This is a genomic window from Pseudonocardia sp. TMWB2A (assembly GCF_017312135.1).
Map to the genome: position 1 here is coordinate 4,615,358 of NZ_QKQY01000002.1, position 56,864 is coordinate 4,672,221.

Below are 56,864 nucleotides of genomic sequence, written 5' to 3' on the forward strand. Positions count from 1 at the left end.
GCCGGACGCGTTCGCCGCCGAGTTCCCGCCCGAGACCCTCGAGGTGTTCGACGCCGTGTGGCAGCTGGACCATCCGCGGGTCGGCGAGGTGCTGGCCGCGCTCGGCGAGCACCATCCGGACGCCGCGGTGGCCAAGGCGGCACGCCGGGCCAGGGAACGCTGGCGCAGCAGGACCGGGGGCGCCTGAGCCGCCGGGCGCAGCAGCTCGCCGCGGGCCCCGCCGCATGCGAACATGTGTTCGTGCGCGGCCTGGCCACCATCCTGCATGCCGACCTGGACTCGTTCTACGCGTCGGTCGAGCAGCGCGACGACCCGCGCCTGCGGGGGCGGCCGGTGGTCGTGGGCGGCGGTGTCGTGCTGGCCGCGAGCTACGAGGCGAAGGCGCACGGCGTGCGGACCGCCATGAACGGCCGCCAGGCGCGGGCGCTGTGCCCGCAGGCGATCGTCGTCCCGCCGCGGATGGCGGCCTACTCCGAGGCGAGCCGCCGGGTGTTCGCGCTGTTCCGCGACACGACCCCGGAGGTCGAGGGGCTGTCGATCGACGAGGCGTTCCTGGAGGTCGGCGGCCTGGCGAGGATCGCGGGCACGCCCCGCGAGATCGCCGCGCGGCTGCGCGAGCGGGTGGCCCGGGAGGCGGGGCTGCCGATCAGCGTCGGCGTGGCCCGCACGAAGTTCCTCGCCAAGGTGGCCAGTGGGGCCTCGAAGCCGGACGGGCTGCTCGTCGTCGACCCGGCGCGGGAGCGGGAGTTCCTGCACCCGCTGCCGGTGCGCAGCCTGTGGGGCGTCGGGGCGGTGACGGCGGGGCGGCTGCACGAGGTGGGCGTGCGGACCGTCGCCGACGTCGCCGCGCTCGGTGAGGCCGCGCTCGTGTCCTACCTGGGGCCGGCCGCGGGGCGGCACCTGCACGCGCTCGCGCACCTGCGGGACCCCCGCCCGGTGGACACGCATCGGACCCGCCGCTCGATCGGGTCGCAGCGGGCGCTGGGCCGCCGCCCGCGCACCGACGCCGAGCTCGACGGCATCCTGGCCTCGACCGTCGACCGGCTGGCCCGGCGCCTGCGTGCCCCGCGCGGGTCCGACCGTGACGAGCCGGACGAGACCCTCGACCCTCTCGGCGCCGCGGGGGGCGGGCGGGTCTGCCGCACCGTCGTGCTGCGGGTGCGGTTCGGCGACTACGCCCGGATCACGCGCTCGCACACGCTGCCGGTCGCGACCGCGCACACGCCGACGATCCTCTCGGCCGCCCGCCGGCTGCTGCACGACGCCCTGCCCGACATCCACGCCCGCGGCATCACCCTGCTCGGCCTGTCGCTGACCAACCTGGACCGCGACGACGCCCTGCAGCTGGAGCTCCCCCTCGACGCCCACGCCGGCCCGGCCCTGGACACCGCGCTCGACGCCGTCCGCAGCCGGTTCGGCTCGGCCTCGGTCGGCCGCGCCAGCCGCCTCGGCCACGACGAGGGGCTGCAGGTGCCCCTGCTCCCCGAACACGAGTGATCGTCAACCCGAGGTTGACGAAAGACGGTCGTCAACTTACGGTTGACGCATGACGCCACCGACGCCCCTGGGCGGCACCGTCCGCCTCGACGACCTCATCCACGCCATCACCTCGGTCCACCAGGACCCGCTGGAGCAGCTCTCCGACGCCGTGCTCGCCGGGGACCACCTCGGCGAGGTCGCCGACCACCTGATCGGCCACTTCGTGGACCGGGCCCGCCGGGCCGGGGCGTCGTGGACCGACATCGGCCGCAGCATGGGCGTCACCAAGCAGGCCGCGCAGAAGCGGTTCGTCCCCCGTCCGGACGCCCCGGAGAACATGGCCCAGGGCTTCGAGCGGTTCACCCCGCGGGCCCGCAACGTCGTGGTCTCCGCGCAGAACGAGGCCCGCACGGCCGAGAACGACCGGATCACCCCGGCGCACCTGGTCCTCGGCCTGCTCGCCGAGCCGCAGGGGCTGGCCGTCGCGCTGCTGACCGGGCTGGGCACCGACACCACGGCGCTGCGCGAGGCCGCCGTCGCCGCGCTCCCGGAACGCGCGACGACGGTGCCCGCCCTGATCCCGTTCGACCCGGCCGCGAAGAAGGCCCTGGAGCTGACCTTCCGGCACGCGCTGCGGATGGGGCACAACTACGTCGGGACCGAGCACGTCCTGCTGGCCCTGCTGGAGCAGGAGGACGGCGACGGTGTCCTGACCCGGTCGGGCGTCGACGATGAGCGGGTGGAGCAGGCCGTCACCGAGGCGATCGCCGCGATGACCGGGGGCGGGGCCGGGGAGAGCTGACGGCGGGGTGGAGACGCCGTGGCCGGGGCGGGACCCCGGGCGGGCTCAGGTCGCGAGCTCGATGCTCCCCCGCACCGACTCCGGTGCCCCGTCGGACCCGGCCGCGACGTCGATGCGGTCCCCGTCCGGGGTCCCGCCGACCCAGACGTCGGCGCCGGCGAAGGCGGGAGCGGTGAGGCGGTACTCGAAGCCGCGCACGAACGCCGTCGGGCGGTGGCGGCGCGCGATCTCCAGGCCGAGCAGGGCGAACAGCGGGCCGTGCACGACCAGACCGGGGTAGCCCTCGACGCCGGTGACGTAGGGCAGGTCGTAGTGGATGCGGTGGGTGTTGTAGGTCAGCGCCGACATCCGGAACAGCAGCTCCGGGCCGGTCGGCACGGTGAAGGCCCACTCGTGCTCCGGGCGTGGTGCCGGGTCCGGCGCGACCGTGCCCCGGACCGTGCCGGCCGGCTGCGAGCGGTAGACGATGTCCTGCTCCTCGACGCAGAGCAGCGTGTCGCCGCGGCGGAACTCCGCCCGCGTCGTCACGAACGCCATCTCGCCGCTGCGGCCCTGCTTGACCCGGACCGGGCCGAGCTCCTGGCGGCGGGTCACCGGTTCGCCGACCCGCCACGGGGCGTGCCAGGTCAGGCGTCCGCCGGCGAACATGCGTCGCCGGTCCGGGACCGGCGGCAGGAAGTGGCCCTCGCGGGGGTGGCCGTCGTCGCCGAGCGCGGACATCGGCGGGGTGTCGAGGAAGGCGAGCCAGTGCCACAGCGGCGGGAGCGGGTCCCCGTCGGCGGCGACCGGGTCGAGGTCGATCAGCCCGGAGAACGCGGCGACCGACCACGGGGTGACGGTGTCGGTGCCGACGAGCGGACCGGGGGCCCAGCCGTCGAGGGCGGCGGCCAGGTCCGCGGGGGCGTCGCCGGGACCGGTCACGACGCGACCTGGTAGCGGGTGTGCTGCAGGATCGTCCAGGCCACCAACGCCGGGTTGTCCACCATCGGCACGTGCCCGACGCCGGGGAGCACCACCAGCTCGGCGCCGGGGACGGCGTCCATCATCGGGCGGCCGTAGCGGCCGTAGGGGATGGTGCGGTCGGAGCCCGACCAGGCGATCCGCACCGGGCAGGGCAGCTGCTCGAACGGGGCGATCGCGGTGTCCATCCGGGCCGCGGACAGCAGCGGCTCCAGGATGGTGCAGCCGGCGAGGTCGTCGAACAGCTCCGCGACCTCCTCGGGGGTGTAGCGGTCGGTGTGCTCGGCCAGGGTGAGCAGCAGCAGCCTGCGGATCACCCCGCACGAGGCCAGCGCACGCACCGGCGCCCAGCCGGCGAGCAGCGCCCCGATCCGGAACGTCGCGAGCAGCCGGTACAGGTCCGCGGGCACCGACCAGGCCCCGGCCGGGGACAGCGCGACGACCGACCGGGCCCGGCCGCGACGGGCCAGCTCCAGCGCGGCCCAGCCGCCGAGGGAGTTGCCGACCACGTGCGGCCGCTCGGGCACACCGATCGCGTCGAGCTGCTCGGTCAGGCCGTCGACCAGCAGGTCGACGCTGAACTCGCCCTCGGGCATCGGCGGGCCGTCGAGGTGGCCGGGCATGGTCACCGCCCAGACCTCGTGGTGCTCCTCCAACATGGGCAGCAACGGCTTCCAGGCCCGCCACGACGAGGTCATCCCGTGGAGCAGCAGCAGCGGCTCCCCCGAGCCGCCGACGTGGTACGCGCTCATCCGACGATCATGGGCTCCGCGGCCCCGGGCTGCAGCGCGAGGACCTCCGCGAAACCGCCGGCCAGGCAGCGGGCGAACTCCTCGCGGTCGGTGATGGCGGCCGCGTCGATGTTGGCGCCGACGCAGCACTGGTCCCCGTGGGTGACCACGGAGATCATCGCGGCGCAGCCGGGCAGCGGCGCGAACGGGTAGACGCGGTCGATCCGGGCGCCGCAGAGGAACGCCTCGGAGCGCAGCCCCGGCACGTTCGACGCCTGGAGGTCGTTGCCCTGCGTCGACCCGCCCGCGACCAGGGTCAGCAGCGGGCCGGGCAGCCGGGCCAGCAGCGGCGCGACGACGTCGGGGCTCTCCAGTGCGGGCTCCTCGCGGGCCGCACGCATCTGCTCCCCCACCTCCCGGATCCTCCGGGCCGGGTCGGCGATGCCCATCGGCGCGGCGAGCCGGGCCGGCGCCCAGCGGTTGCCGCCCGCGGCGTCGCCCTCGCGGCGCACCGACACCGGCACCGAGGTGCGCAGCGTCGCGTCGCCGGTGACCGGGTGCCCCATCGCCTCGTGGTAGAGCCGGAACCCGCCGAGCAGCGAGGCGACGAAGGCGTCGTTGAACGAGCCGCCCACCGACTTGCCCGCCGCGCGCAGGTCGGCGAAGTCGACGTCGAGCGCCACGAACCGCCAGGACATGCCACGCGGGCGCAGCAGCTCCGAACCGCCGCCCGGCGGCGGGGACAGCACCCGCAGCGCCGAGTCGAGGTAGCGGGCGGTGTCGCGGGCCGCCGAGAGCGGGTGGGTGAGCGCGCCGACGACGTCGCGGGCGGCACGGGCGGCCGCCGGGACGATCCCGGCCTCGCGGCGGACGAGCCGGTCGACCTCGGCGAGCGGGTCGGGCGAGGTCGGCTCGGGCGCGGCGGGCTGCGGCTTGGTGTCGTCGTGCTCGCGCTTGCGGCTGTGCAGCTGCGACAGGAGCTGGACCACGCCCATGCCGTCGGTGAGCACGTGGTGCAGCTTCAGCAGGAACGCCGCGCGCCCGCCGGGCAGCCCCTCGACGAGCATGGCCTCCCACGGCGGCCGCTCCCGGTCGAACGGGGTCATCATGAACTGCTCGGCGATCGGGGACAGCTCCGCCCAGAAGCCCGGTCCGGCGCCGGGGATCCGCACCCGGCGCAGGTGGTAGTGCAGGTCGAACTCGACGTCGTGGATCCAGTACGGCGTGCCGAGCCCGCCCAGCGGCTCCCGGATGCGCTCGCGGAAGCGCGGGACCATCCGCGTCGCCCAGTCCACGGCGGCGACGAGCCGGTCCCAGTCGGGCTTGGCGTCGAGCAGCTCGACCGCCAGGACCGGGGACCGGAAACGGGGGTCGTCGCCCTCGGCCCGCCACATCATGACCTCGAACGGCGACATCTCGCGGGCCGAGCCCCAGCCCGCCGGGGAGTCGCTCATGCCGGGTCCTCCTGGCTGTCGTCGCTGCGGTCGTACTGCTGGGCGATGCGGCGCTCCGGCCACGCGGCGAGCGTGTCGAGGAACCGGCCGCGGACCTCCTCGGCGTACTTCCCGGCGTCCTCGGGGACCCAGGACGAGGTGTCCACCGGGGGCAGGACGGCGACCTGCACGGTGCCGCCGCGCAGGGTCTGGGCGCCCCGCCACATGATCTCCCCCGCGTTGCGGATGACCACGGGCACGATCGGCACTCCGGCCTGCATCGCGATGTGGAACGCGCCCTTCTTGAACGGGCCGAGCCGGGGCGTCGGCGAGCGCGTGCCCTCCGGCGCGATCGCGAGCGAGATCCCCTCGTCGCGCAGCTTGTCGACGGCCGGCTGCAGCGCCGCCCGGGCGGCGCGGGAGTTGGAGCGGTCAATGAACGCGACGTCGGCGGCCCAGAACAGCTGTCCCCACACGGGGATCTGCGCGGCCTCCTTCTTCGCGACGCCGGTGAAGTTCTCGCGCAGCAGCTTCATCAGCACCGGCACGTCGAACTTCGACTGGTGGTTGAACACGAACACGCACGGCCGGGCGGAGTGGAGGTACTCCGCGCCGGTCACCTCGACGTCGATGCCGGCCAGCCCGAAGCCGACGTCGGCGCCGACCGAGCCCGCCATGTCGACGAAGCGGCGCCGCGAGCCGTGCAGCAGGCCCGCCCCGGCCGCGGCGGCCAGCCCGGCGGCCATGCCGCCGTAGAAGACCGCGGTGCGGGCGACGTCGGTGACGCTGGGGAACAGCCCGCCGCGCGGCGCGCAGTCCAGGACCGGCCAGCCCCTCTCGCCGGCGAGCGCGCGCAGCGAGTCGGTCGGTGAGACCGCGACCGCGTGGCCGACCGCGGACAGGAACTCCGCGTCCTCGGTGCCGTTGGCGTAGCCGAAGCAGTCCGCCAGGTCGACGCCGTGCGCGGCGGCGTCGGCGCGGACCGCCTCGGCCTTGCCCGCGCCCCACAGCGAGGTGCCCGCGACGCGGCCGGTGAGCACGCCGTCGCGCACCTCCAGCTCGGTGCACAGCACCCGGTCCGCGCCGAGCTCGTCGGCCATCGGCTGCACCTGGAACCGGGTGGCCGAGGACGCCATGACGACCTGGTGGCCCTGCTCCTGGTGGGCGGCGACCAGCTCCCACACCTCCGGGTGCAGCGAGCCCGCGATCTCGTCGCGGAACAGCGTCCGCCCGAGGGCGTGGAGCTCGTCCTCGCTGCGGCCCTTCCAGGTCGCGAGCGTGATGGACAGGAACTCCTTGAAGTCGTCGTCGGTGCGGATCCCGCGCATGCCCGACAGCACGGTGCGCACCATCTCGACCGGCCCGACGTCGAACTCGCGCAGCCGTCTGCGGTAAAAGGCGCCCGCGGAGTAGCCGTCGATGACGGTGCCGTCGTAGTCGAAGTACGCGACCGTCCCCGGTCCCGGCTCCGCCTCCCGGATGGCCCGGAGCCGGTCCCGGGTGTCCCCGGCCGGCGTCCCGTCAGCTGGCGACACCCGTATCCCCTTCCACACGCTGCTCCGTCCCGGACGGCGGGACCACCGGTGACACCGGGACGGCCCCGGGCACCGCCGTCCCGCCGGAGCCGAGGACCACCTCGAGGCGGGCGCGCTGCAGCTCGCCCAGCCGTCCCAGATCGTGGATCACCGCGGTGACCTCCGCCAGCCAGGCCGCGCGCCGCTCGCCCAGGGGCGCTCCGGCCGCGCCGGACTCCGGTTCGCCGAGCAGGTCGCGGTTGTCGGCCTGGCGCACTGCGGTGGCGTACAGCTCACGCGACACCGAGTCGGCGCGGTCGACCCGCTGCTGCAGCAGCATCTGCCGCCCGACGCCGAGGCAGTCCTCCAGGAACTCCTTCTCGTCGGTCATCGGCTCCTCGCCCAGGGCGGCGAGCCGGTCCGCGACGACGAGCTGGGCGTCGAGGAACGACCGCAGCACGCCCGGTGCGACCAGCAGCGGCGCCTGGCGCAGCGCGCCGCGCACGTCGGACGGGTTCGCCGCGCGGGTCCGCCACTCCGGGTCGACCAGGTCCAGCTCGGCGATGATCTCGGCCCGGAACTCGCGGCGGGTGGAGAAGAAGAACTCGAACTTGAGCAGGTCACGCAGCCGGGCCAGCTCGCGCCACGCGACCTCGACGATGTCCTCGTCGGGGTCGGCGTCGCCGACGCGCAGCAGTGCGACCTCGAGCATGGCGCGGTTGAGCAGGTGGTGCAGGGCGCCGTTGCGGTAGAACGCCGCGACGTGGTGGCGGTCGGTGCTGACGGCGAACACCGGCTCGGTGCCGGCGTCGTAGACGGTGACGACACCGGCCTCGGCGAGCCGGTCCAGCGTCATCCGCAGGCCGTGCCGGGTCCGCAGTTCGGCGATCGGCACCGGGATCCCGCGCGCTTCCAGGTAGTCCGCCAGCGGCGCGACGACCTCCCGGACCTGCTGCAGGGTCAGCGCCCGGTCCTGCGCCCAGAGCAGCGCGAACGTCACGAGCGAGGTCGCCGTCGCCGGGGTGACGCGGTTGATGCCCGCGCACACCCGGAACGCGACCTTCTCCAGCTGCGCGCGGCCGGGGCCGGCGTCCTCCAGGGCGCGGCGCAGCGCGAACGGCTCGGCGAAGCGCACCCGGGCGGTGCCGATGTGGCGGCGCTGGTCGCGGAAGTAGCCGAACAGCCAGCCCAGGCCCTCGGCCTTCTTCTGCCCGCCGCGCTGCTCGGCGGCCATCGCGCCGACCTCGTGCAGCTGGTCGTAGACGATGGACACCGGGACCAGCACGGCGTCGAGCTCCGGGCGCTCCTCCAGCGCGGAGACCAGGTAGCGCAGCAGCCCGATGCGGGGCTTGCGCAGCTTCCCGGTGCGACTGCGGCCGCCCTCGAGGTACCACTCCAGGTTGAAGCGCTTGGACAGCAGGTGGCCGAGGTACTCGGTCATCGCCGCCTTGTAGACGGTGTCGCCGCCGAAGCTGCGGCGGATGAACACGATCCCGGCCCGGCGGCCCAGCGACCCCAGCGGCCAGAACGACAGGTTGTTGCCGCCGAGCACGTGGTTGCGCGGGAAGTTGCGGTCGTGCAGGACCTCGGCGAACAGCAGCGGGTCGGCGTAGGAGCGGTGGCTGGGCAGGAACACCAGCGCGTGCTCCTTGTTGAGCTCCCGCAGCCGCTCCAGGCCCGACTCGTCGACCTGGACGTCCCAGGCCTTCGCGTGCATCGGGCTCATCACGGCCCGGAAGGCGTCGATCGCCGGCGGGCTCTGCACGGCCGCCATCTCGTGCAGGCAGGACTCCAGGTCCCGCTCAATCTCGGCGGCGGGCTTCCCGGTCCGCGCGGCCAGCCCGTCGACGAGCGTCGGGAAGCGGGCCGAGGAGGTGATCTGCTCGACCATCCGGCGCGGCACCTTGTACCGGTCACCGAGGACGCGGCGCTCGGCGCGGTCGCAGGCCAGGATCGCCTGCCGGGCGACGAACCGGGTGAACCCGTCCGAGCCGGGCCTGCCGTTCTCCTGGGCGACGAACCGGGACACCAGGTCGGCGACGGTCGCGGGCTCCCCCGTCACGACCCGGGCCGCGTCCGGGCGGTGCTTCACCATCGACGGGTGCAGCGGCGACCAGGCCATCCGCATGACCGCGGACGTCGCCAGGCCGGTGAGCTTGCGGACCGGGCCGCTGTCCTCCGGCTCGGGGGTCAGCCACGCGACCCGGGCCGGGACGATCACCGTGCCGTCGCCGTGCAGGGCCTCCCCCAGCGCGGACGGCACCTCGCCGTTCGCGCCGAGCGCGACCACGGCGGCGGCCGGGTGCTCCTGTTCGGCCCAGCGGCGCAGGATGCCGCGTTCGGTGTGCGACCGGGCCTGGGTGACGACGACCTCTCGTCCGCCGGTGAGGTCGTTGTTCGTCATGGAGGCCCCCTGTCGGCACGCCCCGCCGCGGTGCGGCGCCTGGGGGGTCAACCTAGTTACCCGCCGGTTGGGCAACAACCCGACGCGGCGGGTCCCGGCGAACTCACACGATCTTGTACGCCTCGGTGAGCACGTGCCGCAGGATCTGCTCCATCTCGTCGAACTCGGCCCGGCCGGCGATCAGCGGCGGCGCCAGCTGGATCACGACGTCGCCGCGGTCGTCGGGGCGGCAGTACAGGCCCGCCTCGAACAGCGCCCCGGGCAGGAACCCGCGCACGAGCTTCTCCCGCTCCTGCGGGCCGAAGGTCTCCCGGGTGTCCCGGTCGCGCACGAGCTCGATCGCCCAGAAGTAGCCGTCGCCGCGGACGTCGCCGACGATCGGAAGGTCACGGAGCCGGTCGAGGGTCGCGCCGAACTCGTCGGCGTGGGACAGGACGTTGCCGTAGAGGTCCTCGCGCTCCATGAGGTCGAGGTTCGCGAGCGCGACGGCGGCCGAGACCGGGTGCCCGCCCCAGGTGTAGCCGTGCGGGAACGTGACGCCGGGGGCGAGGAACGGCTCGATCACCTTCTCCGAGGCGATCATCGCGCCCATCGGCCCGTAGCCCGAGGTCATGCCCTTCGCGCAGGTGATGATGTCCGGGGTGAACCCGAACTTCGCGCTGGCGAACGGGACGCCGTGGCGGCCGAAGCCGGTGATCACCTCGTCGGCGACGAGCAGCACGTCGTGCCGGTCGCAGATCTCGCGGACCCGGGCGAAGTACGACGGCGGCGCGGTCAGGCAGCCGCCGGAGTTCTGCACCGGCTCCAGCACGACCGCGGCGACGGTGTCCGCGCCCTCGAACGCGATGGCCTCCTCGATCCGGTCGGCGGCCCAGCGGCCCAGAGCCTCGGCGTCGCCGTCGAACTCGGGGTGGCGGTAGAGGTTGGTGTTGGGCACGCGGAACCCGCCGGGCGCCAGCGGCTCGAAGTCCTTCTTCATCGCAGGCAGCCCGGTCACGGCCATCGCCCCGTGCGTGGTGCCGTGGTACGCCGTCGCCCGGGAGATCACCTTGTGCTTGAGCGGGCGGCCGCGGAGCTTGAAGTACTGCTTGGCCACCTTCCAGGCGCTCTCGACGGCCTCGCCGCCGCCGGAGGTGAAGAAGACCCGGTTCAGGTCGCCGGGGGCGAGGTGGGCCAGCCGCTCGGCGAGCTCGGCCGCGGGCGGGGTCGTGTAGCCCCAGACCGGGAAGAACGCCAGCTCCGACGCCTGCTTCGCGGCGACCTCGGCCAGCTCACGCCGCCCGTGCCCGGCCTGCACGACGAACAGGCCGGCGAGGCCGTCGAGGATGCGGCGGCCGCGGTCGTCCCACAGGTGCACGCCCTCGCCGCGGGTGATGACGGGGATCGGGTTCGCGCCGTCGCGGCCGTGCATCCGGGCGAAGTGCATCCAGAGGTGTCGGCCGGCGGCGTCGGCGTGCGGCGAGAGGGCGGGCGCGTCCGGGGTGGCTCCGGCCTCGGTCCGGGTCGTGTTCTCGACGGCGGTCACGTGGGGCTCCCTCGGTAGCGGCGCGGTACGCCTCCGATCGTCGGCGCCGCGGCGGCCCCGGTCAGGGATACGATCCGTATCGTCCTGGGCCTCCTGGCGGACGGAGTGGATCCCGGTGCACCCGACCATCGCCGACGTGCTGGCCCGTCCGGAGGTCCGGGCCGGGGCACCCGCCGTACGGGCCGGGCGGGCGGCGCTGGGCACCCCGGTGCGCTGGGTGCACGTCAGCGAGGTCGCCGACCCGGCCGGGACGCTGCCGCCGGGGGTGCTGGTGCTCTCGGTCGGGGTGCCGGTGGCCGACCCCACCACCGTCCCGGCCCGCTACGTCGACGCGCTGCGGGCCGCCGGGGCGGTCGGGCTGGTCGTGGAGATCGGGCAGCAGCTGCCGTCGCTGCCCGCGGGGCTGGTGCAGGCCGCCCGCGCGGCCGGGTTCCCGCTGGTGGAGCTGCGGCGCACGGTGCGCTTCGCCGAGATCGTCGCGGGCGTGCTGGGGCAGGTCGTCGCCCGCCGCGACGACGACCCGGGGCCGCCGGGCGCCGAGGCCGCGTTCCGGTCGCTCGCCCTGCACCGGGTGCCGCCGGGCCGGGTGGTCGGGGAGCTGGCCCGCCGGATCGACGCGCCCGTGGTGTGCGAGGACCTCGCGCACCGGGTGCTGCTCACCGCGGGCGGTCCGGACCTGCGGGACTGGGCGGCGCGCTCGCGGCTGGCCGGGCCCGCCGGGCCGGAGGGCTGGGCGACCGCGCCGGTCGGGCGGCCCGAGGCGCGGTGGGGGCGGCTGACGGTGCCGTCGCGGCCGACGCCGGGCACCGCCGACCGGGTCCGCGCACTGCTCGACGCCGCCGCGGACGCGGTGTCGCTGCTCGACCCGTCGCCCGAGGGCCTGCTGCGGTCCGCCCGCGACGCGCTGGTGGCCGACCTGGCCGCGGCGGTGCCGTCCGACGCCGGACGGCTGGCGGTGCGGGCCCGCGCCGCCGGGCTGGACACCGCGGGTCCGCTGTCGGTGGTGGCGCTGCGCCCGGCCGGAGACGACCCCGAGCAGGCCGTCGACGCGGCGCTCGCCGTCGTCGCACCGGGGGCGACGGTGGTCTCCCCCGCGCCCGGGGAGCTCGTCGTGCTCGTGCCCGGCGACGGCGGCCCGCTGCTCGCCGCGCTGCCCGCCACGGTGGCCGCGGCGACGGCCGGGCCCGGCCCGTTCGCCGCCGTGGCGGACCTGCTGCGCCGGGCCCGCGACGACGCGGCCGCGCACGCCGCGACCGGCGGCCGCGGCCCCGTCCGGGTGCCCGCGCTGCGCGGGCTGGTGCACCGCCTCGGCGACGACCCGGCCCTGCTCGGCTTCGCCGCGGACGTCCTCGGCCCGGTGACGGCGCTGCCCGCCGCCGCGCGCGCCGACGCCCGGGACACGCTGCGGGCCCTGGTCGAGGCGGGCGGGGTCGTCGCCGACGTCGCCCGCAGGCTCGGGGTGGGCCGCCCCGCCGCCTACGCCCGGCTGCGCCGCCTGTCCGGCCTGCTGGGCCTCGACCTCACCGACCCCGAGGTGCGGACCGCGCTGCACCTGGCCCTGTTGGTCGACGCCCGTGCCGCCCGCTGAGCCCGCCGTTCAGGGGCGGTCGGCCCACAGCAGCGTCGCCGAGCCGAGGGTGTCGGTGACCGTGTCGTGCAGCGGCCGCCCGTAGCCCGCGGCGACCTCGCGGACCGGGCGGGCGGTGACCGTCCAGCCGTGGCGGCGCAGCCAGTCGTCGCAGGACTCGGTCCGGGGCTCGGCGAAGAACAGCTCGCGGACGTCGGTGGTGTGCAGCATCTCCCGGGCCGCCGCGCGGAACGACGGCTCGTCCGCGATCCGCTCCACCTGGTCGCCGAAGTGCTCGACGGCGATCCGGCTGCCCGGCACCGACAGCGCGTGCACCCGCTCGAACAGGAGCTGCTCGGCGTCGGCGGGCAGGTAGGGCAGCAGCCCCTCGGCCAGCCAGGCGGTCGGCCGGTCCGGGTCGAAGCCGGCCGCGGCGAGCGCGGCGGGCCAGTCGTGGCGCAGGTCGACCGGCACGGTGACCCGGCGCGCGGTGGGCGCGATGCCCGCCCCGGCGACGACCTCGTCCTTGAAGTCCAGCACCTTCGGCTGGTCGACCTCGAACACCGTGGTCCCGGCGGGCCACGGCAGGCGCAGGGCCCGCGCGTCGAGGCCCGCGGCGAGCAGCACGACCTGGGTCGTCCCGGCGCCGGTCAGGGCCTCGTCGAAGAACCGGGAGCGCACGCCCTGGTAGCCGGCCTGCACGACCCACGGGTCGGCGGCGTCGTCCGGGTCCTCCGGCACGGCCGACAGCGTCCCGGCCGCGTCGACGAACCGCTGGGCGTACGGGTCGTCGACCAGCCGGTCGGCGCGGCGGGTCTCCAGTGCCCGCCCCGCGGCGACGGCCAGGGCGGTGGCGCCCACGCTGCTGGTGATGTCCCACTGATCGTCGGCTGTGCGCATGACGATCACGCTAGGAGCAGACGGTTAGCGTTGCTCATCAGTCACGCGGATGATCACTCGCACGGCGCAGGCGGTACCGGACACCGGATCCCATACCGACACTGCGTGTGTGAGCCGTAACACCGCGTAGATCGGGGGCGAGTCGGCCACATGGACCTCCGACGGGTCACCGGCTACCTCGCGCTCACCCTGCTCGCGCTGTACTGGCTGTGGGTGCTCACGCGCACCGCCCCGGTGCTGCGACGCGGCTGCCGCGACCGGCCGCTGCGCATCCGGCTGACCCTGCTCCGGACGGCCGCGGTCGGCTGGACGGCGCTGTTCGTCGCCACCGTGCACTTCTGGGCGACGTCGTGGTGGCACGTGGTCGTGGCGCTGCCGGTCGCGCTCGCGGGCGGGGCCGGGCTGCAGCGGGTGCACCGGCGCCTGGTCGCCCCGCCCCGGCACCGCGTCGCGCTGGCCCGGCGGGTCCGCCGCGCCGGTCACTTCCAGGTCATCCGCCACCCCGGGTCCCCCGGGCCGCACCGGCACGCGGCCGTCGAGGGCGCGCCGCGGCGCGTCCGGGACGTCCGCGACCTGGCGTGGCCGCCCGGTCAGCCCGCGGCGCCGACCGGGGTGCGGTCCTCGGGGTCGTCCTCCTCGGCGGCCTCGACGGCCGGCTCACCGACCAGCTCGCCGTAGACGACGGTCAGGGCCTCGGCGATCCGCGCCCGGTCGAACCGCGACACCGCACGGTCCCGGCCCGCGATCCCGAGCCCGGCGCGCAGGGCGTCGTCGCCGAGCACGCCGCGCAGCGCGACCGCCAGCTCGGCGGGCCGGGCCGGGCGGACCAGCACCCCGGTCACCCCCTCGACGACGACGTCGCGCAGCCCGCCCACGCCCGTCGCCACGACCGCCCGAGCGCAGGCCATCGCCTGCAGGACCGGCCCGACCCCGACGTCGTGCTCCGGTGCGGCGACCACGACGTCGGCCGAGCGCAGCAGCCGCGGCAGCAGGCCGCCCTCGACCGGCCCGAGGAACCGGACGCGCCCGGCCACGCCGGCCTCGCGGGCGATGCCGAACAGGCGCGCGCGGTCGGGGTCCGGGTCCGCCGCGCCGCCGGCGACGAGCAGCTCGGCGGTGCGGATCCGGGCCAGCGCCCGGATCACCGTGTCCATCCCGGCACCGTCGGCCAGCGAGCCGACGGCGAGCAGCCGCGGCCGGTCGCCCCGGCGCAGCGCCGGGCCGTCGGGGGTGAACACGTCGGTGTCGACGGCGGCGGGCACCGTCCGCAACGCCGCCCGCGGCACCCCGCGGCGCAGCAGGGCGGTGTGCTGCTCCTCGCTGGAGGCCAGCACGCGGGCCGCCCCCTGCGACGACCCGGTACGGGCCGCGGGGAAGGCGGCCGGGCCCGGGCAGTCGGCCGGGTAGACCTGCACGACCGGCACCCCGGTCGCGGCGGCGGCGGCCCCGGCGCGCGGGCCGATGGCGTGCACCACCTGGGGCGGGTCGTCGGACCACGCCGCGGCCAGTGCGGTGTCCTGCCCGGCGTCCCACGGCTGCACGCGCAGTGCGCCGCCACCGGCCGGGGCGGTCAGGTCGGGGTCGTCCGGGACGTCGGTGAACACCCGGACCGTGTGACCGGCGGCGGCCAGCGAGGCGGCGGTGATACCCGCGCCGCACGTTCGCGGGACCTCGGGGGTACGGATGACGGCGATGCGCAAGCGGATCCTCCACGTCGTGCTCGCGGCTGCGGGCACGCGCAGTTGGCTCTACGCGTCGGACCAGTGACCGTACCCGCTCCGGCCCGTCCACGGGTGGGGGACCGCGGGAGTGTGCGAAGCGGGCACATCGGGTAACCGGGTCGCGTCGGGCGGGCCGGCCCGGCAGGACGTGGAGGGGGCGGGGCCGTGACCGCGCAGTCCTGGATCCTGAGGGTGGAGCCTGACGCGGCCGCGTGCCGCACGGCCCGGCACGAGCTGACGCGGTTCCTGACCCCGCTGGTGGACGACCTGACCGTCGACGACGCGACGCTGGTGCTGCACGAGCTGGTCGCGAACGGCGTCGACCATGCGCACACCCCGATGCTGGTGACCGCCCGGGTGCGCGACGGCGCGGTGCGCCTGCGTGTGCGCGACGGCTCGGTCGTGCGCGGACACGAGCAGCCCCACGACCCCACCGCGACCCGCGGGCGCGGCCTGCAGATCGTCGGCCGGCTCTCGCAGCGCTGGGGGGTGCGCCGGCACCGCGGCGGCAAGACGACCTGGGCCGACGTCGGGCCGGTCGGCGCCAGCCCGGCCCCGGACCTGCACCTGGTGCGGCCGGCCTGACCGGTCCACCCGATCCGGCCGATCCGGCCCGGGAACGGCCGGTGCGTGGCGCTACGGGCGGAGGGTCAGGCCCGGGCGGACAGCCGCGCGCCGTCGGACCGCGGCGCCAGCCCGAGACGCTCGACCAGCTCGGTCGTCGCCGTCGACCGGTTGAGGCAGTAGAAGTGGATCCCGGGGACTCCCTCGGCGAGCAGACGCTCGCACAGCTCGCCGGTGACCTCCATGCCCGCGGCGCGGAACGCCGCCGTGTCACCGGAGTAGGGCGCGAGCCGCTCGACGAGCGCCGCCGGCAGCGGCGAGCCGGACAGCTCGGGCCCCTTGTGGAAGGTCTTCTCCGAGGTCAGCGGCATGATGCCGGGGATGATCGGCTGGTCGAACCCGGCGGCGGCGACCCGGTCGCGCAGCCGCAGGAAGCCGTCGGGCTCCAGGAACAGCTGGGTGACGGCGAACTCCGCCCCCGCCCGGAACTTCCCGACGAGCCGCTCGGTGTCGGCGTCGAGGTCGGCCGAGCGCGGGTGGCCGTAGGGGAACGCGGCGACGCCGACGCAGAACGGGCCGGACCGCTTGATCAGCGCGACGAGCTGGTCGGCGTACTCGAGCCCCTCGGGGTGGGCGACCCACTCGCCGAGCGGGTCGCCGGGCGGGTCCCCGCGCAGCGCCATGATGTTGCGGACGCCCGCGGCGGCCAGCGACCCGATCACGTGGCGCAGCTCGTCGGTCGAGTGCGAGACGGCGGTCAGGTGCGCCATCGAGCAGAGCGTGGTGTCGGTGGCGATCCGCTCGACCGTGCGCACGGTGCGGTCGCGGCTGGAGCCGCCCGCGCCGTAGGTCACCGAGACGTAGGCGGGGTCGAGCACCTCGAGGCGGCGGATGGCGCGCCACAGCTCCGCCTCGCCCTGGTCGTCCTTCGGCGGGAAGAACTCCACCGCGAAGAAGGGTCGGTCGACGCTGATCCGTTCGGTCACCGTGGATGCGGAACTCGTCGTCACGGCGACGACCTTACGGGGCGCACCACCGGCCGGTCGCCCACCGACGGGCCCGCACCGCCCCCGAGCGGCCATGACGTGCACCACCACCGCATCGACGGGCCGGGTCCCGGGTGCACCGATAGCCTGGTCGTCGTGGCCGACCCCGTCTCCCCCGTGTCCGCACCGTCCGGTCCGTCCGGGTCCCCGGGCCTGTCCACGGCAGGTCCGGCTCCGCTGGACGACGCGCTGCCCCAGCACGTGGAACGGGTGCTGGCCGGGTACCTGGACCGCCGCCGCACCGAGGTGCTGGGCATCGACCCGGTCGTCGTGCAGGCCGCCGACGCGCTGGCCGGGTTCGTCCTGGGCGGCGGGAAGCGGCTGCGGCCCACCTTCGCCTGGTGGGGCTGGCGCGGCGCGGGCGGCGACCCGGCCGACCCGCACGCGCAGGGCGTGCTGAGCGCGATCGCGTCGCTGGAGCTGATCCAGGCGTGCGCGCTGGTCCACGACGACCTGATGGACGCCTCCTCGACCCGGCGCGGCCGGCCCACGGTGCACGTCGAGTTCGCCCGGATGCACGCGGCGAACGGCTGGTCGGGCCCGCCGGCCCGGTTCGGCGCCGCCGTCGCGATCCTCGTCGGGGACCTGGCCCAGGTGTGGGCCGACGACATGTTCCACGCCGCCGCGCTGCCCGAGGGCGCCCACACCCGCGCCGCCGAGCCGTGGCGGGCGATGCGCACCGAGGTGCTGTCCGGCCAGTACCTCGACGTGCTGGCCCAGGCCTCCGGGGACACCGCCGAGTCGACCGCGCTGACCATCGACCGGTTCAAGACCGCCGCCTACACCGTGGAGCGGCCGCTGCACCTGGGCGCGGCGATCGCCGGGGCCGACCCGCGGGTCGTCGCGGCCTACCGGCGCTACGGCGCCGACATCGGCGTTGCCTTCCAGCTGCGCGACGACCTGCTGGGCGTGTTCGGCGACCCGCGGGTCACCGGCAAGCCCGCCGGGGACGACCTGCGCGAGGGCAAGCGGACCCTGCTGGTCGCCGCGGCCCTGCAGCGCGCCGAGCAGCGCGGGGACCGGGCCGCCGCCGACGTCGTCCTCTCCGCGCTCGGCGACCCCGACCTGGACGCCGCGAGCCTGGACCGGGCCCGCTCCGCGCTGTCGGAGCTGGGCGCGGTGCAGTCGGTGGAGCAGCGGATCGCCGCGCTCACCGGCGCCGCGCTCGACGCGCTCGACTCCGCTCCGGTCGCCGAACCGGGCCGCTCGCACCTGTTCGAGCTGGCCGAGCGCGCGACCCGGCGGGCCTGGTGAGCGGGGTGCGGCGGATCGAGGGGCACACCGACCACGTCGTCGTCGTGGGGGCGGGGCTGGCCGGGCTGTCGACGGCGCTGCACCTGCTGGGCGCGGGCCGCCGCGTCACGATCGTCGAGCGGGAGGACTTCCCCGGCGGCCGCGCCGGGCGGCTCGACGTGACCGACGACCACGGCACCTACGCCCTGGACACCGGGCCGACCGTGCTGACCATGCCGGAGCTGCTGGACTCCGCGTTCGCCGCCGTCGGCGAGACGACCGCGGACCGGCTCGACCTCGTCCGGCTCGACCCGGCCTACCGGGCCGAGTTCGCCGACGGCTCGGCCATCGCCGTGCACACCGACGCCGCCGCGATGGAGCACGAGATCCGCGAGCAGTGCGGCCCGGACTCCGCGGCCGGGTACCGGCGGCTGCGCCGCTGGCTCACCGACCTCTACCGCGCCGAGATGGACGACTTCATCGGCGCGAACATGGACTCGCCGCTGTCGCTGCTCGGCCCCGACCTGGCCCGGCTCGCCGCGCTCGGCGGCTTCGGGCGGCTCGGGAAGCGGATCGACCGCTTCCTGCCCGACGAGCGGCTGCGCCGGGTGTTCTCCTTCCAGGCGCTCTACGCCGGTGTCTCCCCGCGCGACGCGCTCGGCGCCTACGGCGTGATCGCCTACATGGACACCGTCGCGGGCGTGTACTTCCCGCGCGGCGGCATGCGGATGATGGGCACCGCGCTGGCCGGCGCGGCCGCCGACGCGGGAGCGGAGATCCACTACGGCCGCACCGTGACCGGCCTGGACCGCTCCGGGGACCGGGTCACCGCGGTCCGGCACGCCGGTCCTGACGGCGCCGACGAGTCGCTCACCCCGTGCGACGCGGTCGTGCTCACCCCCGAGCTGCCCGCGGCCTACGCCCTGCTCGGCGGGGCCCCGCGGCGCCCGGTCGGGCTGCGCTGGTCGCCCAGCGCCGTCGTCGTGCACGCCGGGATGCCCGCGCCCGCCCCCGGCACCGCGCAGCACCACCACACGATCTCCTTCGGCGGCTCCTGGGCGGGCACCTTCCGCGAGATCATCGACGAGGGACGGCTGATGTCCGACCCGTCGCTGCTGGTCACCCGGCCCGGGCTGACCGACCCGTCGCTGCAACCCGGCGGGCGCGAGGTCATGAGCGTGCTCGCCCCGTGCCCGAACACCGCCGTGGCGCCCGGCATCGACTGGGACCGGGTCGGCCCGGCGTACGCCGAGGAGCTGTTCGGCGTGCTCGCCGACCGCGGGCTGGTGGACCCCTCCGCGCAGCCGAGCTGGACCCGGATGTGGACCCCGCAGGACTGGGCGGCCGCCGGGATGGCCGCGGGCACGCCGTTCTCGGCGTCGCACACGCTGGCCCAGACCGGCCCGTTCCGGCCGCGCAACCTGGTCCGCGGGACGGCGAACGCGGTGCTCGCCGGGTGCGGCACGACCCCCGGCGTCGGGATCCCGCCGGTGCTGATCTCCGGGCGGCTGGCGGCCGAGCGGATCACCGGTCCGCGCCCGGCCGAGCACGCCGGGCACGGGGCCGCGGCCCGCACGGGGCCCTGAGGAGGGCACTGCGGGCGGGCGCCGAGTAGGAGCGCCGAGGGGCGTGGAATCATGCTTCCCGACGATGCCCGACCAGCACACACGGACACGATGACGGCTCAGCCCTCGCCCCCGCTCCCCCGCCCGGCGGCACCCGAACCGGTGACGTCGGACCCCGGCACGGGCGCGGTCGTGCCCCCGCCGCCCGCACCGCGGCCCGCGGGCCCCGGCCTGGTCGAGCGGCTCGGCTCGCCACCACGGGGCGTCCTGCTGCTGGGGCTGGCCGGGACCGTGCTGATGTTCCTCGGCTCGTTCGGCGGCGGCGGGATCCCGATGCGGGACCCGGTGATCGGCAACTCGGCGCTGTCGTTCTGGCGCTACGGCCACGGCGCGATGCTCGCGACGGTCGTGATCTACGTCGGCCTGGTGCTGATGGTGTGGGCGTGGGTGCGGCTGGGCCGCGCCGTGCTCGCCCGTCGCGCCGGTGGCCGCGCGGTGCTGACGACGGCGGCGGTGTGGATGCTGCCGATGCTCGTCACGGCGCCGCTGTTCACCCGCGACCCCTACAGCTACCTCGCCCAGGGCGCGCTGCCGCTGGCCGGGTACGACCCGTACGTCGTCGGGCCGGACACCATGGGCGGGATCTTCACCGACAACGTCCACTTCTTCTGGCAGGACACCCCCGCCCCCTACGGGCCGCTGTTCATCCTGCTCGCGCAGGGCGTGGTCCTGCTGGTCGGCCAGAACGTGCTGCTCGGCGTCGTGCTGATGCGGCTGACCCTGGTCACCGGGCTGCTGCTGCTCGTGGCGGTGCTGCCCGCGCTGACCCGGCGCCTCGGCGGGCGCCCCGCGGTCGCGCTGTGGCTGGCCGTGGCGAACCCGGTGATGGTCGTGCACATGGTCGGCGGGGTGCACAACGACCTGCTGGTCGTCGGCCTGCTGCCGCTGGCGGCGCTGCTGGCGCTGCGGCAGCGGTTCGTGTGGGCGATCGTCGTCGCGTCGCTGGCGATGGCGGTGAAGGCCTCGGCCGGGATCGTGCTGCCGTTCCTGGTGCTGGTGTGGGCCGCGAAGCTGTCCGGCGGGTTCTGGTCGCGGCTGGTCCGGGCCGGGGTGCCGTCGGTGGCCGTGTTCGGCGCCGTGTTCGGCGGGGCCACCTGGCTCACCGGGTTCGGGCTGGGCTGGCTGCCCGCGCTCAGCGCCCCGTCGATGATCGTGAACTGGCTGTCGGTGCCGACCGCCTTCGGTCAGGCGACCGCGAGCGTGGCCGGGATGTTCGCCGGTGAGGTGAACACCCAGGCGTTCGTCGACACGTTCCGGTTCATCGGCGCGCTGGTGATGGGCCTGCTGATCGCCCTGCTGTGGTGGCGCGGCCGCGACGACCCGCGGGCCGCGGTGCGCAACGCCGCGATCGCCCTCGCGCTGGCCGCCGTGCTCTCCCCCACCACGCTGCCGTGGTACCTGAGCTGGGGGTTCTGCCTGCTCGCGATGACCCCGTGGAGCGCGCGCGGACTGCAGTGGGTGGTCTTCGGCTCGATCTGGCTGATGATCGTGTACTTCCCCGACGGCGAGACCGCCCTCTACGTGCCGCACTACCTGCTGGTGTGTGCCATGGCCGGTGTCCTGGCCGCGGTGTCGCTGCTCCGCCCGGACCCGCTGGGGCTGCGCCGGGGCGCCCCGGAGGCACCGTCGACCGCGCCCACCACCGATGCGGGCGTCCGCGGCTGAGCGGGCCGGGCGCGTCGAGCTCGACGCCGCCGGCCTGACCGACCCGCAGCTGCGGGCCGCCTACGCGGCCTGCCGCGCGCTGCACGCCGAGCACGGGCGCACCTACTTCCTGGCGACCCGGCTGCTGCCCCCGGAGCGACGGGTCGACATCCACGCCCTCTACGGCTTCGCCCGCTTCGCCGACGAGATCGTCGACGACCCCGACGGCGCGGGCGGCGGGGACCCGCACACCCGGCTCGACGCGCTCGACGCCGAGCTGGCGGCCGCACTGGCGGGCGCACCGCTGCCCGGCAGCAGGCCCGAGGTGCTCGCCGTCGCCGAGACCGCGCGCCGCCACGACCTCGACGCGTCGCTGTTCCGGGACTTCATGGTCTCGATGCGGATGGACCTGACCGTCACCGACTACGCCACCGACGACGAGCTGGCCGTCTACGTGCACGGCTCGGCCGCCGTGATCGGGCTGCAGACGCTGCCGGTGCTCGGGACGGTCGTGCCGCGGGCGGAGGCCGAGCCGCACGCCGCGCTGCTGGGCGTGGCGTTCCAGATCACGAACTTCCTGCGCGACGTCGGCGAGGACCTCGACCGCGGCCGGGTGTACCTGCCCGCCGACGAGCTCGCCGCGTTCGGCGTCGACCGGGAGCTGCTGGCCTGGAGCCGGCGCACCGGACACCCGGACCCGCGGATCCGCCGCGCCCTGGCCCACCTGGTCGCCCGGACCCGGGCCACCTACCGGCGGGCCGATCCGGGGATCCCGATGCTGGAGCCGGTGTCGCGGGCCTGCGTCGGCGCCGCGCGGGTGCTGTACGCGGAGATCCTCGACGAGATCGCCGACGCCGGCTACGACGTGCTGACCCACCGGGTCGCGGTGCCGAACCGGCGCCGGGCCGCCGTCGCGCTGCCCCGGCTCGGCCGGGCGCTGGCCGCCCGCGGGACCCAGCTGGCCCGCGAACGCGCCGGGCGCCCGTCCCGCGGGTGACCCCGGCCGGGCGGAACGCTCAGAAGGCCATGGCCTGGGCGCGGCGCTTGATCTCCTTGTGCCGGCCGGCGCGCAGCGCGGTGATCGGGGCACCGGAGAGCGACTCCTCCTCGGTGAACAGCCAGCTCAGGATGGCGTCGTCGTCGTAGCCGCCGTCGCGGAGGACGACGATCGTGCCCGGCAACCCGCGCACGACACCGTCGTCGTCGAGCAGCGCGGTCGGGACGACGACGTCGTGCCCGTTCTTGAACGACAGGAGCTGCCCGTCGCGGACGAGCTGGTGCACCCGGGAGACGGGGATCGACAGGCGGTCGGCCACCTCGGCGACGCTCAGCGTCTCCTCGGTGACAGCGGCGGGGAGGGACTCGTTCACAGCCGGACACTGTCCCACACCGCCCCGGGCGGCGCCGACGCCCACCGGACCGGCCGACGCGGTGGGGTCCTACGCCGACCACCTGCACGACCGCCCCGATCCCCACCGGTAACCTGACCCGCGATGAGCTCACCGTCCGGTCCGGTCGATCCCGGCGCCCCGGGTGGGGCCGGGCGGCTCGCCGCCGACGGCCCCGGCGAGGTGCTGCTCGACGGTCGCTACCGGGTCGGCCCGGTGCTGGCCCGCGGCGGGATGTCGACGGTGCACCACGGCACCGACACCCGTCTCGAACGCGCCGTCGCGATCAAGGTGATGGACCCGCGGATGGCCGGGGACCACGCCTTCCGCACCCGGTTCGACCGGGAGGCGCGGCTGGCGGCCCGGATCGACCACCCGTGCGTCGTCGCCGTCTACGACCGGGGCACCGTCCCCGCGGGCCCGCTGGGCGAGGCCAGCCTGTTCGTCGTCATGGAGCTGGTCGACGGCGGCACCCTGCGCGACGTGCTGCGCGCCCGCGGCGCGCTCGGGCTCCCGGCCGCGGTGCGGGTGCTCGAACCGGTCCTCGCCGGGCTGGCCCGCGCGCACCGGCTCGGCATGGTGCACCGGGACGTGAAACCGGAGAACGTGCTGATCTCCTCCGGCGGCGAGGTGAAGGTGGCCGACTTCGGCCTGCTCACCGCGGCCGCCGAGGCCGGGGTCAGCCACGCCGGGATGATCCTCGGGACGATGGCCTACCTCTCCCCCGAGCAGGTCGTGTCCGGTCGCGCCGACGGCCGCAGCGACGTCTACGCCGCCGGGGTCGTGCTCTACGAGATGCTGACCGGGCAGCCGCCCTACACCGCCGACAACCCGCTGTCGGTGGCCTACCGGCACGTGAACGAGGACGTGCCGCCGCCGTCGGCGCTGGTCCCGGGGCTGCCGCCGGCCGTGGACGCGCTCGTCGCCCGGGCCACCTCGCGGGACCCCGAGCAGCGCCCGGTCGACGCGGAGCACTTCCGCCGCGAGCTGCTGGACATGGCCGACCGGCTGGGCCTGCCGCGGACCGCGACGCCGCGCCCGCCGGGCCCGCCCCCGCCCGACGACGGCGCCACCCTCCCCGCGGGCCCGCTGCGCCACCGCCCGCTCGACGCCGCCGCACCGGGCCCCGGCGGCACCCGGGTGCAGACCCGGGCCCGCGGCGCGCACGGCACCGCCGTCACCCCCGCCGGGCAGCCGGAGCCGATGACCCGCGAGGAGCTGGCCGGGCGCCGCCGTCGCGGCCGCCGGGTGTTCGCGCTGTGGATGGTGCTGCTCCTGCTGCTGGCCGCGCTGGCCGGGACGGGCGCCTGGTGGCTCGGGTCGGGCCGCTGGACCACGATGCCCGCGGTCACCGGCCTGGACCGCGAGCGGGCGACCGCGCTCGTCGCCGAGTCCGACCTGACGCCCACGGTCACCGAACGGGCCGACGACGACGTGGCGCCCGACCTCGTCGCGCAGGTGGACCCGGCTCCGGAGACCCGGGTGCTGCGCGGGACCACGGTCACCCTGGTGGTGTCCACCGGCCGTCCCGCGGTGCCCGACGTGCCCGCGGGCAGTGCCGTGGACACCGCGGAGGACGCCGTGCGCCGCGCCGGGCTGACCCCGGTGCGCTCGACGAGCGCCGAGGAGTTCAGCGCCGAGGTCCCCGCCGGTGCGGTGATCCGGACCGACCCGCCCGCCGGGACCCGGCTCGCCGGGGGCGCCCCGGTCACCCTCGTCACCAGCCGCGGGGCCGAGCCCGCCCCGGAACCGACCCCGCCGCCCGTCGACGAGACCGCGCCCCCGGTGCCGTTCGTCATCGGGATGCGCGCCGACGAGGCCGAGGCCCTGCTGCGCCAGGACGGCTTCGAGGTCGAGATCGAGCGCAGCTTCCCGTTCGGCCGCCGCGACGGCCACGTCGTCGGGCAGGACCCGGGCTCGGGCAGCGACGCCCGGCCGGGCGACACGATCACCCTCACCGTGCTCTGAGACGTGCTCTGAGACGTGCTCCGGGACGAGCTCGGACAGGCGCCGTGAACAGGGCCTCGGACGCGGCCTGAGCGGGAGCCGGCGCCCCGGCCGGGTGGCGGCCCGGCCGGGACACCGGCGTTCGAGGGGCCCTACAGCCCGAAGCGGGTGCGCTCGGCGTCGCCGATCTCGGGCAGCTGCGCCCCGGCGACGGTGACCGCGAGGGCACCGGCGCGCACGGCGTAGCGCGCGGCGTCCGGCAGGTCGTCCCCCGCGGCGAGCCGCACGGCGACGGCCGCCAGGAACGCGTCGCCCGACCCGGTGGTGTCCACCACGTCGGCCCGTATCGCATCCACTGTGGACACCGTAGCCGCTCGCGCGTCGTGCACCTCGCAGCCCGCGGCCCCGCGTGTCACGACCGACCGGGGCACCGGGTGCTCCCCCAGCAGCGCGGCCTCGTGCTCGTTGACCACGAGCACGTCGGTGGCGGCGAGCAGCTCGGCGGGCACCGGGGCGTAGGGCGAGAGGTTCAGCACCACCGTGGTCCCGGCGGCGCGGGCGGCCCGGGCGGCGGCCAGCACCGTCGGGACACCGATCTCCAGGCACAGGGTCAGCACCGCGACGTCGTCGAAGGCGGGCAGGTCCCCCGGCTCCAGGGCGGCGTTGGCCCCGGGCGAGACGACGATCGTGTTGTCGCCCGCGGCGTCGACGGTGATGACCGCGGTGCCGGTGGCCGTGCCGGTCCGCACCGCGACCCGGTCGACGTCGGCACCGGCGGCGGCGACGGCGTCGCAGACGGTCCGGCCGTGGTCGTCGTCGCCGACCGCGCCGACCATGCCCACGCCGACCCCGGCGGCGGCCCCGAGCCGGGCGGCGGCGACGGCCTGGTTGGCGCCCTTGCCGCCGGGGCCCACGGTCAGGTCCGACCCGGCCACGGTCTCCCCCGGCCCCGGGAAGCGCTCGGTGCGCACCACCAGGTCGGCGTTGAGCGAGCCGACGACCAGCACCCGGCTCATCGGGCGTCCACCACGTCGTGCGCGGCGCCGGTCTCGGCGGCGGCAGGGCGCGGGATGAGCAGCGACAGCGCGAACGCGCCCGCGGTGCACGCGGCCCCGACCAGCATGCCCGCGGTGTAGCCGCCGGCCCCGGTCTGCCCGGCCCCGCCGACGGCGACCTGCACCGCGGGCAGCACCACGAAGCTGATCCCGGCGCCGAGGTTGAACGCGCCGGCGTTGAGCCCGGGCAGCATGCCGGGCCCGTCGGCGGGCGAGAGCAGCACGCCCAGGCCGTTGAGCATGATGTTGGCGATGCCGGCGTAGGTGACGCCGAGCAGCAGCGTCGCGACGACCAGCACCGCGAACGAGTGCACGCCCACGACCGCCAGCAGCACGGTGGCGACGACGCTGCCGGCCAGCCCGACCCGCAGCACGGTGCGGTAGCCGAGCACCGGGGCCAGGCGACCGGCGAACGGCCCGACCAGCCAGCCGATCAGCGCGTAGGGGGCGAGCAGGGCGAGTGCGGTGAGGTCCGCACCGAGCCCGAACCCGGCCGTGGGGTTCTGCGCGATCGAGGCGACCAGGCCGTTGACCACGGCGAACACCCCGGTCACGGTCAGCAGCGTGGTGCCGAGCGTGGCCCAGGTGGCGCGCCGGCGCAGGTCCTCGGGCGCGACGAGCGGCTGCGCGGTGCGGCCCTGCAGCCGCCAGAACACCACCGCGGCGACGACGGCGAGCAGCGCGTACCCGGCGACCCGGCCCCAGCGCGCGTCGGACAGCGCGGCGGCCTCGTCGAAGGCCAGCAGCAGCGCGCCGACCGCGACGACCAGCGGGACGACCCCGCGCCAGTCCATCCGGGTGCCCTGCGAGGGGCGGGACTCCACGCCCCACACGGCGACGAGCACCAGCGCGACGACGGTGACCGCGGCGATGACCCAGAAGATCGAGCGGAAGCCGTGGTGGGTGGCCAGCCAGCCGCCGAGCAGCGCGTCGAGACCGGCCACGCCGCCGTTCACGGCGGTGATCAGGCCGAGCACGATCCCGTAGCGGCGCGGGTCGGCGATCTCGCTGCGCAGCATGAGCAGGCAGATCGGGACGACCGGCCCGGTGATGCCCTGCAGGGCCCGGCCGGCGAACAGCATCGGCACGCTGACGGCGAGGGCGGCGACGACGCTGCCGACCAGCATGACCGCGAGCATCACCAGCAGCACCCGCCGGCGCCCCGCGATGTCGGACAGCCGCGGCAGGAACAGCGAGAACATCGCCGCGAGGGTGAAGAACATCGTCTGGGACAGGCCGACGGTGGCGTCGTCGGTGCCCAGCTCGCGGGCCATGGTGACCAGTGCGGGGCTGAGCATGGAGGCGTTGAGCTGGAACGCCACGCAGGCGGCCAGCACCGCCACGACGAGCGTGACGACCGGGCGGCGGTCGGGGGTGGTCATGCGATCTGCTCCGTTGCAGTGAGATCAGTGAGATCAGTGAGGTCAGCGGGGTCGCCGATGGCGCGCAGCGCGTCCACGACGAGCTCCCAGAACCGGGCGTGGTCGAGCTCCAGCGCGGCGTGCGTGCGGCATCCGGCCGGGGCCGGGCCGCGCCGGTCGGCGACCGTCATCCCGGTGGTGTGCCGGCCCGCGGTCTCGACGACGATCGGCATCGGGAACGCCCGCACGATCGTCGGGTCGATGACGTGGGCGACGGCGCACGGGTCGTGGACCGGCGGGGCGTCGAAGCCCTGGACGTCGCGGTAGGTGGCGGCGAAGAAGTCCAGCAGCTCGTCGACGAAGCGCGCCGGGCCGGTCCCGACGGCGCGGATCGCGCGGCGCACCTCGGGACCGGCCAGCGCCTGGTGGGTCAGGTCGAGCCCGACCATGACCACCTCCCAGCCCGCCTCGAACACGATCGCGGCGGCCTCGGGGTCGATGGCGATGTTGAACTCGGCCACCGGGGTCCGGTTGCCGACGGCGACGCCGCCGCCCATCAGCACCACCCGCTTGACCCGGTCGACGATCTCGGGGGCGCGCCGGGCGGCGAGCGCGATGTTGGTCAGCCCGCCGGTGGGGACGAGGGTGACGGTGCCCGGCTCGTGGGCCAGCACGGTCTCCACGATGAGGTCCACGGCGTGGGTGTCCACCGTGGCGAACGCCGGTGCGGGCAGCTCCGGGCCGTCCAGGCCGGTCTCGCCGTGGATGTCGGCGGCGACGGCGATCTCCCGCAGCAGCGGGCGGTCGGCGCCGGCCGCGAACGGCACGCCGGTGATCCCGGCCAGGGTCGCGACCGACAGCGCGTTGCGGGTCACCTTGTCCAGCGTCTGGTTCCCGACGACCGTGGTGACGGCGAGCAGCTCGATCCGCGGGTCGCCGTGGGCGAGCAGCAGCGCGATCGCGTCGTCGTGGCCCGGATCGCAGTCCAGGACGATCTTCTCGGTCATCTCCGGTGTCCCACCTCGTCGTCGCGGTCGTCCGGGGCGCTCCGGACGTGTCGACTGTGACTCGTCAAGCGCATGACGTCAAGCGCTTGATGTATGGCGCGTCCGGGTAGGCTCGCCGGATGGCAGGACCGGTGGGCCGGCGGGTGACCGCGGCGATGGTGGCCCGGCGGGCGGGGACGAGCGTGTCCACCGTGTCGCTGGTGGTGAACGGCAAGTCGCGCGGACGGGTGTCCGCGCTGATCACCGAGCGGGTCCGGGCCGCGGTCGACGAGCTGGGCTACGTGGTCGACCACGCGGCGAGCTCGCTCGCCCGCGGGACCACCGACCTCGTGGTGCTGCTCGCCCCCGACCTCCCCAACCCCTACTTCGGGCGGGTCACCACCGGGATCCGGGAGGCGCTGGGCAGCAGGCACCAGCTGATGCTGTCGGTGATCGAGGGCGGCGAACAGCCCGGCGCCGACGACGTCCGCCGGGTCGCGGCGTTCCGCCCGGCCGGGCTGCTGGTGCACGCGCCGTCGCCGACGTTCCTCGACGACCTCGAACCGGGCGGCCCGCCGCTGGTGCTGATGGACGCCCCCGGCTTCGAGGGCCGCGCGGCCACGGTGACCTTCGACCTGGAGCCGGGCGTGCGCGCGCTGGTCGCACACCTCGCCGAGGCCGGGCACACGGTGCTCGCCTACCTGGAGGGCTCGACGCCCTCGGCCACCTTCACCGTGCGCCGTGAGCTGCTCGCCCGGGTCGCCGCCGAGCACGGCCTACGGGTCCTCGACGACGGCACCCGGGCCGGGCTGACCCTCGACGCCGCCGCCGACGTCAGCACCGAGGCGCTGCCGCGTTGGCGGGCGGCCGGGGCCACCGCGGTCGTCGCGGCGGCGGACACGATGGCCTACGGCGTGCTGGCCGCCGCGCACCGGCTCGGGCTGGCCGTGCCGGGGGACATCGCCGTCGCCGGGTTCGACGACCTGCCGTACTCGCAGGTGACGGCGCCGTCGCTGACGAGTGTGGCGCTGCCGGCCGAGGAGCTCGGCCGCGCCGCGGCCCAGCGGCTGGCCGCCGTGCTCGCCGGGGACGGCGACGGCGCCGCCGCTCCCCTGCTGCCCTCACGGCTCGCGGCCCGGGCCAGCACCGGCGGCTGAGACGCATCGAGGGCTGATCAGCCGAGCGACCAGGTCCAGATCTCCCCGCTCGACCCCGACACCGCCTGCCGCCCGTCCGGGGTGACGACGACGTCGAAGCCGGCACCCCGGTTCTGCATCCGGTCGACCACCCGGCCGGTCGCGGTGTCCCACACCCACAGACCGCCCTGGTTGCCGGTGGCGACCACCCGGGACCCGTCCGGGGTGAAGGTGACGGCCTGCAGGTGGTTGACCGGCCCGGTGAGCACGCGCACCGGGGCACCGTCGGCGGTCCGCCACAGGTGCACCCGCTCGCCGTCGGTGGCGGCGGCGACCAGCGCGCCGTCCGGGGCGAACGCGACGTCGTTGACCGCGAGCCCGTCACCGGTGTCGAGGGTCGCCCCCGGAGTGCCGTCGGCGCCGACGAGCACGACGGCGCCGTCGGTCCCGACCGCCACCGTCCCACCGTCCGGGGACCAGGCCAGCGCACGGGCGGTGTCCGGGACGGCGACGACCGGACCGGGTGCGCCGCCGGGCAGCACGCGGAAACGGACCGTGTCGTCGGCGCCGCCGGTCACCAGCGTCGCGCCGTCCGGGGCGAACGCGACCGCCTCGACGTCGCCGTCGTGACCGGGAAGCTCCACCGGGGCTCCGCCGGACAGGTCGTGGAGCCGGACCGCGCCGCGGTCGGACGCCGACGCCACCGTGCGCCCGTCCGGGCTCAGCGCGACGTCGTTGACGGCGGCGCCGGGGTCCCCGGGCAGCGCGCAGACCGCGGCCCCGGCGGCGCGGTCCCACACCGTGACCCGGCCGAGGCGGTCCCCGGCGACGAGCAGGTTCCCGTCGGCGGACAGGGCGAGCGCCAGCACCGTCCGGGCGTCCCGGTCCAGGGTGAGCCGCTGCCCGACCGCTCCCGGCGCGGCCGCCACCGGTGGGACCGGGGCGGGCGCGTCGGCCGGTGCCGCGCACCGGGGCGCGGACGACCCCGCTCCCGACGCCGTCGTCGCACCGCTGCCGCAGCCCGCCACCGGCAGTACCGTCAGCAGCAGCACCGCGCAGGCCCCGCCCAGCCGTCGTCGCATGGCATCCCCCTCCGTCGAACCGGTCGACATGGATCGAACCGGACGTCGAGGGGGATACCGACCGTAGGACTACCGGCTCAGCCGCGCAGCATCTCCGCGACCAGGAACGCCAGCTCCAGGCTCTGCTGGGTGTTCAGCCGCGGGTCGCAGGCGGTCTCGTACCGGCCGGCGAGGTCGGTGTCGGAGATCCGCTGCGCGCCGCCGAGGCACTCGGTGACGTCCTCGCCGGTGACCTCGACGTGGATGCCGCCGGGGTGCGTGCCGAGCGAGCGGTGCACCTCGAAGAAGCCCTGCACCTCGTCGACGATCCGGTCGAAGTGCCGGGTCTTGTAGCCGGTCGAGGCCTCGTGGGTGTTGCCGTGCATCGGGTCGCACTGCCAGATGACCTTGTGCCCGGAGGCGGTCACCTTCTCGACGATCGCCGGGAGCACGTCGCGGACCTTGTCGTTGCCCATCCGGGAGATCAGCGACAGCCGGCCCGGGCGGTTGTGCGGGTCGAGCCGCTCGACGTACTCGACGGCCTGGTCGGGCGTCGTCGTCGGGCCGATCTTCATGCCGATCGGGTTGGCCAGCAGCTCCGCGAACGCGACGTGCGCGCCGTCGAGCTGACGGGTCCGCTCCCCGATCCAGAGGAAGTGCGTGGACAGGTCGTAGAGCTTCGGCGACTCCCCGCCGGTGGGGTCGCGCTCCAGGTCCAGGCGCAGCATGGCGCGCTCGTAGTCGAGCAGCAGTGCCTCGTGGCTGGCGTAGAACTCGACCTGGTGCAGGTTGTGGTCGCGCACCCCGCAGGCGTCCATGAAGCGGACCGCGCGGTCGATCTCGGCGGCGACGGCCTCGTAGCGCACGCCCGCGGCGGAGGTGCGGACGAAGTCCTTGTTCCAGTCGTGCACCTTGGACAGGTCGGCCAGCCCGGTCGCGGTCAGGCCGCGGACCAGGTTCATCGCCGCCGAGGCGTTCGCGTAGGCGCGCACCATCCGCGACGGGTCCGGGATCCGGCCCTGCGCGTCCGGGGCGAGCCCGTTGACGATGTCCCCGCGGTAGGACGGCAGCCCGCTCGCGTCGGTCGGCGAGCTGCGCGGCTTGGCGTACTGCCCGGCGATCCGGCCGACCTTGACCACCGGCATCGAGGCGCCGTAGGTCAGGACGACGGCCATCTGCAGCAGCGTGCGGATCGTCGCCCGGATGTGCGGCTCGGTGTTGTCGACGAAGGTCTCGGCGCAGTCGCCGCCCTGCAGCAGGAACGCCTCGCCGTTCGCGACGTCGGCGAGCCGGGACTGCAGCCGGTCGACCTCCGGCGGCAGCACCACCGGCGGGACGGATTCGAGGACCTTCCGCACGTCGCCCACCTGCGACGGGTCGGGCCACTCGGGCTGCTGGGCGGCAGGGCGGGAGAGCGCGTCGTCCAGGGCGGAGCGCAGGTCCGCGGGCAGCGGCGGCAGCTCCGGGAGGACGTCGATCGGCGCGTCGACGGACCAGTTCACGCCGCCCAGCCTAGGCCGCGGCCGATCCCTACCGGGGCGCGGCCCCCGTCGCGAGGGTCTCCGCGATCACTTCCCAGCGCCGCAGGTTGTGCCGGGCGTCGGCGAGCGCGTCGTGCGCCTCGGCGGGCGGCGGGGGCAGCGCCGGGCGGCCCGCGTCCTCCCACCGCTGGCGCAGCTCGCGGGTGAAGCGCGGGATCGGCCGCGGCAGCGCGGGCATCGCGCCCCACAGCTGGCACAGCGCCACGTGGTCGTAGGCGGCGATCCAGGCCCACAGCTCGACGTCGCCGGGGGCGCCGGTGCAGAAGTCGAGGATCTCCTCGCGCATCCGGGCCCGCGACATCCAGGCCCGGTCGCTGGGCGAGGGCAGCTTGGGCAGGACGTTGGCCCGCACCCACTTGCCGGCCCGGTCCGGGTCGAACTCGGTGGACACGGCGTAGAACTCGCGGCCGTCCTCGCCGACGATCCCGATCGACACCAGGTCGATCGTCGTGCCGTCCTCGATGAACTCGGTGTCGTAGAAGAAGCGCATGGTGCCGTCCTGTCTACCGGAGTCGATCAGGAGGCGCGGGAGTCGGGCACGTTCGCGTCCGGCCGCGGCAGGCTCTGGCGCGACGGGGCGGGCGGCGGCGCACCGGCCGCGGCCTTCTCCTTGACCGACGCCGCGTAGAGGTCGACGTAGGTCTGCCCGGACAGCTCCATCAGCGAGTACATGATCTCGTCGGTCATGGAGCGTTCGATGAACCGGTCCCCGGCCATGCCCTCGTACCGGGAGAAGTCCAGCGGCTCGCCGATCACGATCTTCACCTTGCGCGGGCGCCACATCTTGGACCCGATGGGGTTGACCTTGTCGGTGCCCACCATCGCGACCGGGATGACCGGCACCCCGGCCTCCAGGGCCATCCGGGCGACGCCGGTCTTGCCCTTGTAGAGCCGCCCGTCGGGCGAGCGGGTGCCCTCCGGGTAGATCCCGAGCAGCTTGCCCTCGTTCAGCAGCCGGACCGCGGTGTCCATCGCGGCGCGCGCCGCGGACCCGCCGGACCGGTCCACCGGGACCTGCCCGACGCCGGTGAAGAACTGCTTCTTGAACCAGCCGCGGATCCCGGGCTCGGTGAAGTACTCGCGCTTGGCGAGGAAGGTCACCCGCCGCGGCAGCATCAACGGCAGGAAGAAGGAGTCGGCCACCGCGAGGTGGTTGCTGGCGAGGATCGCGCCGGCACCACCGGGCACGTTCTCGGCACCGCGCACCTCCGGCCGGCAGAACAGCCTCATCAACGGGCCGAGCAGCACGAACTTGGACCACCAGTACAGCACCCTGCGCTGCCTCCCTACCGACTTCGGCGACAGCCTACGGAGCGTCGACACCTCCTCACAACGGGGCGGTGGTCACCGGGGTCGGGCGGTCCCCGCGCGGCGCCCGCGCGGGCCCGTGGGCGGTGTCGGGCGGGACACGGGCCGTGACAGGATGGGAGCCGCCGCGAGCGGGGAGGGACGGACGGGTATGAGTTCCGCAGACCCCGCGCGTGAGGGCGAGGACCGGCCCGACGACGACTTCGACTCCATCGTCGCCGCCTGGCGCGAGGAGGGGTCGGTCCCGGACTGGCCCACCGAGCGTGCCGAGCGCACCGACCCCGGTGACGCGGCCGGGGCCGCGGGGTCCACGGCCGACCGGCCCGCGCACCGGCCGGGCCCCGCCGCCCCGCACCCGGGCACCGGCACGGGTGCCGAGCCGGACGACCACTACCACCCCCCGGAGCCGCCGCCGCTGCCGCGGCCGGGACCACCGGCCGTCGTGGGTGGCGGACTGATCGCGGTGGGGCTGCTGCTGTGCATCGCGCCGGGGCTGATCGGCGTCGGCGGGACCTGGCCGCTGCCGCTGGGGCTGGTGCTCATCGCGGCCGGTCTGGGCTGGCTGCTGCTGCGGCTGTGGAGCCCGGACACCGACGAGGGCCCCGACCCCTGGGACGACGGCTCGCGGCTGTAGCGCTCAGCGCCGGGCGCCGGTCCGCAGGCTCTCGCGGGCCAGCGTCGCCGCGCCCACGACGGCGGCGGCCGCGCCGAGCTGTGCGGTCCGGATCCGGGCCAGCGGCCGGTTGCCCGACCCGGTGAGGATGCGGGCGTAGTGCTCGCGGGCGGCGTCGAGGAACAGCGGCGCCGACGCCGACACCCCGCCCGCGATCACCACGAGGTCCGGGTCGAAGACGTCCGCGGCGAGCGAGAGCCCCTCCCCCAGCCAGCGCCCCATGTCGTCGACGGCGGCGCGGGCGACCGGGTCCCCCTCGCGGGCGGCGGCGGCGACCCGCTTGCCGGTGACCCGCCCCGGGTCGACGGCGGCCTCGCGGGCCAGCCCGGACGGGCCGGGCACGTCGCCGCCCGAGAGCATCTCCAGCGCGGTGGCACCGAGTGCGGTCCCGCTGCAGTAGCGCTCCCAGCAGCCGCGCTTGCCGCACGGGCAGGCCCGCCCGTCCGGGACGACCCGCAGGTGCCCCAGCTCGGGTGCGACGCCGTGCGCGCCGCGGTAGAGCCGGCCGTCGAGCAGCAGGGCGCCGCCGATCCCGGTGCCCAGCGCGATCACCAGCGCCACCGAGGCACCGGCCGCGGCGCCGTAGCGTCGCTCGGCGAGCGCGGCGGAGTTCGCGTCGTGCTCCACGACGACCGGGATCCCGCCGAGCCGGGCGCCGATCCGCTCGGCGACCGGGGCGTCGCGCCAGGACAGGTGCGGCGCGTAGCGGACCAGGCCGCGCGGGGCGTCGACGAACCCGGCGAGCGCGAGCCCGACGGCGGCGACGGTGTGCCTGCGCCGCAGCTCGTCGACGGCGCCGGCGATGGCCGCCTCCAGCGCGTCGTCGGTGCGCGGGGTCGGCGCGGAGGCGGAGTCGAGGATCTCCCCCTCGGCGTCGACGACGCCCGCGCGCACGCTGGTGCCCCCGACGTCCACCCCGATGGTGCGGACGTCGGACATCCTGGGGCTCATGTCCGGTGCACCACGATCCGCTGCACGGAGCGTCCGCCGCCGTGCGGACGGCGGGGTTCCTGGCGCGCGGGCGGGGCGGCCTCCTCGAGCACCGCGACGAGCACGGCGAGCAGCCCGGTGGCGTGGTCGGCGAGCCGGGTGACCAGCTCCGACCGCTCCCCCCGCACGACGGCGATCAGCGCGCACACCGGGCAGGCGGTGCAGGAGCCGGCGTCGCCGGGGCCGGGGTCGCTCCCGGCGGCCCGCAGCGAGTCCGACATCGTCTCGGTGGCCGCGCGCAGCCGGTCGAGCAGCGCCACCGCGGTGACCCGCAGGTCCTCCGGGATGCCGCCGTGGTCGCCGCAGTGGGTGCCGCCCCGCGTGTCACGGCCGGTCACGAGGTCATCCAGGTGCCCGGGTCGGGCACGAAGGAGATCACCAGGCGGGCGTCGGAGCCGCGGCCCTCCAGCCGGGCGCCGGTGGCCTCGCAGCGGCGCAGCACCGACGGCAGCGAGACCACGCGCCGGGAGAACCCGATGCCGACGACCATGTCGTCGCCGACCCGGGCGAGGTCCAGCGGGGCGTCCTGGGCGCCGGGCAGCGCCACGTCGAGCTCGAACTCGGTGTCGGCGGAGACGCCGTGGCCTGCGGTGCGGCGCAGCTCCATCAGCGGCCGCGGCGGGGCGCCGTCGGCGGTGCCCGCGGGGTCGTCGTCGCCGTAGACCGACAGGGCCAGCTCGCGCAGCGCGCCGACGCCGGTCGGCTCGGCGGCGGTGTAGCGGACCGCGGTCACCGGCACGTCCGCACCGAGCTCGCCCAGCTCGGCGAGCACGGACTGCTGCTCGGTCGCGCGTTCGCGCAGCCAGCGCGCCGCGGGCCCGCGCAGCGACGGCGGCGGGCCGGGCATCACCCGGTTCGCCAGCAGCCCGTCGACCCGCAGCTCGTGCAGGGCGAGCGCGGTCAGCGTCCGGCGGGTCTCGGCCGCGACGACCCGTTCCGGGGTCAGCACCAGCCGGATCGAGGTGCGGGACCGGTCGGCGAGCAGGCCGCGCAGCCCGCGCAGCTGCTCGGCCAGCACGCCGAGCGCGTCGACCGTGCGGTCCCAGCCCGCACCGTCGGCCTTGGCCCCGGCGAGCCCGGCGACCAGGCCGCGCACGGCGCGCCGGTGCGCGGGGAACAGCCGCTCCAGGTAGCCCGACAGCGCCTCGGGCAGGGTGAGCAGCCGCAGCGTCTCCGCGGTCGGCCCGCAGTCGACGACGACGACGTCGAAGCGGCCGGAGTCGGCGTAGCGCTGCACCTCGACCAGCGCGAGGAGGTCCTCGACGCCGGGCAGCACGGTCAGCTCGTCGGCGACGAGCTCGTCCACCCCGGCCCCGGCGAGCATCGTGCGCAGGTGCCCCTGCAGGTCGCCCCAGGCGCCCTCGAGCAGGTGGCGGGCCTCGATGTGGGCGCCCCACAGGTTCTCGGTGACCTCGGTGGGCTCGGCACCCAGCTCGGCGTCCAGCGCGTCACCGAGGGAGTGCGCCGGGTCGGTGGACACGACCAGCGCGGACCGGCCGGTCCCGGCGACGTGCGCGGCCGTCGCGGCGGCCAGGGTCGTCTTGCCGACCCCGCCCTTGCCGGTGAAGAGCACGACGCGCACAGCGCGGAGCCTAACGATCGCGTCCGCGTCGCCGCCGACCGGCTCAGCCCTTCTCGACGCGGCGCTTGAGGCCCTTCAGTGCGGCGTCGATGATCACTTTCTCCGCCTTGCGACGGAGCATCCCGATCATCGGGAAGTTGACCTCGACGCTGAGCTCGTAGGTGACGGTGGTGCCGCCGGCGTCGCCGACCAGCCGGTACGCGCCGTCCTGGGCGCGCTGGATGCCACCCTTGACCAGCGTCCAGGACACCGAGCGGTCGTCGGCGGCCCAGTCGTAGTCGAGGGTGTAGGTGTCCTTGATGGCCCCGGCGTCCATCGCGAAGCGGACCTGGCGGGCGCGGCCGTCGGCACCGGCGTCGAGGATCTCGACGCTGGTGATCTGGTCGGTCCACTCGGGGTAGGACGCGAAGTCCGCGATCACCGCCATGACCCGCTCCGGCGGGGCGTCGATGTGGATCGAGGACGAGGTCGCGTCGGCCATGGCGGGAGGCTATCCGGTGGTCAGAACCGGAGCACGTAGGGCGTGCCGTGCGCGCGGAAGTGTCCGGCGTTGACGCACTCGGTGCGGCCGATCCGGGCACGGCGGTGCAGCGGCTGGTGCACGTGCCCGAACAGGGCGTGCGACGGCTGCTCGGCCCGGATCCGGGCGGCCAGCGGGGCGCTGGCGATCTCGGCGCGACGGGTGACGACGTCGTAGGTCAGGCCCGGGTGCGCCGGCGGGACGTGGGTGCACAGCACGTCGGCCGGGCCGAGCGCGTCCAGGCGCGCGGTCCACTCCTCGTGGGTCACGAAGTGCGGCCGCCAGGGACCGGTGCGGCGCGGGTCGATCCCGGGCGGCAGCGGCACCCCGCCGAGGAAGCCGAACCGGCGACCGCCGATCTCGACCACCCGTCCGTCGGCGCGGGTGACGCCGTCGGTGTCGGGCCAGGCGTCGGGGACGTCGACGTTGCCCGGGATCGCCCAGACCGGCACCCCGAGCCCGCCCAGCACCCCGAAGACCTCGGCGTACTGCGCGGCGACGGCCTCGGCGACGGCGGCGCCCGGGTCGGCGAACCGGGCCCAGGAGCGCTCCAGCAGGCCCAGCATCTGCGCGCGCGGCGCCCCGATCCGGCGCATCCGGCCGAACTCCGCGGCCACCTCGGGCCCGAGCAGCCGGGAGATGATCCCGTTGGTCGGGTCGCGGTAGTCGATGAACTCCAGCAGGTCGCCGAGCACGAGCACCCCGTCGGCGCCCTCGGCGGCGCGGGCGAGCGGGACGGTGGCGCCGTGGACGTCGGTGACGACGTGCAGCCGCACGCTCAGGCCGTCCGGTCCGGCCGGAACGCCGACGGCGCGACGCCCGCCGGGCGCCCGCCCTCCAGGCGTCGCTTGAGCGCGAAGGCGTGCGCCTTGAACGCGCGGTGCCGCCGGTCGGACTCCGCGCGCAGCCACCGGCGGCGCCGCAGCCGGCCACCGGGCGGCGGGCCGTCCGGGTCCGCGCGCAGGAAGAAGTGCAGGACGGTGCCGTCGCCCTCCGGCTCGCACCAGACCTCCATGGTCCCGACGAGCGCGCCGGTCACGGTCCAGCGCAGCCCGGCCGGTCCGCGGTCGTGCGCGACCTCGGGGCGCAGGTCGGGCCAGTACGACGGCCACCGGGCCGGGTCGGCGAACTCCGCCGCGACCCGCTCGCGGGGCACGGCCAGGAAGGTCTCGTCGATCACGTCGATCGCGGGCACCCGGTCAGCGTGCCACCCCGTGCGACGGCGCCGGTCACGGGTACCGTCGCGGCCCGGACCGGACCGGCGGCACCACCGACCGATCCGTTATGTCCGATTCGATGTACGTGGACCCTACTCTCCGGTAGGTTCTGCTCCGAGGTGTCGCCGCAGCCGTCGCGGCGACCGTGTTCAGCCTGTCGAGGCCGCCAGGAGGTCGATCCCCGTGCGTGAGTACAGCGTTCCCGCCGCGGTGTCCGTGGGAGACGAGGAATCGCTCTCGGACGCCGTGTTCGACAACGCCGCGCAGCACCCGTCGGACGTGCTCTACCGCCGCAAGGGCGCGGACGGGAGCTGGTCGGAGGTGACCGCGGCCGAGTTCGGCGAGCAGGTCACCCGGATCGCCGCCGGGCTGGTCGCCGCGGGCGTGCAGGCCGGGGACCGGGTCGCGCTGCTGTCGCGGACCCGGTACGAGTGGACCCTGTTCGACTACGCGATCCTCGCCGCGGGCGGGGTCACCGTGCCGATCTACGAGACGTCGTCGCCGGACCAGATCTCCTGGATCGTGTCCGACTCCGGCGCCGTCGGGATCGTCGTGGAGACCGCCGAGCACGCCGCGTCGGTGGAGAAGGTCCGCGGGGACCTGCCCGAGCTGCGCACCGTCTGGCAGATCGAGCCGGCCGCGTCGGCCCCGGACGCCCCCTCGGCGGTCGAGCAGCTGCGCGGCCTCGGCGCGGACACCCCCGACGACGTGGTGCACGAGCGCCGCGGCGGGGTGCGCGCCGACGACCTGTGCACCCTGATCTACACCTCGGGCACCACCGGCCGCCCCAAGGGCTGCGAGCTGACCCACCGCAACCTGATCGCCGAGATCCGCACGATCGCCGCGACGATCCCGCACCTGTTCGAGGCCGGGGACTCGGTGCTGCTGTTCCTGCCGCTCGCGCACGTGTTCGGCAAGGCCATCCAGTGCGGCTGCCTGTCCACCCGCACGATCGTCGGCCACTCCCCCGACGTGAAGACCCTGCTGCCCGACCTGGCGGACTTCCGGCCGACCTTCCTGCTCGCGGTGCCGCGGGTGTTCGAGAAGGTCTACAACGGCGCGCGGCTCAAGGCGCACAACGACGGCAAGGGCAAGATCTTCGACGCGGCCGCCGACACCGCGATCGCCTACTCCGAGGCGCTCGACGCGGGCGGGCCCGGCCTGCTGCTCAAGGCCCGGCACGCGCTGTTCGACAAGCTCGTCTACGGCAAGCTGCGCGCCGCCGTCGGCGGCCGGGTCAAGGCCGCGGTGTCCGGCTCGGCGCCGCTCGGGGGCCGGCTCGGGCACTTCTTCCGCGGCATCGGGCTGCCCGTGCTGGAGGGCTACGGCCTGACCGAGACCTCCGCGGGCATCACCCTGAACACCGTCGACGGCCAGCGCGTCGGCTCGGTGGGGCGCCCGGTCCCCGGCTGCGCGGTCCGGATCGCCTCCGACGGCGAGATCATGCTGCGCGGCGACATCGTCTTCCGCGGCTACTGGAAGAACGAGGAGGCCTCGAAGGAGGCCATGGAGTCCGACGGCTGGTTCCACTCCGGCGACATCGGCGAGCTCGACGACGCCGGCTTCCTCACCATCACCGGCCGCAAGAAGGAGATCATCGTCACCGCCGGCGGCAAGAACGTCGCCCCGGCCGTGCTCGAGGACCGGCTGCGGGCGCACCCGCTGGTCGGGCAGTGCATCGTGATCGGCGACCAGAAGCCGTTCATCTCCGCGCTGGTCACCATCGACCCGGACGCCCTGCCGGGCTGGCGCGAGCGCAACGGCAAGCCCGCGGGCGACGGCAGCTCGGCCGCCGACCTCGTCGACGACCCGGAGCTGCGCGGCGAGATCGCGGCCGCGGTCGAGGACGCCAACCAGGCCGTCTCGCGAGCCGAGCAGATCCGCAAGTTCACGATCCTGCCGCACGACTTCAGCGAGGCCGGCGGCGAGCTGACGCCGACGATGAAGGTCAAGCGCAAGGTCGTCGTGGAGTCCTACTCCGGCGAGATCGAGGCGCTCTACGCGGGCACCACCGCCGACAAGGGCTGACCCCCGCCGGCGACGACGGGTCGTGCGCTCAGCGCGGCCCGTCGTCGCCGGTCAGGAAGCCGTGCAGGCGCGCCGCCGACGACGGCCCGCCCCAGATCCGCCGGACGCGGGCCCGCCCGGCGCGGCCCATCGCCGTCGCCCGGGCGGGGTCGGCGAGCAGGTCCGCGACCCGGTCGGCGACGGCGGCGACGTCGCGTCCCGGCACGACGTGGCCGGTCACGCCTTCCTCGACGGTCTCCGGCGCCCCGCCGGAGTCCCCCGCGACGACGGGCAGTCCCGACGCCGCGGCCTCCAGCAGCGCGATCCCCAGCCCCTCGACGTCGAGCCCGCCCAGGTGGGTGCGGCACGGCAGGGCGAACACGTCCCCGGCGGCGTGGTGCGCGGCGAGCTCGGCGGCCGGGACCCCGCCGGTGAGCACCACGGCGTCGGTCACCCCGGCGCGTGCCGCCAGTGTGCGCAGCCGGTCCCGGTAGGGCCCGCCGCCGACGAGCAGCAGCCGGGCGCCCGGCACCCGGCGGCGGATCCGCGGCAGCGCCGCGACCAGCACGTCTTGGCCCTTGCGCGGCACCAGCCGGGACACGCACGTCACGACCGGTGCGTCGCCGAGCCGGTACCGGGCCCGGACCGCGGCGCGGGCGGCCGGGTCGGGTGCGAAGCGGACGGTGTCCACCGGGGGCGGCAGGACCTCCAGCGCCGCGTCCGGGCCGAGCGCGCCGGCGAGCCGGCCGCGGGTCCAGCGCGAGACCGTGGTGACGACGTCGGCGTCCCGGCCGATCCGGTGCAGCGCCCGGCGCGCGCCGGGCAGCATCGACCAGCCGACCTCGTGGCCGTGCGTGGTGGCGACGACCCGCTCCACCCCGGCCCGGCGGCGCAGGTACGGGCCGAGCAGCCCCAGCGGCGCGGCCGCGCCGAACCAGACGGTCCCGGCGTCGTGCTCGCGGGCCAGCTCCGCGGCGCGCCGGGCGACCTCGGGGACCGGCAGCATCAGCGACGACCGGTGCCGGTGCACCGGGAACGGCAGCGTGGCGTCGTGGTCGGCGGCGCCGCGCCAGGCGGGCGCGTGGACCGCGAGCGAGTCCGGCGGGAGCGCGCGGGCGAGGTCGGACAGGTAGGACTGGATGCCGCCGGGCCGGGGCGGGAAGTCGTTGGTCACCAGCAGCGTGCGCGCCACGGTCGGCGACGCTAGTCCCCGGCGGGGCGCCGGCCCCCGGTGGTCACCGGCGGGCCGGGCGGCGGGGGTCGGGACGGCGGCTCCGCACGCGCGCTGCGCGTCGGGGATGCGGGCCGCCGTCCGACACTCCGGGGAGCGGACGAGTTCCGCGTCCTCACCGTTGCGTGACCGGAACGGTCGCCCGCCGGGGTGGCGCTGCTCCGTACGAGTGGTGGTGGTCGCTCGACGGCACAGCTGGTGAGGATGTCGTGCTGTTCAGGTGAACGAGCGCGGCGGCCCGCGGTGACGGCCCCGGCCCGGATTTTCTCCGGCGCGGCCATTCTGTCGGACCCCTCCCCTAGCGTCCGCGGTGCTCGACCACCTCGGGTCCGACGAAGGAGGAGCCATGATCGTCGACTGCGATCGCTGCGAGGTCCGCGGTGCCGCGTGCGGTGCCTGCGTCATCGGGGTGCTGCTGGAGGTCCCGGAGGACGACCGGCCGATCCCCTACCTTCCCGTCGACCTGCCGGCCGGCACGGTGGCCACGACCGTCGCCCCGGTGGAGTTCGCCGAGCCGGAGCGCCGGGCGCTGCAGGTGCTGGCCGAGGGCGGCCTCATCCCGCACCTGCGCCTGGTCGAGCCGGGCGCACCGGCGCCCGGCCGGGCCGGACGTACGGCGCTGCCGATGCCGGTGGTCCCGCCGGCCGGGCACGGGCCCCGGCACCGTGACGTGGGGTGAGCGCTCAGCCGCCGAGGCGGCGCAGCAGCACCGCGGACGCCACGGTGTGCGCGCCCCGGCGGCGCACCGAGCGCACGATCTCCTGGTCCGACGTCGCGACCAGCAGCGGCCGGCCCGCCGGCTCGGCGGCGACGAGGTCGCGGACGACGTCGTCGGCGATCACCCCGGCGTCGCTGAACAGCACCCGCACCCCGCGGCTGCCGCGCACCGGCGCGGCGATCACGGCGGCACCGTCGAACACCACGGTGATCTCGGCCCCCGTGCGGGCACCCAGCGCGCCGAGCTGGGCCACCAGCCGGGAGCGCTGGTCGGCCAGCGGCAGGTCCGGGTAGCCGGTCTTGCTGACGTTGTAGCCGTCGACGATGAGGTGCACCGACGGCACGGTCAGCAGCGCGTCCAGCGCGGCCAGCCCGTCGACGGGGGCCGCGACGCGCGCGCCGGTCCCGCGGTCGCCCGTGCCCGCGACGAGGTCCGCCGGCCGCGGTCCGCCCGCGCCGACGTCGAGCTCGCGGCGCAGGCCCGAGATCGCGCCGCTGACGGTGTCGAGCAGCAGCTCCAGGCGCACCTCGTCGCCGCGACGGGCCTCGCGGGCGGCCTGGCGGGCGGCGGCGACCTGACCGGCCGCGGCGTCGGCCCGGCGGCGTTCCCGGTCGGCGCGCTCGCGCTCGGCGGCGGTCTCGGCGCGGGAGCGGGCGAGCTCCTCGTCGACGCCGCCGCGCAGCCGCGCGACCTCCTCCTCCAGCTCGGTGCGGGCGTCGAGTGCGGCACGCAGCCGGGCGCCCTGGTCGCTGACCCGGCGGCGCATCTGCTGGTACTCGGTCTCCCGCTCCCCGACGAGCGCCCGTGCGCGTTCCCGTTCCTCGACCAGCTCGGCCCGGGCCCGTTCGAGCTCGGCGGTGAGCTTGTCGGCCTTGGCCAGGGCCTCGTCGCGCTCGGCGCGCAGGTTCGCCAGGTCCGCGGTCTGCCCCACCTCGGCGACCCGCCGGTGCGCGAGCGGATCGGCGGTGAGCAGCGCGACCGCGGCCGCGTCGAGCTTGTCGACCGGTGCGGGCAGCGGATCCGCGACGGACCCGGCCTCCGCGGCGGGGATCGTCCCGTCCACCGGTGATCCGGCCGCGCGCTGCGCCGCGGGACGGCCGGACGGGCCGGTCCCCTCCGCGGCTCCGGTGTCCCCGGTGGGTGCACCGGGTCCGCCCGGGGGCACGGGCGGGTCGCCGGCGGGTCCTGCCGAGGAGGGCTCGGGCAGCTCCAGCTCACCGGGCCGGTTCTCGGCCCACCAGGCCACCACGGCCGCCCGGAACGCCGCGTCCTGCTGCAGCCGGGCCACCAGCACCTGCCCGCCGAGACGGGCCCGCTTGGCGGGGGTGAACCGGGCGAAGCGGCGCAGCGGGGCGGGGACGTCCCCGGCCGGCAGCCCGCCCAGCGCGGTACCCGCGATCTCGGCGAGCCGGGCCCGCAGCGGGGCGGGCAGCTCCGGCCAGTCGCCCGCGGCCGGGTTGGCGGCGCACGACGAGGCCCCGGAGCACGTGGGCTCCGGTCGCTCCGTGTCGTCGTGCGCCATCGGTCCAGGTTATCCCCGCCCGACCCGGATCGCCGTCGGCGTGGCCGTCCGCACCCGGGACGTCCCCGATCGGTGTCGGCGCCCCGCTCCCCCGGTCCCGGGCCGGGTGTTCGAACATACTGTCGGACCCCACGGCTACGGTGCGGGGCGTGACCTTCTGCTCCCCGCAGCTCACCTTCGACGAGCTGGGCACGCCGCTGCGCGACGTCACCTTCTGCGTGGTGGACCTGGAGACCACCGGCGGCAGCCACCGGACCGACGCCATCACCGAGGTCGGCGCCGTCGCGGTGCGCGGCGGCAGCCGGATCTCCGAGCTCGGCACCCTCGTCGACCCGGGCGTGCGGGTCCCGGCCGACATCACCCGGCTGACCGGCATCACGAACGCGATGCTGCACGACGCGCCACCGCTGGGCGCGGTCCTGCCCTCGGTGCTCGACATGCTCCGCGGCTCGGTGCTGGTGGCGCACAACGCCCCGTTCGACACGGGGTTCCTCAAGGCCGCCTGCGAGCGCCTCGAGCGCCCCTGGCCCGGCCCGCCGGTCCTGTGCACCGCCCGGCTCGCCCGGGCCGTGCTCCCGCACGCCGAGTGCCCCAGCGTGAAGCTGGGCACGCTGGCCCGGCACTTCGGCTGTGCCACCACCCCGGACCACCGGGCACTGACCGACGCCCGGGCGACCGTCGAGGTGCTGCACCACCTGCTGGAGCGGATCGGGAACCTGGGCGTGCAGAGCCTGGAGGAGCTGCTGCAGCTCGTCCGTGACCGGGCGCCGCACCGGCCCACCACCACCCAGCGCCGCCGCAGGCACCTGGCTAACGACGTGCCCTCCGAGCCCGGGGTGTACCTGTTCCGCGGCGGCGACGGCCAGGTGCTCTACGTCGGCACCAGCGGCGACCTGCACCGGCGGGTGCGGTCGTACTTCACGGCCGGGGAGAAGCGCCGACGGGTCCGCGACATGCTCGCCCGCGCCGAGAAGGTCGACACGGTGGTCTGCGCGCACGCCCTGGAGGCCTCGGTGCGCGAGCTGGCGCTCATCGCCGCGCACCGCCCGCCGTACAACCGGCGCTCCCGCAACCCCGGCCGGGCCTACTGGGTGGTGCCGACGGCGGAGGCGTTCCCGCGGCTGTCGGTCGTCGCCACCCCGCGGGCGGGTGCCCTGGGCCCGTTCGGGTCGCAGCGGGCCGCGACCGACGTGCTCGACGCGGCACTCGACGCGCTGCCGCTGCGCCGGTGCACGATCCGCATCCCGGCCCGGAACCCGTCGGCGACGCCGTGCGCGCTGCTCGAGCTGGGCCGCTGCGCCGCCCCGTGCGCCGGGCTGCAGCCCGCCGAGGACTACGCGCCGGCCGTGCACGCCTGGGGCGACCTCGTCGCGGGGCGGGACGACGGCCCGCTGCGGGTGCTGGCCGCCGAGGTCGACGACCGGTCCGCCGGCGGGCGCTACGAGGCGGCCGCACGGGCCCGGGACCGGCTGGCCACGCTGGCCGCCGGGGTCGACCGGGGCGGCACCCTGGCCGCGCTCGCGGGGATCGACGAGCTGGTCGGTGCCCGGCCCGACGGGCGGGGCGGCTGGGAGCTCGCCGTCCTGCGCCACGGACGGCTCGCCGCGGCGGGCAACGCCCCGCGCGGGGTGCGGCCGATGCCGGTCGTCGAGGCGCTGCGGACCGGAGCGCAGACGGTCCTGCCCGGCGACGGGCCGCTGCGCGGGGCCCCGTCGGAGGAGGTCCGGATCCTGCACCGCTGGCTCACCACCGGCGGGACCCGGCTGGTGTACTGCGACCCGCCGTGGGCGGAGCCGGCACGGGGCGGGGGTGCCTGGCGGGAGTGGGCCGACCGGGCCCGGGAGGCGTCGCACCGCACCGGTGACCGGTCCCCCGACGAGCCCGCCGGGGTCTGAGGACGTACGACGGCGGCCCCGCCGGAGACCGTGTCTCCGGCGGGGCCGCCGTGGAGTGCTTCCGGGCCGGGGCCCGGGCCGTGCTCAGTCGCGCGGCTGCTGCGGACGACCACCGTCGTCCGGGCGGCCCGCGAGCTCACCGCTGCGGGACTCGAGCTCCGCCCGCGCCTCGTGACGCCGGCGGGACTCCTCGAGCTCCCGCTCGTGGGCCTCGTGGCGGGCCACGGCCAGCGCGCGGGACTCCTCGGCCGGGTCCGGCGTGAGCAGCGAACCGGAGACCGGCTCACCCGCCAGGCCGAGCTGGTTCATCCGCTTGGGCACCGAGGCGCCCTGGTACTCCAGCGGGATGGCGTGGCCGTGCGAGTCGACGCCGCCCAGCGGCTGGTGCACCTCGATGAACTCACCGTGCGGCAGCCGCTTGATGATGCCCGTCTCGATGCCGTGCTCCAGCACCGCGCGGTCCGACCGCTGCAGACCGATGCACCAGCGGTAGGCCACCCAGTACACGATCGGCGGCACGACGAGCAGACCGATGCGGCCGGCCCACGTGGTCGCGTTCAGCGAGATGTGGAAGAAGTACGAGATCCAGTCGTTGAACCCGCACATCACGAGCCACAGGTAGAACGAGATCGCCATGGCGCCGAGCGCGGTCCGGACCGGGACGTCGCGCGGACGCTGCAGCAGGTTGTGCAACGCGTCGTCCCCGGTGAAGCGCCGTTCGATGGCCGGGTAGGCCCCGGCCAGCACGAACAGCACCGGCAGGAAGCCCGCGGTGGGGATGAACGCCGCCGGGATCGTGTACGTCCCGAACAGGTAGAACTCCCACGGCGGGAAGATCCGGCCCATGCCCTCCGACCACAGCATGTAGAAGTCCGGCTGCGACCCGGCGGAGATGTGCGAGGCGTCGTACGGGCCGAGGTGCCAGATGGGGTTCATCTGGAACAGGCCCGAGATCAGCGTCAGCACACCGGCGACGACGAAGAAGAACGCGCCGCCCTTCGCCGCGAACTGCGGCATGATCCGCACACCGACGACGTTGTTCTCGGTCCGGCCGGGGCCGGGGAACTGGGTGTGCTTCTGGTACCAGACCAGGCCGAGGTGCACGGCGATCAGCGCGAGGATGATGCCGGGCAGGATCAGCACGTGGATGATGTAGAGCCGCGGGATGATCTCGGTCCCGGGGAACTCGCCGCCGAACAGCGCCCAGTGCACCCAGGTGCCCATGATCGGCACGGTCAGCGTGATGCCCGAGGCGATCCGCAGCCCGACGCCCGAGAGCAGGTCGTCCGGCAGGGAGTAGCCGGTGAAGCCGGCGAAGGTGCCCAGCAGGATCAGCACGACCCCGATGGTCCAGTTGGCCTCACGCGGCTTGCGGAACGCACCGGTGAAGAACACCCGGAACATGTGGATGATCATCGCCGCGACGAAGAGCAGCGCCGCCCAGTGGTGCAGCTGACGCATGAACAGGCCGCCGCGGACCTCGAGCGAGATCTCCAGCGCGGACTCGTAGGCCCGCGACATGTGGACGCCGCGCAGCGGGTCGTACGGCCCGTTGTAGACGACCTCCTGCATGGAGGGGTCGAAGAACAGCGCCAGGTAGGTGCCCGACAGCAGCACGATGATGAAGCTGTACAGGGCGATCTCGCCCAGCATGAACGACCAGTGGGTCGGGAAGACCTTGTTGAACTGCTTCCGGAGCCCCGCCGCCGCGTGGTAGCGCTGGTCCGCCTGGTCGAGTGCCGCGCCGCCCTTGGCCGCGAGGCCACCCGAGGAGGTGGTCGGTGTCGTGATCGAACTCATGTCGTCTTCGGCCTCTCCCAGAACGCGGGTCCGACGGGCTCCACGAAGTCGCTGCGGGCGACGAAGTAGCCCTCCTCGTTCACCGTGATCGGCAGCTGCGGCAACGGCCGGGCGGCCGGCCCGAAGACGGGCTCGGCGTCCTGCGTGGCCAGGAACTGCGACTGGTGGCACGGGCAGAGAATGCGGTTGTCCTGCGCCTGGAACAGCGAGGTCGGGCACCCGAGGTGGGTACAGACCTTCGACCAGGCGTAGAAGTCACCGTAGTTGAAGTTCTCCTGACCGGGGCGCTTGGTGACCTCGGTCCCGGGGCGGAGACGGATGAGCATGACCGGCGCGTCCGAGGCGCGCTGCGCGTGCAGCAGCTCCTCCTCGTTGCCCCGCTCGCTCTCGCGGTACGGGAAGACGGTCATCATCGCACCCGGCTCCATGTCCTCGGGTCGCACTCGGGCGATCTCGGAGAGGATACCCGTGTCGGTGCGCAGGTACACCGTCTCGCCGTTCTCCGGACGCCAGCCGGTGTGCCACAGCGGGGAGTCGTCGCCCTCGGCCCACGGGTTCCGGATGATGCCGCCGAGCGCGACGACACCGGTGCCGATACCGGCCACCGCCGCGGCCAGACCGGCGCTGCGGATGATCAGCTTGCGACGCCCGATCGTGGTGCCCTTGCCGGCGTCGGCGACCTGGGCCAGGAAGGTGGCGCGGTCGACGTCGGTGGACGGGCCGTCGTGGCGCTGCTGGACCGAGGTCTCCTCCGGGAACAGCTTCTTCACCATCTGGATGACCGCGATGCCGATGGAGAGCACCGAGAACCCGAAGGTGAAGCCGATGACCGGGGTGTAGAGGTTGTAGAGCGCGTGGCCGGGCTCGCCGACGTTGACGTACTCCCACGGCCACGCGATGAACGCGACCACGAAGGCGATCATGGAGATCGCCGAGATGACGAACCACAGCGCGACCGAACGCTCGGCACGCTTCTCCGCGCGGGTCCCCGGGATCGGGAACGCCGGCGTGTTGTGCACGACCTCGACCTCGTCGAGCTCGCCGGCCAGACGGGCCAGCTGCTCGGGCGACATCGCATCGAGCTCCTCCTTGGTCGGACGACGGTCCGACCCGGTGCTGACTTCGCTGCTCAACTCTTCGCCCCCAACCAGATGGCGAACCCGACCAGACCGGACATCACGACGGCGAAGATGAAGACACCCTCGGCCGTCGGACCGAGACCCAGCAGCGAGTAGCCGCCCGGGTCGTTGGCGTGGTTCACCGACTTGATGTACGCGATGATGTCCTGCTTCTCCTGCGGCGTGAGCTGCTGGTCGGAGAAGCGCGGCATGTTCTGCGGACCGGTCTGCATCGCGGTGTAGATCTGCTCCTCGCTGGCCGGCTCGAGCGCGGGAGCGTACTTGCCGGACGACAGCGCGCCGCCGACACCGGTGAAGTTGTGGCACGAGGCGCAGTTCAGGCGGTACAGCACGCCGCCGCGGCCCGGGTCGTCGCCGCGCAGGGCCTCGCCGGTCGCGGCCGGGGTGACCGGCCCGCCGCCGTTGGCCTGCACGAACGCGCCCAGCGCCTCGAGGTTCGCCCGGCCCTCCTGGGTCTCCGGGTCGAAGATCGGCAGCGGGTGCTTGCGGGCCGCCTGGGCCTCCTGGCGCGCCATCGGCATACGACCCGAGGACACCTGGAAGTAGACCGCCGCGTCACCGACGCCGATGAGGCTCGGGCCGCGGTCCTGGACGCCCTGCAGGTTCGCACCGTGGCAGGTGATGCAGGTGTTGTTGTAGAGCTGCTCGCCCTTGGCGATCAGCGCGGTGTCCTGCTGCGCCTGGGCGACCTGCGGCTGCGGCGCGAAGGCGGCGTAGAGGAAACCGACGGACAGCAGGCCCAGCCCGATGGCGAGGGCGCCGGCGATGCGGCGCTTCAACTTGCCGTGCGGACGGGTGCGGCCCCCGGCCTTCTCGTCCGGCCGTGCGGCCGGTGGTGGGTTCTGGTTCTCGGTCATCGCTGGGGGTCTTCCAACCTCGACGTCGTGGCGGGTGCTGTCAGGGAACGGGCGGCGCGATCGGTCAGCGGATGAAGTAGATCGTGGCGAACAGCCCGATCCACACCACGTCGACGAAGTGCCAGTAGTACGACACCACGATCGCCGCGGTGGCCTGGGCGGGCGTGAACTTGCTGAGCTTCGTGCGGATGATCAGGTACACGAACGCGAGCAGGCCGCCGACCACGTGCAGCCCGTGGAAGCCGGTCGCCAGGTAGAAGACCGACCCGTAGGCGCTCGACGCGATCGTCGTCTCGTGCGAGGTGACCAGGGTGTAGTACTCGAAGGCCTGGCCGAGCACGAAGAACGTCCCCATCGCCAGCGTCAGGGCGTACCAGCGACGCAGGCCGAACACGTCACCACGCTCGGCGGCGAACACGCCGAACTGGCAGGTGAACGAGGACGCCACGAGCACGATCGTGATCGCGAGCGCGTAGGGGACGTCGAGCTCGGTGGGCGGCGGCGGCCAGGGGCCGTCGTTCTGCGCCCGCGCGGTGAAGTACATCGCGAACAGCCCGGCGAAGAACATCAGCTCGCTGGAGAGCCAGACGATGGTGCCGATGCTGACCAGGTTGGGGCGGTTCAGCGAATGGATCCGCGCGCTGATGTTGGGTGCCGCTGTCGTCACGTCGGGCATTATGACCCGAGCCGAACTTCTACGGCTTGTCGGGATACCCCTCGCCACATCACGATCGGCGAACGGACCCCATGATCACCGAACTCTTCGCCTGGTCGGGGCGACCGAACGGCCGCCGGACGGCCCCGTCCCGGACCGCCGACACGACAACGTTCGGGGGCGACGGAGGGTTCCCCTAGTATCCCCGGCGTGAGCGGACGAGCGGCAGAGATCGGCAGCGCGGCCGGATCGGTGACGGGGACCAGCACGGTGCTGGTCTACAGCCACCGTCCCGAGGTCCGCGAGAGCATCATCGAGGCGGTCGGGCGGCGGCCCGCGCCGGACGTGGGCCGGGTGCGCTGGGTGGAGGCGGCCGGCATCGCCGAGGTCCTCGCGGCCTGCGACGCCGGCGAGGCCGACCTGCTGGTCCTCGACGGCGAGGCGCAGCCGACCGGCGGTATGGGCGTGGCCAAGCAGCTGCGTCACGAGATCGTCGACTGCCCCCCGATCGTGCTGACCGTCCGCCGCCGGGACGACCGCTGGCTCGCCACCTGGTCGGAGGCGGACGCCGTGCTCGTGCACCCGCTCGACCCGATCGAGGCGGCCGAGGTCGTCGCGCAGGTCCTGCGCGACCACCGGCCCGGCACCCTGACCCAGCAGCAGTAGCGAGACAGAGGACACCTCACGTCGTGAGCGCACCCACCTGGCCCTCCGTGATCGGCCGCCTGATGCGCGGCGAGGACGTCACCGCCGACGAGGCGACCTGGGCGATGGGTCAGGTCTTCGCCGGCGAGGCGACCCCGGCGCAGCTCGCCGGGTTCCTCGTGGCGCTGCGCGCGAAGGGCGAGACGCCCGCGGAGATCTCGGGCATGGCCGACGCGATGCTCGCCCACGCGCTGCGGGTGCACGTGCCCGGCCGCTCGGTCGACGTCGTCGGCACCGGCGGGGACCAGGCGCACACGGTGAACATCTCCACGATGGCGGCGATGGTCGTCGCCGCGGCGGGTGCGCCGGTGGTCAAGCACGGCGGGCGCGCGGCGTCGTCGCAGTGCGGGACGGCCGACGTGCTGGAGGAGCTGGGTGTCGCGATCGAGCTGACCCCGTCCGCGGTCGAGCGGTGCGCCGCGGAGCTGGGGATCGCGTTCTGCTTCGCCCAGTCCTTCCACCCCGCCATGCGCTACGCCGGCGGGGTCCGTCGCGAGCTCGGCGTCCCGACCGCGATGAACCTGCTCGGGCCGCTGTCCAACCCGGCCCAGCCGGAGACCGGCCTGATCGGCTGCGCCGACCCCCGGCACGCCGCGACGATGGCCGAGGTCTTCGCCCGGCGCGGCAAGTCGGTACTGGTGGTGCGCGGCGACGACGGGCTCGACGAGCTGACCACCACCGGGCGCAGCACCGTCTGGATCAGCGACGGCGGCGCCGTCCGCGAGGAGCGGCTCGACCCGGCCGACCTCGGAGTCGGCGTGGCCACCGCCGAGGACCTGCGCGGCGGCACCCGGCAGGTCAACGCCGCCGTCGTCCGCGACCTGGTGGCCGGCAAGACCGGTCCGGTGCGCGACGCCGTGCTCCTCAACGCCGCCGGGGCGCTCGCCGCGCACCGCGGGGTCGGCCCGGACCTCACCGCGTCGGTCGGGGCGGCGCTCGACGCCGTCGCCGAGGCGGTGGACTCCGGTGCGGCCGCGGACCTGCTGACCCGCTGGGCCGCGCTCTCGACCGAGCTCGCGTCGGCCTGACCCGCGGGGCCGGGCTCAGTCGAGCCCGATGGCGAACGCGGCGTCGGTGTCGGCCCTGGAGTAGGACCGGAACGCGATGTGGGTGTCGGTCCCGACGACGCCGTCGATCTTGCTGAGCCTGCTGGCGATCACGTCGGCGAGTTGCTCGTGCTCGCGCACCTTGACGATCGCGATCAGGTCCACGTCACCGGCGCAGGAGTAGACCTCCGACACGCCGTCGAGGTCCGCGATGGCCTGCGCGGTCTCGGGGATCCGGTCGGCGGCGGTGTGCACCAGGACGATCGCGGTGATCACGGTGGGGCTCCCCCTCGGGTCAGGGCGTGGCGGACACCGATGAGGCTAGTGGGGGCATCCCCTGTGGCGCAGGCCGCATCCGGTTGCTACTGTGATCGTCATGCGCACCGTCGAGCACACCCTTGCTCCGGCCGCAGCCCTGCCCGCACGACTTCTCGCGGTAGTAGCACTGCGCGTCGGCTGATCCAGGCCGCCGACGCGCCCGCGCCGCAATCCCGGCGCTTCCCTCCCGCACACCGCGGTGAGGATCTACGAGACCTGGCTCGCGTTCCCGCTTCTCTCTCGCGCAACGCATGGAGCCACATCATCATGAGCATCACCGCCGACCGTCCCACCACCACCTTCTCCTTCCCCACCGGTTCCGGTGGCGCCGCGGACATCGCGTCCCGGATGCCCCGCCGGCACACCGTCGTCACCGGCGACGGGATGGCCGGGGTCATGCAGATCGCCTCGGCGCTGCAGAGCTGCGGCCGCACGCTGCGCGAGTTCTGCGTCGACGTCCGTGAGGGCGTCGCCTACAGCTCGGTCACCTGCACCATGTCGATGACCCCCGACGAGGCCGACGACTTCTCCCGCGGCATGGGCGCGATGTCCTGCGTCATGGCGGTCGACCCGTACTGAGCCGCACGGCGGTCGACCTGCACTGAGCCGCACGGCGGTCGTACGGCAGCCGCGCGACGCGGCCCCGCTACGACCGTGAGCTGCGGCTGCGGGCCGCGTCGAGCATCTCCGCCCGGTCGGCGATCTTGACCCGGTCGGTGCCGCCGCGCCGCTCCCCCAGTGCGAGCTCGGCGGCGTCGAGACGCAGCCAGTCCTCCCACAGCACGGGGTCGACGCCGTAGGAGCGCATCCGCTCCACGACGGCGTCGCCACCCGGCCGCGGCGGCGTCGCCAGGGCCGGCAGGTCGGCCAGCACCGACTCCGCGGTCTGCGCGCCGTCGCCCTTGTTGGTGCCGATCACCCCGGTCGGGCCCCGCTTGATCCACCCGGCCACGTAGCTGCCGCGCACCGGCTCCCCGCCGAGCAGCACCCGTCCCGCCTCGTGCGGGACGGTGCCGGTGGCCGCGTCGAACGGCAACCCCTCGATGGGCTCGCCCGCGTAGCCGATGGCCCGCACGACCAGGCCCGCCTCCAGGGTCTCCCGCTCCCCCGTGCCACGCACCCGGCCGTCGTCGCCGAGGGCGTTGCGTTCGATCTCGACGGCGCCGACCCGGCCGGTGCCGTCGTCGACGAGCCGGACCGGGGACCGCAGGAACCGCAGGTGGATCCGCCGGGGCGCGCCGGTGGAGGAACGGCCGGCCCACTCGGTGAGCATCTCGATGTTCTGGCGCATCCGGCGTTCCTCCGGCTCGGCGACGCCCGCGGCGAGCAGGCCGTCGTCGTGCACCACGACGTCGACGTCGTCGAGGCCGCCGAGACCGCGCAGCTCGGCGGGGGTGAACTTCACGTGCAGCGGGTCGCGCCGGACCAGTACGTGCACGTCGGTGACCGCGCTCTCCCGCAGCGCGTCGAGCACCGCGTCGTGCGCGTCGGTGGCGGCGAGGTCGTCGGCGGGGCGAGCCAGGACCCGCGCGACGTCGACGGCGACGTTCCCCGCGCCGACCACGACCACGCCGGGGCGGTCGAGCAGCGGGCCGGGACCGACCGCGTCGGGGTGCCCGCAGTACCAGGACACGAACGCGCCGGACCCGACCGAGCCCGCGAGGTCCTCCCCCGGGACGCCGAGGTCGCGGTCGACCGCGCTGCCCGTCGCGTGCACGACGGCGTGGTAGTGCTCCCGCAGCGCCTCCCCCGGGATGCCGCCGGGGCCGACGTGGACGTTGCCGAGGAACCGGACGCGGTCGCTGTCGTCGAAGGTCTTCACCAGGGCCCGGATGACCGACTTCATCTTCACGTGGTCGGGGGCGACGCCGTAGCGGACCAGACCGTAGGGCGCGGGCAGCCGGTCGATCACGTCGACGTGCACCGACGGGTCACCCGCCAGCAGCGCCTCGGCCGTGTACAGGCCGGACGGTCCGGACCCGATGACGGCGATCCGGTGGGGTCGTGGGGCGGGGACCTGCGGGGTCGACACGTGCGCACCTCCGAGCCGGGGACGGTGACGACGCTAACAGCGATGACCCGTCCGGGCGATCATCGGCGCAGCGCGGTGCCGACGGCGCGCACCGCGGTCCGCCCGTCGGGCAGCAGCAGCTCCGTGCCCAGGGTGCGGAAGCGGCGGCCGTCGCGGATCGCGACGGTGCGGGCCCGCAGCCGGTCGGTGACCTGCACCGGGCGCAGGAACTCCACCGTCGTCGACAGCGGCCGGGCGTCCGCGGCGCCGGGGTGCGCGGACTGGGCCGCGGCGGCGAGCCCGGACAGGACCGCGCCGTGGGTGGTGCCGTTGAGGTTCGTCGTCGACGGGCCGGGGGTGAACACGACGTCGCCGTCGGCGTCGCGCTCGAGGTGCTCCGGCCGCAGCCGGGTGGCGTCGAACGGCGGCAGCGCGGCCCGGACGTCGGTGCCGGCGGCGGTGGTGGTCCCCGTCGCGGGCGCGGTCGCGAGCCCGCCGGGGCCCGCGGGGGCACCGGTCAGCGCGAAGGTGGCGACGACGTGCGCGACGGCGACCCCGGTGTCGTCGCGCATCTCGGCCCGGCCGACGCCGACCTCGTCGTCGAGGTGCAGCAGCGTCAGCTCGGCGCGCAGCCACCGCGCGTCCGGTGCGGGCACCCCGGCCACGTCCAGGCGCAGGTCGACGGTGGGCGCGCCGGCGGTGAGCCGCGCGGTGGAGAACACGAGGTAGCCGAGGCCCGCGTCGGCCAGCAGCGCCGGGAGGACCGGGAGGACCCGGCCGTCGGCGGTGCGGACACCGTCGTGCAGCGGGGCGCGCACCACCACGCGCTCCGGCGTCGACGACGGGTCGGGGGCCATCCCGAGACCGGACTCGACCGGCGCGCGCCGCAGCCGCTCCCGGGTGCCCGGTCCGGGCCTGGTCGGCTGCGGCTGCGTCGTGCCGGTCATGATCCCATCGTGCGTCACGCCGGGGGCGCTCCCGGCCCCGGGTCCCGGTACCAGGCGGTGAGCAGCTCGGCCTCGTCGTCGACGGCGCGCCGGTCGGCGGCGTCGAGCGGGGTGAACGGGGTGGTGACGACGCGGCCGTCGCGGTGCTCCCAGGTGCCGGCGACCCGGCCGTGCAGCAGGAACACCGGCGCCGAGCGGGGCCGGGTCGTGGCGAACACGTGATGGCGGTGCTCGGCGGGCACGATCCCGGTGGCCGCGGCGTGCCCGAGCAGCAGCACCGCGTCGTAGGGGCCGAGGAAGCGCACCGGCAGCGGGGTGCCGGGCCCGGGCAGCGGGGCGCGCGGCACGTCGAGCAGCGCGGTGCCGTCCTCGGCGGCGAACGGGCGCAGGTCCTGTCCCGCCAGGGCGGCACGGGCGACGCCGACCGGCCAGCCGGCGAACCGCGCGACGTCCGGCGCGGACGCGGGCCCGAAGGCCCGCAGGTAGCGGCGGGCCAGCGTGGCCCGTGCCGCGGCGGGATCGGGCTCCGGGCCGGGCGCGGCGAGGCCGTGGACGTGGGCGCGCGGGGTCGCCCAGGTACCGGCGGGCGGGACCCGCACGAGCCCGACCCAGTGCTGCACGCCGGGGAAGACACCCGCGGGCAGGCCCGCGTCGGCGAGTGCGGCGGTGATCTCGGCGTGCCGGCGCGGCCCGTCGGCCAGCAGCCCGCCGACGACGCGTGCGGCGGCGGTCATGTCGGCGTCGGTGACGTCGCGGAGCAGCCGCAGCCAGTCCGCGCGCTGCTCGGCGCGGACGGCGGCGGTGAACACCGGGTGGTCGCGGCGGCTGAGCATGTGGATGGTCGAGCGCATCGCCCAGGCCTGTACGACGCGTCCGTCGTGCAGCATCGCGGTCAGCGTGGCCCGCTCGAAGCCGGTCAGCCGCGACCACAGCCCGAGGTAGCCCGACGGGGCGTGCTGGGTCTGCAGCCCGCCGATGCGTTCCAGGGCGCGCGGCACCCTCAGGGCGGCGCGCCCGGTGAGGAGCTGGCGGGCGAGCAGGGCCCGCAGCCGGTCGTCGGCGGTGAGGACGCGCACCCGGCGAGTGTGCCGGTCAGCCCGCCGTCCGGGTGTACCGGTCCGCGGGGCGGGCGAGCCCGAAGCGGTCGCGCAGGGTGCCGTCGTAGGGGGCGGGCGTCCAGGCGTCGCCGAGTGCGGGCAGCAGGCCGTCGACGATCTCGTCCACCCCGGACGGCAGCGCCAGCGGGACCAGCACGAACCCGTCGGCGGCGCGCTCCTCGGCGGCGTCGCGCAGCAGGGCCGCGAGCGCGGCCGGGTCGCCGACGTGGCGCAGCGTCGCCGGGGCGGGGTCGGCGTCGGCGGGGGCGAGTGCGTCGAGCTCGCGCAGCCGCGCGGCGGCGTCGTCGCCCAGCAGGGTCTCGACGTCGAGCAGCACGGTGACCTGCTCGGGGTCGCGCCCGGCGTCGGCGACGGCGGCACGGACCCGGTCCCGGGCCTCGGCGGCTCCGGCGACCGTGTCGGCCGCGACCCGGACGACGTCGGCGTAGCGGCCGACGGTCGCCAGCGCCTCGGTCTCGTCGCCGCGCAGCACGGTCAGGGGCTGCCCCTGCGGCGGGCGCGGTGTGATCGACGGACCGGTCACGGAGAAGAACTCGCCGGTGAAGTCGATGTGGTGGAGCCGGTCGCGGTCGACGAAGCGTCCGGTGGCGGCGTCGCGGATCTCGGCGTCGTCCTCCCAGGAGTCCCACAGCCGGGCGGCGACCTCGATGGCCTCGCCGGCCTCCCGCCAGAGGGAGGCCGCGTCGCGGTCGGCGCGCGCACGGCCGAACAGGTCGGCCTCGGCCTGCGTGCGCGACACGTCGGGCTGCCAGCCGGCCCGCCCGGTGGACACGAAGTCCAGTGTGGCGACGGCCTTGGACAGGTGGAACGGCTCGGTGTGGGTGACCGTCACCGTCGGCACGACCCCGATACCGGGGACGGCGGGCGCGACCCGCGCGGCGACGGCGACGGCGTCGAGGGTGCCGGGCAGTGCGGCCGGGTCGGCACCGGGCGGCCGCAGCGAGTCGGGCAGCGCGACGAGGTCGAGGCCGCCGCGCGCCGC

General features: G+C 75.6%; 53 protein-coding genes (2 of these 53 running past the window's edge). 19 read left to right on the forward strand and 34 right to left on the reverse strand.

Annotated elements, in window-relative coordinates; all coding sequences use genetic code 11:
- The 3 genes in view from DMP17_RS36165 to DMP17_RS36175 are tightly spaced (at most 49 nt apart) and all read left to right on the forward strand, a layout consistent with a single transcriptional unit that may run on beyond the window.
- Positions 1-187, forward strand: the end of a protein-coding gene (locus DMP17_RS36165; protein WP_226357791.1) for a hypothetical protein. 1,787 nt of this gene lie to the left of the window's left edge; 187 of the gene's 1,974 nt are visible here — the last part of the coding sequence; its start codon lies beyond the left edge, outside the window; its stop codon occupies positions 185-187.
- Between the two features lie 47 nt (positions 188-234).
- Positions 235-1,497 (forward strand): DNA polymerase IV, encoded by a 1,263-nt coding sequence (gene dinB, locus DMP17_RS36170; protein ID WP_226357792.1) that lies wholly within the window; start codon positions 235-237, stop codon positions 1,495-1,497.
- A 49-nt stretch (positions 1,498-1,546) separates the two neighbouring features.
- Complete coding sequence (locus DMP17_RS36175; RefSeq protein WP_226357793.1) at positions 1,547-2,281, forward strand: Clp protease N-terminal domain-containing protein; 735 nt, start codon at positions 1,547-1,549, stop codon at positions 2,279-2,281.
- A 45-nt stretch (positions 2,282-2,326) separates the two neighbouring features.
- On the opposite strand, the gene DMP17_RS36180 is transcribed toward DMP17_RS36175, so the two are convergent.
- The 6 genes from DMP17_RS36180 to DMP17_RS36205 all read right to left on the reverse strand — a co-directional run bounded on the left by DMP17_RS36180 (position 2,327) and on the right by DMP17_RS36205 (position 10,848).
- Complete coding sequence (locus tag DMP17_RS36180; RefSeq protein ID WP_337831892.1) at positions 2,327-3,202, reverse strand: FAS1-like dehydratase domain-containing protein; 876 nt, start codon at positions 3,200-3,202, stop codon at positions 2,327-2,329.
- A complete protein-coding gene (locus DMP17_RS36185) occupies positions 3,199-3,993 on the reverse strand; it encodes an alpha/beta fold hydrolase (protein ID WP_208821835.1) in 795 nt (264 codons plus the stop codon). The genes DMP17_RS36180 and DMP17_RS36185 overlap by 4 nt, the downstream gene beginning before the upstream one ends.
- On the reverse strand, positions 3,990-5,426 hold the full coding sequence (locus tag DMP17_RS36190; protein WP_226357796.1) for a wax ester/triacylglycerol synthase domain-containing protein: 1,437 nt from the start codon (positions 5,424-5,426) through the stop codon (positions 3,990-3,992). The genes DMP17_RS36185 and DMP17_RS36190 overlap by 4 nt, the downstream gene beginning before the upstream one ends.
- Positions 5,423-6,940: an HAD-IB family hydrolase gene (locus DMP17_RS36195; protein WP_226357797.1), complete on the reverse strand. Its 1,518-nt coding sequence runs from the start codon at positions 6,938-6,940 to the stop codon at positions 5,423-5,425. The genes DMP17_RS36190 and DMP17_RS36195 overlap by 4 nt, the downstream gene beginning before the upstream one ends.
- Entirely contained in the window at positions 6,927-9,323 is a 2,397-nt protein-coding gene (locus tag DMP17_RS36200; protein ID WP_337831893.1) for a glycerol-3-phosphate 1-O-acyltransferase, read from the reverse strand. Before DMP17_RS36200 ends, DMP17_RS36195 begins: the two co-directional genes overlap by 14 nt.
- 103 nt (positions 9,324-9,426) lie before the next feature.
- Positions 9,427-10,848 carry an aspartate aminotransferase family protein gene (locus DMP17_RS36205; RefSeq protein ID WP_226366238.1) on the reverse strand — a complete coding sequence of 474 codons (1,422 nt, stop codon included), beginning with the start codon at positions 10,846-10,848 and terminating at the stop codon, positions 9,427-9,429.
- A 115-nt stretch (positions 10,849-10,963) separates the two neighbouring features.
- On the opposite strand from DMP17_RS36205, the gene DMP17_RS36210 reads away from it, so the two are divergent.
- Positions 10,964-12,436: a PucR family transcriptional regulator gene (locus tag DMP17_RS36210; RefSeq protein WP_337831894.1), complete on the forward strand. Its 1,473-nt coding sequence runs from the start codon at positions 10,964-10,966 to the stop codon at positions 12,434-12,436.
- 9 nt (positions 12,437-12,445) lie between these two features.
- Here DMP17_RS36210 and DMP17_RS36215 read toward each other — a convergent pair whose 3' ends face one another.
- On the reverse strand, positions 12,446-13,315 hold the full coding sequence (locus DMP17_RS36215) for an SAM-dependent methyltransferase (RefSeq protein ID WP_337831895.1): 870 nt from the start codon (positions 13,313-13,315) through the stop codon (positions 12,446-12,448).
- Between the two features lie 150 nt (positions 13,316-13,465).
- Here DMP17_RS36215 and DMP17_RS36220 point away from each other — a divergent pair, with 150 nt between their 5' ends.
- Positions 13,466-13,993 carry a hypothetical protein gene (locus tag DMP17_RS36220; protein WP_337831896.1) on the forward strand — a complete coding sequence of 176 codons (528 nt, stop codon included), beginning with the start codon at positions 13,466-13,468 and terminating at the stop codon, positions 13,991-13,993.
- Here DMP17_RS36220 and DMP17_RS36225 read toward each other — a convergent pair.
- Positions 13,906-15,015 (reverse strand): glycosyltransferase family 4 protein, encoded by a 1,110-nt coding sequence (locus tag DMP17_RS36225; RefSeq protein WP_337831897.1) that lies wholly within the window; start codon positions 15,013-15,015, stop codon positions 13,906-13,908. The two genes, DMP17_RS36220 and DMP17_RS36225, sit on opposite strands and share 88 nt — an antisense overlap.
- 186 nt (positions 15,016-15,201) lie before the next feature.
- On the opposite strand from DMP17_RS36225, the gene DMP17_RS36230 reads away from it, so the two are divergent.
- Positions 15,202-15,621: an ATP-binding protein gene (locus DMP17_RS36230; protein WP_337831898.1), complete on the forward strand. Its 420-nt coding sequence runs from the start codon at positions 15,202-15,204 to the stop codon at positions 15,619-15,621.
- Positions 15,622-15,686: 65 nt separating this feature from the next.
- Here the strand turns inward: DMP17_RS36230 and DMP17_RS36235 are convergent, their stop codons facing one another.
- Positions 15,687-16,610, reverse strand: coding sequence for a methylenetetrahydrofolate reductase (locus tag DMP17_RS36235; RefSeq protein WP_226366242.1), 924 nt, complete (start codon positions 16,608-16,610; stop codon positions 15,687-15,689).
- A gap of 189 nt (positions 16,611-16,799) precedes the next feature.
- Here DMP17_RS36235 and DMP17_RS36240 point away from each other — a divergent pair, with 189 nt between their 5' ends.
- The 4 genes from DMP17_RS36240 (at position 16,800) to DMP17_RS36255 (ending at position 22,145) form a co-directional block, all read left to right on the forward strand.
- Positions 16,800-17,900 (forward strand): polyprenyl synthetase family protein, encoded by a 1,101-nt coding sequence (locus DMP17_RS36240; protein WP_226358032.1) that lies wholly within the window; start codon positions 16,800-16,802, stop codon positions 17,898-17,900.
- A gap of 5 nt (positions 17,901-17,905) precedes the next feature.
- Positions 17,906-19,465 carry a phytoene desaturase family protein gene (gene crtI / locus DMP17_RS36245; RefSeq protein ID WP_226366600.1) on the forward strand — a complete coding sequence of 520 codons (1,560 nt, stop codon included), beginning with the start codon at positions 17,906-17,908 and terminating at the stop codon, positions 19,463-19,465.
- A 90-nt stretch (positions 19,466-19,555) separates the two neighbouring features.
- A complete protein-coding gene (gene mptB, locus DMP17_RS36250; protein WP_337831899.1) occupies positions 19,556-21,169 on the forward strand; it encodes a polyprenol phosphomannose-dependent alpha 1,6 mannosyltransferase MptB in 1,614 nt (537 codons plus the stop codon).
- A complete protein-coding gene (locus DMP17_RS36255; RefSeq protein ID WP_226357808.1) occupies positions 21,150-22,145 on the forward strand; it encodes a phytoene/squalene synthase family protein in 996 nt (331 codons plus the stop codon). Before mptB ends, DMP17_RS36255 begins: the two co-directional genes overlap by 20 nt.
- Positions 22,146-22,164: 19 nt before the next feature.
- On the opposite strand, the gene DMP17_RS36260 is transcribed toward DMP17_RS36255, so the two are convergent.
- A complete protein-coding gene (locus DMP17_RS36260) occupies positions 22,165-22,518 on the reverse strand; it encodes an Rv2175c family DNA-binding protein (protein WP_062396076.1) in 354 nt (117 codons plus the stop codon).
- Between the two features lie 123 nt (positions 22,519-22,641).
- Here DMP17_RS36260 and pknB point away from each other — a divergent pair, with 123 nt between their 5' ends.
- Positions 22,642-24,504 carry a Stk1 family PASTA domain-containing Ser/Thr kinase gene (gene pknB / locus DMP17_RS36265; RefSeq protein WP_226357809.1) on the forward strand — a complete coding sequence of 621 codons (1,863 nt, stop codon included), beginning with the start codon at positions 22,642-22,644 and terminating at the stop codon, positions 24,502-24,504.
- 131 nt (positions 24,505-24,635) lie between these two features.
- Here the strand turns inward: pknB and DMP17_RS36270 are convergent, their stop codons facing one another.
- Genes DMP17_RS36270 through uriH form a run of 3 tightly spaced genes read right to left on the reverse strand, consistent with a single transcriptional unit; the run spans position 24,636 to position 27,906 of the window.
- Positions 24,636-25,499, reverse strand: coding sequence for a PfkB family carbohydrate kinase (locus DMP17_RS36270; protein ID WP_337831900.1), 864 nt, complete (start codon positions 25,497-25,499; stop codon positions 24,636-24,638).
- Positions 25,496-26,920: a uridine transporter UriT gene (gene uriT, locus DMP17_RS36275; protein WP_337831901.1), complete on the reverse strand. Its 1,425-nt coding sequence runs from the start codon at positions 26,918-26,920 to the stop codon at positions 25,496-25,498. Before uriT ends, DMP17_RS36270 begins: the two co-directional genes overlap by 4 nt.
- A complete protein-coding gene (uriH, locus tag DMP17_RS36280; RefSeq protein WP_226366247.1) occupies positions 26,917-27,906 on the reverse strand; it encodes a uridine-preferring nucleoside hydrolase UriH in 990 nt (329 codons plus the stop codon). Before uriH ends, uriT begins: the two co-directional genes overlap by 4 nt.
- Positions 27,907-28,025: 119 nt before the next feature.
- On the opposite strand from uriH, the gene DMP17_RS36285 reads away from it, so the two are divergent.
- Complete coding sequence (locus tag DMP17_RS36285; protein ID WP_337831902.1) at positions 28,026-29,042, forward strand: LacI family DNA-binding transcriptional regulator; 1,017 nt, start codon at positions 28,026-28,028, stop codon at positions 29,040-29,042.
- Positions 29,043-29,059: 17 nt separating this feature from the next.
- Here the strand turns inward: DMP17_RS36285 and DMP17_RS36290 are convergent, their stop codons facing one another.
- The 4 genes from DMP17_RS36290 to DMP17_RS36305 all read right to left on the reverse strand — a co-directional run bounded on the left by DMP17_RS36290 (position 29,060) and on the right by DMP17_RS36305 (position 32,895).
- Complete coding sequence (locus tag DMP17_RS36290) at positions 29,060-30,103, reverse strand: WD40 repeat domain-containing protein (protein ID WP_226357814.1); 1,044 nt, start codon at positions 30,101-30,103, stop codon at positions 29,060-29,062.
- 77 nt (positions 30,104-30,180) lie between these two features.
- A complete protein-coding gene (locus DMP17_RS36295; protein ID WP_073574261.1) occupies positions 30,181-31,584 on the reverse strand; it encodes a class II 3-deoxy-7-phosphoheptulonate synthase in 1,404 nt (467 codons plus the stop codon).
- 28 nt (positions 31,585-31,612) lie between these two features.
- Positions 31,613-32,113, reverse strand: a complete 501-nt coding sequence (locus DMP17_RS36300; protein WP_062396083.1) for a polyadenylate-specific 3'-exoribonuclease AS — start codon at positions 32,111-32,113, stop codon at positions 31,613-31,615.
- 26 nt (positions 32,114-32,139) lie between these two features.
- Positions 32,140-32,895 carry a lysophospholipid acyltransferase family protein gene (locus DMP17_RS36305; RefSeq protein WP_226357815.1) on the reverse strand — a complete coding sequence of 252 codons (756 nt, stop codon included), beginning with the start codon at positions 32,893-32,895 and terminating at the stop codon, positions 32,140-32,142.
- A gap of 187 nt (positions 32,896-33,082) precedes the next feature.
- On the opposite strand from DMP17_RS36305, the gene DMP17_RS36310 reads away from it, so the two are divergent.
- Positions 33,083-33,565, forward strand: a complete 483-nt coding sequence (locus DMP17_RS36310) for a hypothetical protein (protein ID WP_226357816.1) — start codon at positions 33,083-33,085, stop codon at positions 33,563-33,565.
- Between the two features lie 3 nt (positions 33,566-33,568).
- Here DMP17_RS36310 and DMP17_RS36315 read toward each other — a convergent pair whose 3' ends face one another.
- Genes DMP17_RS36315 through DMP17_RS36340 form a run of 6 tightly spaced genes read right to left on the reverse strand, consistent with a single transcriptional unit; the run spans position 33,569 to position 37,891 of the window.
- Positions 33,569-34,555, reverse strand: coding sequence for an ROK family protein (locus DMP17_RS36315; RefSeq protein WP_337831903.1), 987 nt, complete (start codon positions 34,553-34,555; stop codon positions 33,569-33,571).
- Positions 34,552-34,932 (reverse strand): hypothetical protein, encoded by a 381-nt coding sequence (locus tag DMP17_RS36320; protein ID WP_226357818.1) that lies wholly within the window; start codon positions 34,930-34,932, stop codon positions 34,552-34,554. The genes DMP17_RS36315 and DMP17_RS36320 overlap by 4 nt, the downstream gene beginning before the upstream one ends.
- Positions 34,929-36,176, reverse strand: coding sequence for an ArsA family ATPase (locus DMP17_RS36325; RefSeq protein WP_226357819.1), 1,248 nt, complete (start codon positions 36,174-36,176; stop codon positions 34,929-34,931). Before DMP17_RS36325 ends, DMP17_RS36320 begins: the two co-directional genes overlap by 4 nt.
- Positions 36,177-36,219: 43 nt before the next feature.
- On the reverse strand, positions 36,220-36,657 hold the full coding sequence (locus DMP17_RS36330) for an SRPBCC family protein (RefSeq protein WP_020623841.1): 438 nt from the start codon (positions 36,655-36,657) through the stop codon (positions 36,220-36,222).
- 20 nt (positions 36,658-36,677) lie between these two features.
- A complete protein-coding gene (locus DMP17_RS36335) occupies positions 36,678-37,472 on the reverse strand; it encodes a metallophosphoesterase family protein (RefSeq protein WP_226357820.1) in 795 nt (264 codons plus the stop codon).
- 2 nt (positions 37,473-37,474) lie between these two features.
- Complete coding sequence (locus tag DMP17_RS36340) at positions 37,475-37,891, reverse strand: hypothetical protein (RefSeq protein ID WP_062396088.1); 417 nt, start codon at positions 37,889-37,891, stop codon at positions 37,475-37,477.
- 205 nt (positions 37,892-38,096) lie between these two features.
- Between DMP17_RS36340 and DMP17_RS36345 the strand changes: the two genes are divergently transcribed.
- Positions 38,097-39,941, forward strand: a complete 1,845-nt coding sequence (locus DMP17_RS36345) for an AMP-dependent synthetase/ligase (RefSeq protein ID WP_337831904.1) — start codon at positions 38,097-38,099, stop codon at positions 39,939-39,941.
- A 28-nt stretch (positions 39,942-39,969) separates the two neighbouring features.
- On the opposite strand, the gene DMP17_RS36350 is transcribed toward DMP17_RS36345, so the two are convergent.
- Positions 39,970-41,112: a glycosyltransferase family 4 protein gene (locus DMP17_RS36350; protein WP_337831905.1), complete on the reverse strand. Its 1,143-nt coding sequence runs from the start codon at positions 41,110-41,112 to the stop codon at positions 39,970-39,972.
- Between the two features lie 385 nt (positions 41,113-41,497).
- Between DMP17_RS36350 and DMP17_RS36355 the strand changes: the two genes are divergently transcribed.
- Positions 41,498-41,830 carry a hypothetical protein gene (locus DMP17_RS36355; protein ID WP_226357823.1) on the forward strand — a complete coding sequence of 111 codons (333 nt, stop codon included), beginning with the start codon at positions 41,498-41,500 and terminating at the stop codon, positions 41,828-41,830.
- Between the two features lie 4 nt (positions 41,831-41,834).
- On the opposite strand, the gene DMP17_RS36360 is transcribed toward DMP17_RS36355, so the two are convergent.
- Positions 41,835-43,391, reverse strand: coding sequence for an NYN domain-containing protein (locus DMP17_RS36360; protein WP_337831906.1), 1,557 nt, complete (start codon positions 43,389-43,391; stop codon positions 41,835-41,837).
- A gap of 149 nt (positions 43,392-43,540) precedes the next feature.
- On the opposite strand from DMP17_RS36360, the gene DMP17_RS36365 reads away from it, so the two are divergent.
- Entirely contained in the window at positions 43,541-45,286 is a 1,746-nt protein-coding gene (locus tag DMP17_RS36365; protein ID WP_337831907.1) for a DEDD exonuclease domain-containing protein, read from the forward strand.
- A gap of 84 nt (positions 45,287-45,370) precedes the next feature.
- On the opposite strand, the gene qcrB is transcribed toward DMP17_RS36365, so the two are convergent.
- From qcrB to ctaE, 4 genes are all read right to left on the reverse strand, one after another.
- The gene (gene qcrB, locus DMP17_RS36370) at positions 45,371-47,086 is read right to left on the reverse strand and encodes a cytochrome bc1 complex cytochrome b subunit (protein ID WP_226357826.1); all 1,716 of its coding nucleotides are present in this window, start codon (positions 47,084-47,086) and stop codon (positions 45,371-45,373) included.
- A complete protein-coding gene (gene qcrA, locus DMP17_RS36375; RefSeq protein WP_226357827.1) occupies positions 47,083-48,219 on the reverse strand; it encodes a cytochrome bc1 complex Rieske iron-sulfur subunit in 1,137 nt (378 codons plus the stop codon). Before qcrA ends, qcrB begins: the two co-directional genes overlap by 4 nt.
- On the reverse strand, positions 48,216-49,082 hold the full coding sequence (gene qcrC, locus DMP17_RS36380) for a cytochrome bc1 complex diheme cytochrome c subunit (RefSeq protein ID WP_337831908.1): 867 nt from the start codon (positions 49,080-49,082) through the stop codon (positions 48,216-48,218). The genes qcrA and qcrC overlap by 4 nt, the downstream gene beginning before the upstream one ends.
- Before the next feature lie 64 nt (positions 49,083-49,146).
- Positions 49,147-49,758, reverse strand: coding sequence for an aa3-type cytochrome oxidase subunit III (gene ctaE / locus DMP17_RS36385; RefSeq protein ID WP_337831909.1), 612 nt, complete (start codon positions 49,756-49,758; stop codon positions 49,147-49,149).
- A gap of 249 nt (positions 49,759-50,007) precedes the next feature.
- Between ctaE and DMP17_RS36390 the strand changes: the two genes are divergently transcribed.
- Both DMP17_RS36390 and trpD read left to right on the forward strand, forming a co-directional pair.
- Entirely contained in the window at positions 50,008-50,403 is a 396-nt protein-coding gene (locus DMP17_RS36390; protein ID WP_020625131.1) for a response regulator, read from the forward strand.
- 23 nt (positions 50,404-50,426) lie between these two features.
- Positions 50,427-51,470, forward strand: coding sequence for an anthranilate phosphoribosyltransferase (gene trpD, locus DMP17_RS36395; RefSeq protein WP_337831910.1), 1,044 nt, complete (start codon positions 50,427-50,429; stop codon positions 51,468-51,470).
- Between the two features lie 15 nt (positions 51,471-51,485).
- Here trpD and DMP17_RS36400 read toward each other — a convergent pair whose 3' ends face one another.
- Positions 51,486-51,764, reverse strand: a complete 279-nt coding sequence (locus DMP17_RS36400; RefSeq protein WP_226357830.1) for an Lrp/AsnC family transcriptional regulator — start codon at positions 51,762-51,764, stop codon at positions 51,486-51,488.
- 309 nt (positions 51,765-52,073) lie between these two features.
- Here DMP17_RS36400 and DMP17_RS36405 point away from each other — a divergent pair, with 309 nt between their 5' ends.
- Positions 52,074-52,385, forward strand: a complete 312-nt coding sequence (locus DMP17_RS36405; protein WP_062396096.1) for a hypothetical protein — start codon at positions 52,074-52,076, stop codon at positions 52,383-52,385.
- A gap of 67 nt (positions 52,386-52,452) precedes the next feature.
- Here DMP17_RS36405 and DMP17_RS36410 read toward each other — a convergent pair whose 3' ends face one another.
- The 4 genes in view from DMP17_RS36410 to DMP17_RS36425 are tightly spaced (at most 59 nt apart) and all read right to left on the reverse strand, a layout consistent with a single transcriptional unit that may run on beyond the window.
- On the reverse strand, positions 52,453-53,838 hold the full coding sequence (locus DMP17_RS36410; RefSeq protein ID WP_226366256.1) for an FAD-dependent oxidoreductase: 1,386 nt from the start codon (positions 53,836-53,838) through the stop codon (positions 52,453-52,455).
- Between the two features lie 59 nt (positions 53,839-53,897).
- Positions 53,898-54,764, reverse strand: coding sequence for a PaaI family thioesterase (locus tag DMP17_RS36415; RefSeq protein ID WP_226366257.1), 867 nt, complete (start codon positions 54,762-54,764; stop codon positions 53,898-53,900).
- 14 nt (positions 54,765-54,778) lie between these two features.
- Positions 54,779-55,840, reverse strand: coding sequence for a winged helix DNA-binding domain-containing protein (locus DMP17_RS36420; RefSeq protein ID WP_226357833.1), 1,062 nt, complete (start codon positions 55,838-55,840; stop codon positions 54,779-54,781).
- A 16-nt stretch (positions 55,841-55,856) separates the two neighbouring features.
- Positions 55,857-56,864, reverse strand: partial view of an LLM class flavin-dependent oxidoreductase gene (locus DMP17_RS36425; protein ID WP_226357834.1) — the 3' portion only. The gene runs 129 nt beyond the window's last position; the window shows 1,008 of its 1,137 coding nt (coding positions 130-1,137); its start codon lies beyond the right edge, outside the window; the stop codon is at positions 55,857-55,859.

Bases quoted from the DNA above. Each gene is read 5' to 3' on its own strand.
- DMP17_RS36175 (WP_226357793.1), top strand. From the start codon at position 1,547: ATGACGCCACCGACGCCCCTGGGCGGCACCGTCCGCCTCGACGACCTC.
- DMP17_RS36185 (WP_208821835.1), bottom strand. From the start codon at position 3,993: ATGAGCGCGTACCACGTCGGCGGCTCGGGGGAGCCGCTGCTGCTGCTC.
- DMP17_RS36190 (WP_226357796.1), bottom strand. From the start codon at position 5,426: ATGAGCGACTCCCCGGCGGGCTGGGGCTCGGCCCGCGAGATGTCGCCG.
- DMP17_RS36200 (WP_337831893.1), bottom strand. From the start codon at position 9,323: ATGACGAACAACGACCTCACCGGCGGACGAGAGGTCGTCGTCACCCAG.
- DMP17_RS36215 (WP_337831895.1), bottom strand. From the start codon at position 13,315: ATGCGCACAGCCGACGATCAGTGGGACATCACCAGCAGCGTGGGCGCC.
- DMP17_RS36220 (WP_337831896.1), top strand. From the start codon at position 13,466: ATGGACCTCCGACGGGTCACCGGCTACCTCGCGCTCACCCTGCTCGCG.
- mptB (WP_337831899.1), top strand. From the start codon at position 19,556: ATGACGGCTCAGCCCTCGCCCCCGCTCCCCCGCCCGGCGGCACCCGAA.
- DMP17_RS36255 (WP_226357808.1), top strand. From the start codon at position 21,150: ATGCGGGCGTCCGCGGCTGAGCGGGCCGGGCGCGTCGAGCTCGACGCC.
- pknB (WP_226357809.1), top strand. From the start codon at position 22,642: ATGAGCTCACCGTCCGGTCCGGTCGATCCCGGCGCCCCGGGTGGGGCC.
- DMP17_RS36270 (WP_337831900.1), bottom strand. From the start codon at position 25,499: ATGAGCCGGGTGCTGGTCGTCGGCTCGCTCAACGCCGACCTGGTGGTG.
- uriT (WP_337831901.1), bottom strand. From the start codon at position 26,920: ATGACCACCCCCGACCGCCGCCCGGTCGTCACGCTCGTCGTGGCGGTG.
- uriH (WP_226366247.1), bottom strand. From the start codon at position 27,906: ATGACCGAGAAGATCGTCCTGGACTGCGATCCGGGCCACGACGACGCG.
- DMP17_RS36285 (WP_337831902.1), top strand. From the start codon at position 28,026: ATGGCAGGACCGGTGGGCCGGCGGGTGACCGCGGCGATGGTGGCCCGG.
- DMP17_RS36290 (WP_226357814.1), bottom strand. From the start codon at position 30,103: ATGCGACGACGGCTGGGCGGGGCCTGCGCGGTGCTGCTGCTGACGGTA.
- DMP17_RS36300 (WP_062396083.1), bottom strand. From the start codon at position 32,113: ATGCGCTTCTTCTACGACACCGAGTTCATCGAGGACGGCACGACGATC.
- DMP17_RS36310 (WP_226357816.1), top strand. From the start codon at position 33,083: ATGAGTTCCGCAGACCCCGCGCGTGAGGGCGAGGACCGGCCCGACGAC.
- DMP17_RS36315 (WP_337831903.1), bottom strand. From the start codon at position 34,555: ATGAGCCCCAGGATGTCCGACGTCCGCACCATCGGGGTGGACGTCGGG.
- DMP17_RS36330 (WP_020623841.1), bottom strand. From the start codon at position 36,657: ATGGCCGACGCGACCTCGTCCTCGATCCACATCGACGCCCCGCCGGAG.
- DMP17_RS36355 (WP_226357823.1), top strand. From the start codon at position 41,498: ATGATCGTCGACTGCGATCGCTGCGAGGTCCGCGGTGCCGCGTGCGGT.
- DMP17_RS36360 (WP_337831906.1), bottom strand. From the start codon at position 43,391: ATGGCGCACGACGACACGGAGCGACCGGAGCCCACGTGCTCCGGGGCC.
- qcrB (WP_226357826.1), bottom strand. From the start codon at position 47,086: ATGAGTTCGATCACGACACCGACCACCTCCTCGGGTGGCCTCGCGGCC.
- qcrC (WP_337831908.1), bottom strand. From the start codon at position 49,082: ATGACCGAGAACCAGAACCCACCACCGGCCGCACGGCCGGACGAGAAG.
- ctaE (WP_337831909.1), bottom strand. From the start codon at position 49,758: ATGCCCGACGTGACGACAGCGGCACCCAACATCAGCGCGCGGATCCAT.
- DMP17_RS36405 (WP_062396096.1), top strand. From the start codon at position 52,074: ATGAGCATCACCGCCGACCGTCCCACCACCACCTTCTCCTTCCCCACC.
- DMP17_RS36415 (WP_226366257.1), bottom strand. From the start codon at position 54,764: ATGACCGGCACGACGCAGCCGCAGCCGACCAGGCCCGGACCGGGCACC.